This window comes from Thalassospira sp. MCCC 1A02491 (assembly GCF_001613785.1).
GTDB lineage: Bacteria > Pseudomonadota > Alphaproteobacteria > Rhodospirillales > Thalassospiraceae > Thalassospira > Thalassospira povalilytica.
The window spans coordinates 54,877-112,547 of sequence record NZ_LPVX01000009.1 but is presented as its reverse complement, the minus strand read 5'-3'; the positions used below and the strand labels follow the sequence as shown (position 1 = coordinate 112,547).

Annotated in this window: 46 protein-coding genes (2 of these 46 only partly in view); 15 read left to right on the top strand and 31 right to left on the bottom strand. The window is 55.4% G+C overall.

The features are described 5' to 3' along the window. Nucleotides 1–891: the 5' portion of an NAD-dependent dihydropyrimidine dehydrogenase subunit PreA gene (gene preA, locus AUQ42_RS04820; RefSeq protein ID WP_068517967.1), read on the bottom strand. Its footprint begins 387 nt before the window's first position; the window shows 891 of its 1,278 coding nt (coding positions 1–891); it begins with the start codon at nucleotides 889–891; the stop codon falls past the left edge of the window. Nucleotides 892–916: 25 nt separating this feature from the next. Then, complete coding sequence (locus tag AUQ42_RS04815) at nucleotides 917–2,281, bottom strand: NAD(P)-dependent oxidoreductase (protein WP_068517966.1); 1,365 nt, start codon at nucleotides 2,279–2,281, stop codon at nucleotides 917–919. A 530-nt stretch (nucleotides 2,282–2,811) separates the two neighbouring features. On the opposite strand from AUQ42_RS04815, the gene AUQ42_RS04810 reads away from it, so the two are divergent. Next, nucleotides 2,812–3,231: an acyl-CoA thioesterase gene (locus tag AUQ42_RS04810; RefSeq protein WP_068517965.1), complete on the top strand. Its 420-nt coding sequence runs from the start codon at nucleotides 2,812–2,814 to the stop codon at nucleotides 3,229–3,231. Nucleotides 3,232–3,302: 71 nt separating this feature from the next. On the opposite strand, the gene AUQ42_RS04805 is transcribed toward AUQ42_RS04810, so the two are convergent. From AUQ42_RS04805 to AUQ42_RS04795, 3 genes are all read right to left on the bottom strand, one after another. Next, the gene (locus tag AUQ42_RS04805) at nucleotides 3,303–4,856 is read right to left on the bottom strand and encodes a DHA2 family efflux MFS transporter permease subunit (RefSeq protein WP_068517964.1); all 1,554 of its coding nucleotides are present in this window, start codon (nucleotides 4,854–4,856) and stop codon (nucleotides 3,303–3,305) included. Further along, a complete protein-coding gene (locus tag AUQ42_RS04800) occupies nucleotides 4,853–5,977 on the bottom strand; it encodes an HlyD family secretion protein (RefSeq protein WP_197460785.1) in 1,125 nt (374 codons plus the stop codon). The genes AUQ42_RS04805 and AUQ42_RS04800 overlap by 4 nt, the downstream gene beginning before the upstream one ends. 69 nt (nucleotides 5,978–6,046) lie before the next feature. Then, nucleotides 6,047–6,568: a MarR family winged helix-turn-helix transcriptional regulator gene (locus AUQ42_RS04795; RefSeq protein WP_068517962.1), complete on the bottom strand. Its 522-nt coding sequence runs from the start codon at nucleotides 6,566–6,568 to the stop codon at nucleotides 6,047–6,049. Between the two features lie 245 nt (nucleotides 6,569–6,813). Here AUQ42_RS04795 and AUQ42_RS04790 point away from each other — a divergent pair, with 245 nt between their 5' ends. Next, nucleotides 6,814–8,460 carry a U32 family peptidase C-terminal domain-containing protein gene (locus AUQ42_RS04790; protein ID WP_068517961.1) on the top strand — a complete coding sequence of 549 codons (1,647 nt, stop codon included), beginning with the start codon at nucleotides 6,814–6,816 and terminating at the stop codon, nucleotides 8,458–8,460. 61 nt (nucleotides 8,461–8,521) lie between these two features. Here the strand turns inward: AUQ42_RS04790 and AUQ42_RS04785 are convergent, their stop codons facing one another. The 3 genes from AUQ42_RS04785 to AUQ42_RS04775 all read right to left on the bottom strand — a co-directional run bounded on the left by AUQ42_RS04785 (nucleotide 8,522) and on the right by AUQ42_RS04775 (nucleotide 10,849). Then, complete coding sequence (locus AUQ42_RS04785) at nucleotides 8,522–9,115, bottom strand: DedA family protein (RefSeq protein ID WP_068517960.1); 594 nt, start codon at nucleotides 9,113–9,115, stop codon at nucleotides 8,522–8,524. A gap of 85 nt (nucleotides 9,116–9,200) precedes the next feature. Beyond that, the gene (locus tag AUQ42_RS04780; RefSeq protein WP_068517959.1) at nucleotides 9,201–9,614 is read right to left on the bottom strand and encodes a DUF3830 family protein; all 414 of its coding nucleotides are present in this window, start codon (nucleotides 9,612–9,614) and stop codon (nucleotides 9,201–9,203) included. An 8-nt stretch (nucleotides 9,615–9,622) separates the two neighbouring features. Beyond that, complete coding sequence (locus AUQ42_RS04775; RefSeq protein WP_068517958.1) at nucleotides 9,623–10,849, bottom strand: SLC13 family permease; 1,227 nt, start codon at nucleotides 10,847–10,849, stop codon at nucleotides 9,623–9,625. 597 nt (nucleotides 10,850–11,446) lie between these two features. Here AUQ42_RS04775 and AUQ42_RS04770 point away from each other — a divergent pair. From AUQ42_RS04770 to AUQ42_RS04760, 3 genes are all read left to right on the top strand, one after another. Next, nucleotides 11,447–12,580 carry a type III PLP-dependent enzyme gene (locus AUQ42_RS04770; RefSeq protein ID WP_068517957.1) on the top strand — a complete coding sequence of 378 codons (1,134 nt, stop codon included), beginning with the start codon at nucleotides 11,447–11,449 and terminating at the stop codon, nucleotides 12,578–12,580. Between the two features lie 23 nt (nucleotides 12,581–12,603). Further along, entirely contained in the window at nucleotides 12,604–13,110 is a 507-nt protein-coding gene (locus tag AUQ42_RS04765; RefSeq protein WP_082817733.1) for a GNAT family N-acetyltransferase, read from the top strand. 258 nt (nucleotides 13,111–13,368) lie between these two features. Continuing rightward, nucleotides 13,369–16,386: a response regulator gene (locus tag AUQ42_RS04760; RefSeq protein ID WP_197460784.1), complete on the top strand. Its 3,018-nt coding sequence runs from the start codon at nucleotides 13,369–13,371 to the stop codon at nucleotides 16,384–16,386. Nucleotides 16,387–16,472: 86 nt separating this feature from the next. On the opposite strand, the gene AUQ42_RS04755 is transcribed toward AUQ42_RS04760, so the two are convergent. The 7 genes from AUQ42_RS04755 to AUQ42_RS04725 all read right to left on the bottom strand — a co-directional run bounded on the left by AUQ42_RS04755 (nucleotide 16,473) and on the right by AUQ42_RS04725 (nucleotide 26,183). Continuing rightward, nucleotides 16,473–19,055 (bottom strand): response regulator, encoded by a 2,583-nt coding sequence (locus AUQ42_RS04755; protein ID WP_068517954.1) that lies wholly within the window; start codon nucleotides 19,053–19,055, stop codon nucleotides 16,473–16,475. 217 nt (nucleotides 19,056–19,272) lie between these two features. Next, nucleotides 19,273–20,841: a YbaY family lipoprotein gene (locus AUQ42_RS04750; protein ID WP_068517953.1), complete on the bottom strand. Its 1,569-nt coding sequence runs from the start codon at nucleotides 20,839–20,841 to the stop codon at nucleotides 19,273–19,275. 121 nt (nucleotides 20,842–20,962) lie between these two features. Further along, the gene (locus AUQ42_RS04745) at nucleotides 20,963–22,060 is read right to left on the bottom strand and encodes an ABC transporter ATP-binding protein (protein ID WP_068517952.1); all 1,098 of its coding nucleotides are present in this window, start codon (nucleotides 22,058–22,060) and stop codon (nucleotides 20,963–20,965) included. 1 nt (nucleotide 22,061) lies between these two features. After that, nucleotides 22,062–23,111, bottom strand: coding sequence for a carbohydrate kinase family protein (locus AUQ42_RS04740; protein ID WP_197460783.1), 1,050 nt, complete (start codon nucleotides 23,109–23,111; stop codon nucleotides 22,062–22,064). Between the two features lie 5 nt (nucleotides 23,112–23,116). Next, nucleotides 23,117–23,965 carry a carbohydrate ABC transporter permease gene (locus AUQ42_RS04735; protein WP_068517950.1) on the bottom strand — a complete coding sequence of 283 codons (849 nt, stop codon included), beginning with the start codon at nucleotides 23,963–23,965 and terminating at the stop codon, nucleotides 23,117–23,119. A gap of 2 nt (nucleotides 23,966–23,967) precedes the next feature. Beyond that, the gene (locus tag AUQ42_RS04730; protein WP_068517949.1) at nucleotides 23,968–24,852 is read right to left on the bottom strand and encodes a carbohydrate ABC transporter permease; all 885 of its coding nucleotides are present in this window, start codon (nucleotides 24,850–24,852) and stop codon (nucleotides 23,968–23,970) included. Between the two features lie 92 nt (nucleotides 24,853–24,944). Beyond that, the gene (locus tag AUQ42_RS04725) at nucleotides 24,945–26,183 is read right to left on the bottom strand and encodes an extracellular solute-binding protein (RefSeq protein WP_068517948.1); all 1,239 of its coding nucleotides are present in this window, start codon (nucleotides 26,181–26,183) and stop codon (nucleotides 24,945–24,947) included. A 119-nt stretch (nucleotides 26,184–26,302) separates the two neighbouring features. Between AUQ42_RS04725 and AUQ42_RS04720 the strand changes: the two genes are divergently transcribed. Then, entirely contained in the window at nucleotides 26,303–27,526 is a 1,224-nt protein-coding gene (locus AUQ42_RS04720) for an ROK family transcriptional regulator (RefSeq protein WP_068517947.1), read from the top strand. 24 nt (nucleotides 27,527–27,550) lie between these two features. Here the strand turns inward: AUQ42_RS04720 and AUQ42_RS04715 are convergent, their stop codons facing one another. After that, nucleotides 27,551–28,462: an SMP-30/gluconolactonase/LRE family protein gene (locus AUQ42_RS04715; RefSeq protein WP_231856682.1), complete on the bottom strand. Its 912-nt coding sequence runs from the start codon at nucleotides 28,460–28,462 to the stop codon at nucleotides 27,551–27,553. A gap of 299 nt (nucleotides 28,463–28,761) precedes the next feature. Between AUQ42_RS04715 and AUQ42_RS04710 the strand changes: the two genes are divergently transcribed. Genes AUQ42_RS04710 through fhuB form a run of 4 tightly spaced genes read left to right on the top strand, consistent with a single transcriptional unit; the run spans nucleotide 28,762 to nucleotide 33,460 of the window. Beyond that, a complete protein-coding gene (locus AUQ42_RS04710; protein WP_068517946.1) occupies nucleotides 28,762–29,538 on the top strand; it encodes an ABC transporter ATP-binding protein in 777 nt (258 codons plus the stop codon). A 53-nt stretch (nucleotides 29,539–29,591) separates the two neighbouring features. Then, nucleotides 29,592–30,539: an iron-siderophore ABC transporter substrate-binding protein gene (locus AUQ42_RS04705; protein ID WP_068517945.1), complete on the top strand. Its 948-nt coding sequence runs from the start codon at nucleotides 29,592–29,594 to the stop codon at nucleotides 30,537–30,539. Nucleotides 30,540–30,542: 3 nt separating this feature from the next. After that, on the top strand, nucleotides 30,543–31,478 hold the full coding sequence (locus AUQ42_RS04700) for an ABC transporter substrate-binding protein (RefSeq protein WP_068517944.1): 936 nt from the start codon (nucleotides 30,543–30,545) through the stop codon (nucleotides 31,476–31,478). Then, a complete protein-coding gene (gene fhuB, locus AUQ42_RS04695) occupies nucleotides 31,475–33,460 on the top strand; it encodes a Fe(3+)-hydroxamate ABC transporter permease FhuB (RefSeq protein WP_068517943.1) in 1,986 nt (661 codons plus the stop codon). Before AUQ42_RS04700 ends, fhuB begins: the two co-directional genes overlap by 4 nt. Nucleotides 33,461–33,495: 35 nt before the next feature. Here fhuB and AUQ42_RS04690 read toward each other — a convergent pair whose 3' ends face one another. From AUQ42_RS04690 to kdgD, 9 genes are all read right to left on the bottom strand, one after another. Continuing rightward, the gene (locus AUQ42_RS04690) at nucleotides 33,496–33,906 is read right to left on the bottom strand and encodes a hypothetical protein (protein ID WP_068517942.1); all 411 of its coding nucleotides are present in this window, start codon (nucleotides 33,904–33,906) and stop codon (nucleotides 33,496–33,498) included. Between the two features lie 79 nt (nucleotides 33,907–33,985). After that, a complete protein-coding gene (locus AUQ42_RS04685) occupies nucleotides 33,986–36,385 on the bottom strand; it encodes a TonB-dependent receptor (protein ID WP_068517941.1) in 2,400 nt (799 codons plus the stop codon). A gap of 108 nt (nucleotides 36,386–36,493) precedes the next feature. Further along, nucleotides 36,494–37,597 (bottom strand): FecR domain-containing protein, encoded by a 1,104-nt coding sequence (locus AUQ42_RS04680; RefSeq protein ID WP_068517940.1) that lies wholly within the window; start codon nucleotides 37,595–37,597, stop codon nucleotides 36,494–36,496. A 75-nt stretch (nucleotides 37,598–37,672) separates the two neighbouring features. Then, entirely contained in the window at nucleotides 37,673–38,197 is a 525-nt protein-coding gene (locus AUQ42_RS04675) for an RNA polymerase sigma factor (protein ID WP_068517939.1), read from the bottom strand. Nucleotides 38,198–38,345: 148 nt separating this feature from the next. After that, a complete protein-coding gene (locus AUQ42_RS04670; RefSeq protein ID WP_068517938.1) occupies nucleotides 38,346–39,140 on the bottom strand; it encodes an NAD(P)-dependent oxidoreductase in 795 nt (264 codons plus the stop codon). Between the two features lie 34 nt (nucleotides 39,141–39,174). Further along, the gene (locus tag AUQ42_RS04665) at nucleotides 39,175–40,464 is read right to left on the bottom strand and encodes a TRAP transporter large permease (protein ID WP_068517937.1); all 1,290 of its coding nucleotides are present in this window, start codon (nucleotides 40,462–40,464) and stop codon (nucleotides 39,175–39,177) included. Continuing rightward, nucleotides 40,465–41,010, bottom strand: a complete 546-nt coding sequence (locus tag AUQ42_RS04660) for a TRAP transporter small permease (RefSeq protein ID WP_068517936.1) — start codon at nucleotides 41,008–41,010, stop codon at nucleotides 40,465–40,467. 108 nt (nucleotides 41,011–41,118) lie between these two features. Beyond that, nucleotides 41,119–42,111: a TRAP transporter substrate-binding protein gene (locus AUQ42_RS04655; RefSeq protein WP_068517935.1), complete on the bottom strand. Its 993-nt coding sequence runs from the start codon at nucleotides 42,109–42,111 to the stop codon at nucleotides 41,119–41,121. Between the two features lie 245 nt (nucleotides 42,112–42,356). Continuing rightward, on the bottom strand, nucleotides 42,357–43,283 hold the full coding sequence (kdgD, locus tag AUQ42_RS04650; RefSeq protein WP_068517934.1) for a 5-dehydro-4-deoxyglucarate dehydratase: 927 nt from the start codon (nucleotides 43,281–43,283) through the stop codon (nucleotides 42,357–42,359). 281 nt (nucleotides 43,284–43,564) lie between these two features. Between kdgD and AUQ42_RS04645 the strand changes: the two genes are divergently transcribed. Continuing rightward, entirely contained in the window at nucleotides 43,565–44,329 is a 765-nt protein-coding gene (locus tag AUQ42_RS04645; protein ID WP_068517933.1) for a 2-keto-4-pentenoate hydratase, read from the top strand. Nucleotides 44,330–44,419: 90 nt separating this feature from the next. Here AUQ42_RS04645 and AUQ42_RS04640 read toward each other — a convergent pair whose 3' ends face one another. The 3 genes from AUQ42_RS04640 to AUQ42_RS04630 form a co-directional block, all read right to left on the bottom strand. Further along, on the bottom strand, nucleotides 44,420–45,319 hold the full coding sequence (locus tag AUQ42_RS04640; RefSeq protein WP_068517932.1) for an SMP-30/gluconolactonase/LRE family protein: 900 nt from the start codon (nucleotides 45,317–45,319) through the stop codon (nucleotides 44,420–44,422). Nucleotides 45,320–45,510: 191 nt separating this feature from the next. After that, a complete protein-coding gene (locus AUQ42_RS04635) occupies nucleotides 45,511–46,227 on the bottom strand; it encodes a FadR/GntR family transcriptional regulator (protein ID WP_068517931.1) in 717 nt (238 codons plus the stop codon). A 134-nt stretch (nucleotides 46,228–46,361) separates the two neighbouring features. Further along, nucleotides 46,362–47,348 carry an aldose 1-epimerase gene (locus AUQ42_RS04630; protein ID WP_068517930.1) on the bottom strand — a complete coding sequence of 329 codons (987 nt, stop codon included), beginning with the start codon at nucleotides 47,346–47,348 and terminating at the stop codon, nucleotides 46,362–46,364. 219 nt (nucleotides 47,349–47,567) lie between these two features. Here AUQ42_RS04630 and AUQ42_RS04625 point away from each other — a divergent pair, with 219 nt between their 5' ends. Beyond that, nucleotides 47,568–48,299 carry a FadR/GntR family transcriptional regulator gene (locus AUQ42_RS04625; RefSeq protein ID WP_068517929.1) on the top strand — a complete coding sequence of 244 codons (732 nt, stop codon included), beginning with the start codon at nucleotides 47,568–47,570 and terminating at the stop codon, nucleotides 48,297–48,299. Between the two features lie 388 nt (nucleotides 48,300–48,687). Here the strand turns inward: AUQ42_RS04625 and AUQ42_RS04620 are convergent, their stop codons facing one another. Then, nucleotides 48,688–49,509 carry an HAD family phosphatase gene (locus AUQ42_RS04620; protein WP_082817731.1) on the bottom strand — a complete coding sequence of 274 codons (822 nt, stop codon included), beginning with the start codon at nucleotides 49,507–49,509 and terminating at the stop codon, nucleotides 48,688–48,690. Nucleotides 49,510–49,702: 193 nt separating this feature from the next. On the opposite strand from AUQ42_RS04620, the gene AUQ42_RS04615 reads away from it, so the two are divergent. Further along, nucleotides 49,703–51,307: an FGGY-family carbohydrate kinase gene (locus AUQ42_RS04615; RefSeq protein ID WP_068517928.1), complete on the top strand. Its 1,605-nt coding sequence runs from the start codon at nucleotides 49,703–49,705 to the stop codon at nucleotides 51,305–51,307. Between the two features lie 228 nt (nucleotides 51,308–51,535). Here the strand turns inward: AUQ42_RS04615 and AUQ42_RS04610 are convergent, their stop codons facing one another. Together AUQ42_RS04610 and AUQ42_RS04605 are read right to left on the bottom strand one after the other, a co-directional pair. Then, nucleotides 51,536–54,682, bottom strand: a complete 3,147-nt coding sequence (locus AUQ42_RS04610) for an efflux RND transporter permease subunit (RefSeq protein WP_068517927.1) — start codon at nucleotides 54,680–54,682, stop codon at nucleotides 51,536–51,538. 11 nt (nucleotides 54,683–54,693) lie between these two features. Beyond that, nucleotides 54,694–55,860 (bottom strand): efflux RND transporter periplasmic adaptor subunit, encoded by a 1,167-nt coding sequence (locus AUQ42_RS04605; protein WP_068517926.1) that lies wholly within the window; start codon nucleotides 55,858–55,860, stop codon nucleotides 54,694–54,696. A 136-nt stretch (nucleotides 55,861–55,996) separates the two neighbouring features. Here AUQ42_RS04605 and AUQ42_RS04600 point away from each other — a divergent pair, with 136 nt between their 5' ends. Next, nucleotides 55,997–56,665 carry a TetR/AcrR family transcriptional regulator gene (locus AUQ42_RS04600; protein WP_068517925.1) on the top strand — a complete coding sequence of 223 codons (669 nt, stop codon included), beginning with the start codon at nucleotides 55,997–55,999 and terminating at the stop codon, nucleotides 56,663–56,665. 358 nt (nucleotides 56,666–57,023) lie between these two features. Next, nucleotides 57,024–57,671, top strand: partial view of a hypothetical protein gene (locus tag AUQ42_RS04590; protein WP_068517923.1) — the 5' portion only. Its footprint extends 516 nt past the window's final position; only the first 648 of its 1,164 coding nucleotides appear in the window; its start codon is at nucleotides 57,024–57,026; its stop codon lies off the right edge, out of view.

Here is a 57,671-nt window from a genome sequence, read left to right as displayed (position 1 = left end):
CAGATCATCAACCACACGGAAACCATAGATCATCGCAGCGGTACAAACCTGAACCGCGTTGGAGCCCAGCGCCATGAATTCGACCGCATCTTTCCAGGTGGTGATGCCGCCAATGCCGGAAATGTGAAGGTTCTTCGTTTCCGGCGTGCGGGCAATTTCAGCCACCATGTTCAGTGCAATCGGCTTGACCGCCGATCCGCAATACCCGCCATGGGTTCCCTTGCCATCGACCATCGGTTCGGGGACCATCTGATCGATATCGACCGAAATGATCGAGTTAACGGTGTTAATCAGCGATACCGCATCCGCCCCGCCTTTATAGGCGGCCTCGGCCGACCACAGGATATTGGTGATGTTCGGTGTCAGCTTGGTAAAGACCGGGATATCGACCGCATCCTTGACCCAGCGTGTGACCTGTTCGACCATTTCCGGCACCTGCCCGATCGCCGAACCCATACCGCGTTCGCACATGCCATGCGGGCAACCAAGGTTAAGTTCGATGCCATGCACGCCGCTTTCAGCGATCTGCTGGGCAAGGTCCTTCCAGGCCCGTTCTTCGATCGGGGCCATCATCGATCCGATAATGACGTGATCGGGATATTCCGCACGGCATTCACGGATTTCCTGAAGGTTCACCGACAACGGACGATCGGAAATCAGTTCGATATTGTTGATGCCAAGCAAACGACGGTTCTGGTCATGATGGGCACCATAGCGCGACGATACGTTGACCACGGGCGGATCAATGCCCAGCGTCTTCCAGACAACCCCGCCCCAGCCTGCTTCAAAGGCGCGAACGACGTTGTATTTTTTATCGGTCGGCGGTGCAGATGCCAGCCAGAACGGGTTTAGCGAATCAATCCCGGCGATTTTGCAACTTAGATCAGCCATTTTTCTCTCTCCCTTTGACTGGCGGTTATGCGCTGGCGGATTTCAGGAATGCATCAATGGCAATGGCGGCCTGTTTGCCGTCCTCGACCGACTGAACCGTCAGGTCTTCGCCGCTTTTGATGCAGTCCCCACCGGCGAACACGCCCGGGGCTGTTGTCTGATAGTTTTCATCGACCACGATTTTGCCGCCGGCGATCTCCATTCCGGCAAGGTCATCGGTTTTGATTTTTTGTCCGATGGCTTTCAAAATCTGATCGGCGCGCACTTCAAAGGTCTCGCCAGTGCCAACCAGCTTGCCACTGGCATCAAGTTCGGTTTTTTCGAACTCCATGCCAATCAGCTTGCCATTGGCCTTGATCGCGACCGGCTTTGCCCAATAGCGGACAACCACACCATTGGTTTTCGCCAGATCCTGTTCGAATTCGGTCGCCGACATATGTTCGGCACCACGGCGATACACCAGGGTTACTTCATCTGCCCCAAGGCGCTTGGCCTGAACCGCGGCATCGATTGCGGTGTTACCACCGCCAATGACAATCACCTTGTCACCAACCGGCATGTCGGTTTTGGGTTCGGTCTGACGGAGCTTTTCGATAAAGCTGATCGCGTCATCAATGCCCGGGAATTCTTCGCCCTTAAGGCCGAGATTGTTGGTCGATCCAAGACCGACCCCGACAAATACGGCGTCATAGGAATCTTTAAGCGCCTCGATGCTGATATCGCGGCCAAGCGCCTTGTTGTATTCGATGCGAATACCACCGATACCAAGCAGGAATTCAACTTCGCGCTGGGCGAAATCGTTGGTCATTTTATAGGCGGCCAAACCATATTCGTTCAGACCGCCCGGTTTTGCCTTGGCCTCAAACACCGTGACATTGTGGCCCAGCATCGCCGCGCGATGCGCACATGAAAGCCCCGCCGGACCGGCCCCGATCACGGCAATCGATTTGCCGGTTTCCGGCGCACGCTTGAACGGATGGGGTAGATCGCGCGCCATCAAATGATCAACGGCAAAACGTTGCAAACTTCCGATTTCAACAGCCGTGTCTTCGGCGACGTTACGTACGCAGGCCTCTTCGCACAGCACTTCGGTCGGACAGGCACGGGCACAGGTGCCGCCCATGATATTGGCTGACAAAATGGTCTTTGCCGCACCATCCGGGTTGCCGGTGCTGATTTTGCGGATAAAGGTCGGGATATCAATCGATGTCGGGCATGCGGTGACACAAGGGGCGTCATAGCAATAAAGACAGCGGTTGCTTTCTGCCATTGCCTGAAGGGTGGAATATGGCGGATGCAGATCGGAAAAACCGTCATCTGCGTCATTGTGGCCGATGCCGCCATGATGGGCACCGGATTTGGAAACTTGCTTGGCCTGCAAGGTGGTCATTGGTTTTGTCTCCCTGCCAAAAAGGCGTCCTCTCCTGATGTCGTCGAGAGACAAAACAAGAATGCAAAAACAGTCTGACCGTTATCGGCACGGTAATCCCGTATCGGGATTGAAGATGGAATTATGGCGTGCGCGGACGGGGCGGGCCCGACCAACTCTGGGTCTTTCTGTTCTGAACATTCTTGGCGTATCCGTTCAGCAAATGCTGAACTGTTTCCCAGTATCTAATCTGTCGTGCGGTTATGATTTCGGGGTTATCCCCGGTTGATTACACGTACAGATGCCTCTCTCTGACGGTTACAGCATGTCCAATCCTGATCATTTGGTCAAGATTAAAAATCCGAATTGTTATTCCTGTGTCAAAACGGCTGATTTCTCCACGAAAACCGCCACCTGCAACCAGCTGGCGCTTGGATTTCTTACTGCTCTGAAACATCCGCCATCACATTGATTTGGCGATATTTTACGCTGGCTTTAACCCGATGAACTAAAGTAACGTTATGTCATAAGCCCATTTCGGATCGCGCGTGATGACATCAAACGAAACTGCCACGGACACCCTTCCTGATCGTCAACCATCGGTTCGGGCCGTTGCCATGCCATCGGACACCAATCCGAGCGGCGATATCTTTGGCGGCTGGCTGATGTCGCAGATGGATCTGGCGGCCGGGACCGCGGCGGCACGCCGCGCCAAGGGCAGAACCGCCACGGTCTTTGTCGATACCATGTCGTTCCTGCGCCCGGTCCATGTCGGGGATGAAGTTTCATTCTTTACCGAAATCATCCATGAAGGCCGCACATCGCTTCGCATCAATGTCGAAGCCTGGCGCCAGACCCGGTTTGAAGAAACATCGGAAAAAGTCACCGAAGGCGTCTTTACCTTTGTCGCACTCGATGACGAGGGCCGCCCGCGCCCGATTGATCCGGAGCCGGAAGCCGCGACAGCCTGAGCCAGTCCGAACAAAACAAAACGCCCGCAAACCAGTGCTTGCGGGCGTTTTGTTTTGGAATATCGGGAACGCTATTCCATGACTTCCATATGTTCGTCATCGGATGGCTTGGCCCGTTTTGGCCCCTGCATCAGCAACAGCAACGGCACCACCCCGATCACGATCCACATCATCGCCTGAAAATCATTGAGATAGGCAATCGTGCTGGCCTGTGCGGTGACAACCTTATTAAGCATCACCGCCCCGGTCTGTGTGTGCCAGTCCCAAAGATCGGGCAACCACGGGCTTTGCAGGGCCATGCGGAACGGTGTCAGCTTTTCGGCCAGACTTGCATGCACCACCTGGGTATTCTGGGTCAGCATGGTGGTCATGACCGAAATGCCGATGCTTGATCCGATATTGCGCATCAGGCTGAACATCGCCGTGCCTTCGGTCCGGTAATGCGGGTTCAGGGTCGCAAAGGTAATCGTACTGAGCGGCACGAAAATGAAACCAAGCCCGATCCCCTGAATGATACCGGTCCGGATAATCACGAACTCGCTGACATCGGTGGTAAATCCGATCATTTCGTAAAGTGACAAGGCCGTCATAAACAGACCAAACAGGATCAGAAGCCGGGTATCAATCCGCCCGACCAGTCGCCCGACCATCATCATGGCAATCATGGTGCCCACCCCGCGCGGGGCCAGCAACATGCCCGCGGTTACCACCGGATATCCCATGAGGTTTTGCAAAAATGGCGGCAACAATGCCAAAGTCGCCAGCAACACCACGCCAACCACAAAGATGAAAAACAGCCCGACGACAAAGTTCCGGTCAGCAAACAGCCCCGGTTCCAGAAACGGGTTTCTTGCGGTGAACATATGGACGATGAACATATAAAGGCACACCGCAGCAAGTGCTGTTTCAATGATGATTTCCCACGATGAAAACCAGTTCTGGCTTTCACCGCGATCCAGCATCATCTGAAGCGCACCGATCGACAGGCTCAGCAATGCAAAGCCGAACCAGTCAAAGGACAAACCGGGTCTTTTATCCGTTTCGGGCACAAAGGCCATGATGCCAAACAGCGCCATCAAACCGATGGGAAGATTGATGTAAAACACCCAGCGCCAGTTATAAAATTCGGTCAGATAACCGCCCAGTGTCGGACCCAAAATCGGCCCCAACATCACCCCCATCCCCCACATCGCCATGGCCGAGCCATGCTTTTCCTTGGGGTAGGTATCCAGCAATACCGCCTGTGACAGCGGCACAAGCCCCGCCCCAAACGCGCCCTGCAACAGACGGAACGCCACCATTTCTTCAAGCGACACCGCCGCCCCGCACAGCATGGAGGCAATGGTAAAGCCGGTAACAGAGACCAGAAACAGCTTCTTTCGGCCAAAGCGCGCGGCCAGAAAACCGGTCGGCGGCGTCATGATCGCAGCCGCCACAATATAGGATGTCAGCACCCAGGAAATCTGATCCTGGGTCGCGGCCATGCTGCCCTGCATATGGGGCAAAGCAACGTTGGCAATGGTGGTGTCGAGTGCCTGCATGATGGTTGCAAGCATGATCGAAACGGTGGTCAGACCGCGTTCAAGCGGCGTTGTCTCGCTGGCCGCCGTGGCGGCAGCACTCATTGTGCGGCCCCGGGCATCGCATGACCGGTTCCGATTCCGGTTTCAGTTCCTGCTTCTGCCTGGTTGATGCCAATCCATGACATCATGGTGGCGGCAAATGCCGGGACTTCACGCTGGTGGTGGGTGTCAATTTCGACTTCGGTGCTCATGCCGGCGCGCAGCGGCGGCAAATCATCATCACGATTGATTGCGATGCGCACCGGAACGCGCTGCACCACCTTGACCCAGTTGCCGGTCGCATTCTGCGCCGGGATCACGGAAAATTCCGCGCCGGTCGCCGGTGCCACCGAATGCACAACCCCGTGCCAGACATGATCGGGATAGGCATCCACCTTGATGTCGGCTTCCTGTCCGGGTTCAAGATGGGTCAGTTCGACTTCCTTGAAATTGGCATCAATCCATTGAACCTCGCTTGAAACCAGACTTGCCATCGCCGAACCGGCTTTGACATAGGCGCCTTCTTCGGGCTTGTTGCTCAGCACACCATTAAACGGCGCAATGATTTCGGTGTGTTTCAGATCAAGCTCGGCCCGGGCCAGATCAAATTTTGCCTGCTGATATTGCGGCAGATTTTCAATCGGGGTATCGGCATCCCCGCCCAGCTTTGACAGGGTGGTTTTCATCGCCCGCTGATTAAGGACAATGCGCTGCTTGGCGGCCAGAAGGTTGTTCTGGGCTTCGTCAAGGGCTGCTTGTGATGCCACATTGCTTTTGCGCAGCGCCTGCTGCCGATCAAATTTCTTCTGGGCGTAATCCAGATTGATCTTGGCCAGTTCAAGACTGCCTGCCAGCTCGTCATAGCTGTGACGCAGGGCGTCGACTTCCTGTTTGATCGCATTCAGATTGGCATGGGCGCGTTCAACCGCGATCTGATAGGGGCGCGGATCAATGCGAAACAGCACGTCGCCCTTGTGGACCTGCTGGTTTTCATCGACCAGAATTTCACTTACCGGTCCGTCAATTTCCGGTGCGATGGCCACCATGTCGGCATGGACATAGGCATTCTCGGTGCTGACAAACCGCCCGCCGGTATAATACCAGTAAGCCCCGCCCACCACCACGGCAAGCGGCCCGGCCAGCAAAAGCACCGGACGCAACCAGCGTTTTCTTGGCTTTGACACAGGATTTTCGTTCGCCGCCGACGGGGCAGCATTCTGATTTTGATCTGACATGATTTTCGGGGCCTTGATTTATGCGGTCTTTGAGCTGTCTGGCTTTGAGCTGGCTGGCTTTGGGTCGGTTGGCGCGTCGGTGTCGGTATGCTTGCTGCCCTGTTCGACAGCGGTCAGGTTGTCATGCATCCGGCCCAGAACAGAAATCAGCATCTGCTGCATATCCGGGGTGATCCCGGTCATGGCATCTTCGCGCGCCGCAGCCGCAACCACATAAATGCGATCAAGCAGCGGTTTGGCCACATCGGTCACATAAAGCTGAAAGGCGCGCCGGTCATCGGGATCGGGCCGGCGTTCGACCAACCCTTCCTCGACAAGTTTGTCAATCAGGCGTGCGGCTGTAATCGGCTGGATTTCAAGCATTTCCGCCAAGGCAACCTGACGCATGCCTTCGCCACGCGCAACATAGACAAGTGCCTGCATCTGGGCCTGGGTCAGGCCGAACTCGTCCGCGTGGCGCATAAAATTGCGCCGCATCAGACGGGTCACGTCCTTCATCAAAAAGCCGATATTCTGTTTGGGATCGGTGAATTTTGGCATCCGCCAACTCTGTCAAAGTCGCATGGTTGATATATAATAAGCAATATATACTATATCACCTTGATGACTTCAAGTCAGTTGCCATCATCCCCGCCCTGCGGCAATGACATGGCTGCTGATCATCACGGGTCTCTATGCAAGCAGGGGCAAATATGCGATTTTAATCGGCACAGGCAGCAGGCTGTGATAGAAGCCGCGCCAGAGAGATTTCCCGCAGACGACCAAATAGAAAAGACCCGCAAGTGATGAGTGATCAATCGCGCCGTTCCGAATTGCTGATGCCCGCAGGCTCGCTCGAAAAGCTGAAAGTTGCCGTGCTGTATGGCGCGGACGCCGTCTATATGGGCACACCCGATCTGTCATTGCGGGTCAAAAGCCAGATGTCGCTTGAAGACGTGGTCGAGGGCATTGAATTTGCCCATAGTCACGGTGTTCGCGTTTATCTGACGCTGAACCTGTTTTCGCATAACAAGGATATCGACAAACTTCCGGAATATGTCGACACCGTGCGCAAATGCATGCCCGATGGCCTGATCGTGGCCGATCCGGGTGTGTTCATGTTTGTGCGCGAACATGCACCGGAACTTGATTTGCATGTATCGACCCAGGCCAATGTCTGTTCCTGGCAGTCAGTCAAATTCTGGCAAAGCATCGGCGCCAAGCTTGTCGTGCTGGGTCGCGAGGTTTCCTATGCCGAACTGACCGAAATCCGTGAAAAATGCCCCGATATCAAGATCGAGGCATTTGTGCACGGGTCGATGTGCATGACCTATTCGGGTCGTTGCCTTCTGTCGAACTTCATGGCCGAACGTGGTGCCAACCAGGGGGCGTGTGCAAACTCGTGTCGCTGGAAATACAAAGTCCACATGAAGCTTAAGGACGGCACGGTCAAGGAACTCAAACTGACCGAAGAAAACCTTGAGATGTTTGATTTCTTCCTTGAAGAAGACATGCGTCCGGGCGAACTGATGGAAATTCAGGAAGACGAACGCGGCTCCTATATCCTCAATTCGCGTGATCTTTGCATCATGCCGAAGCTTGAGGACTATTTGAAAATCGGTGTCGACAGCCTCAAGGTCGAAGGCCGCGGCAAAAGCCCCTATTACGCCGGTCTGGTTGCCCGTGCGTACCGCATGGCAATTGATGACTGGTATGAAGACCCGGAAAACTGGTCAGCCGAAGAATATATGAAGGAACTGGCAACCATTCCCAACCGGGGTTACACGCTTGCGTTCCATGATGGCCGCCTGACCAACTATGCGCACGGCTATGACAGCAACACCAACGTGTCCGACTGGGAATTTGCCGGAATGATCGAGGAAGTCGAAGACGACGCCTTTATCATGTCGGTCAAAAACCGCATGCTGCCCGGTGACGTGATTGAAATCGTCCCGCCGCGTTCGCGCCAGACCATTTTCATCCGCATGTATGAATTCATCGATGCCAAAACCGGCAAGGTCGGCGAAGCGGTCCATGCCAATACCCATCCGCGCATCCGTCTTCCGTTCAGCCTGTTTGAACAGGAAGACCCGGAATTCCTGCGTCGTGAAGTGCTTCCGATGACCATCGTGCGCAAGGAAAAGGCCCTGTCTGAGGATGAATGGCAGCGCCTGAAACTTGATCAGGAAGGCCACAAGATCGAGATGGGCAAAGGCAATGAAGACCGCTATGACGCCAAACGCGAAGCGCTTCAGACCGCCCTTGATGACCGCCAGAAGGAACGTTCGTTCCGCACCCCGCGTGTCGGCACCAAGGGGTGCTGTGGGCGTGGCTGTAACGGTTGCCTGATCTTCTGGCACGACCCGACCTATGCCAAGGCGCGTGAAATCCTTGCCAAACGCAAACAGGGCGAGATGCTGGAAAAAGACGGCAAGACGATTGCCGCTGAATAAGCAACCCTGATGCCCGAACATGAAAAAACGGCAGTCCCATGGGGCTGCCGTTTTTGTTTGATTATTTGATTGCCTTTTCGGCCTGCTGTTCAAGCTTGTCGATGCGTTTAAGCCCGAACCAGCCAAGCCCGAGGAACACAATCAGCAAGACCGGGCTTAACAGTGTCAGATTGCGTTCAAGCAGTTCCGACATCCCTTCGCCCAGCACATACCCCAGCGCAAAATAGATCCCGATCCAGATCAGGATCGATGCGATGCTAAGCGGCAGGAACCGCATGAATGACATCGAACTCATGCCGACCGGAAATACGCTGATCGATCGGATGGTGTTGGGATAGCGGCACAAAAGGATATAGGCGACGCCATAATGTTCGAACAGGCGCAATGTCTTGCCCATCCATTTCGAAAGGGCGTCGGGCATTTTGCGGACAATCGCATCGCCATATTTGCGCCCCAGCCAGAACCGCAAAAGATCACCGGCCACAGACCCGGAAATCATCGCGATCATCGATGGCCCCAAAAGCAGGCTTTCAGACACCACAAACACACCGACGAAAACCGGCAGGATGCTGGCCTTGCTCACGCAATAGGTAAAGATCAGGCTATAGACCAGCTGCTGGTGATCCTGAATCCACAGATTGATTGTCTCGAACACGGCAAACCCGCCTGAATGATGAAGATTGGAAGCCTTCTAGGTCAATCGACCTCAAGAGGCGAGTGTGCCGGTTCACAGTATATCTTCAGGCCAGTTCAAACCGGATCGGTTGCGCCCCTTCCCAGAGCGTCATCTTGCCGAGCTTTTCAAGGTCATCAAGATTGCTGGTCACGGTGATGAAATGGTTGCCCGCAAGCTGGCCGACCTTTGAGGCGAAATGAACGCCACCATAGGCCAGCAGGATTTCGGTTTCGCTGATCCCGCCGGGATACAGGATGATCTGGCCCGGTGCCGGGAAGCTGGTGTGGTTTTCATAGCCAACGCCAAACTGGTAATCGCCAAGCGGCATCCAGACGCCCTCGCCGCTCCAGCGCACATGGACGGCTTTGCTTTCGAACGGCATGCGTTCAAGAAACGCCTTGCAGGTTTCAGGGGCCTTGGCGGTTTCAAGCACACCGTCAAAGGTAAACGGGCCGGCGGTGATTTTAATCTTGGTCATGTTTTGTCCTACGCAATCAATAGTATCCAGCCCAGCGCCATCCCCAGACTGATCAGGGTGACGGGCACGCCGATGCGGGCGTAATCGGCAAAGGAAATCACCGTTCCGGCCTTGGCGGCCTGTTCAACGGCAATGATATTGGCAACCGAGCCGACAATCAGAAAATTACCCGACAATGTGCTGAAAACCGCCAGGGCATGCAACATGCTTTGCGACCAGTCCGGTCCAAGGGAAAGCAACATCATCACCAGCGGCACATTGCCGATGGTATTGGATCCCGCCAGCGACACGCCAAGCAGGACGGTAGGTTGATCAATGCGAAGACCAATCAGCAGATCGCGAAAGAATGCGGCAATGACGTCATCGCCCGACATCGCCCCGGTGACAATGAACAGGCCGCAAAACAGCGCCAGCAAATGCCAGTCAACACGCCCCAACACCTGATCGGTGCCAAGCTTGCGACTGAGCAACAGCATCGCAACAATCAGCAAACACCAAAGTGCGCGTTCTTCGACAAAGACAAAGATCAGGATCACCGCAATCGTTGCCACCACCGCCTTGGTCAGCATGGCACGATCCAGGGTAATTGTTTGATCCGCATCGATACGGGGCCCGGGATTGGCAAAGCGCAACAGGTCGCGCGTGGCCGGCCCGTAAACCAGCACCAGATAAACCACCACAAGCCCGATCAGCGCCGGCACCCCGCAGGCCAGCAGAAAGGCTATGAAATCAAGCTGGCCGAATTCGGCAATCATCAGGTTTTGCGGATTGCCGATCAGGGTCGCTGCCGATCCGGCATTGGCCGCACAGGCAACCGCAATCACAAACGGTTTGGGATCAAGACCGCGCGCCACCACCCCGGCAATCAGGATCGGTGTGACCGCCCAGACCACCACATCATTGGTCATCACGGCTGACAGGCCACCACAAACCATGATCACACCGGCAAGCAACCCGCGCGGCGTCAGATCAAGATGAATGATGCGATCCCCGATCCAGTCAAAAAAGCCGCTGGCGGCATATTGCGATGACAACACCATCAGGGTCAGCAAAACCGACAGGGTGGCGAAATCCACCGCGGCAAGGGCCTGATCACCATCAATCGCCCCGGCCAGCAACAGGATCAGCGCCCCGATCACGGCAATGCCGGTACGGTTGATCGCAAGCCCCGGCCAGCGCCCCAGCGCCATGCCGAAATAGACTCCCCCGAATACAGCAATAATCAACCAGTCCACATCAGGCCGTCCTGTTCAAATTGATGCGCGACGCGTGCGCAATTCAAAGCGATATGTATCGTCAAACCGGTCCCGGGACACGATCAATCGGGTGACAGGATATGCACAAATTGCAATGCCCCATACCAAAATGCGTTAACTCATGCCCCGGTCTGGTAAAAACACGGCCTTTTGAGCCATTTTTTGCGTTGCGGCATATGTTCTTCGACGATCCTGCGATTGTTTCAGGACAAAAGGGATGAAAATTTCACTTGCGCCGGGAAAGCAACAGGCGTAAATCCCGCCTTGCCCAAAGTCGCACGTGCCTGTGGTGGTCCTGCTTACTGGAACCCGTAGGACTTACTTAAAGCAACGACGGTGTAGGGCTTTTTTGGTCTCAGGTGGCGTCCAAATCCACCGACACTAAAGAGGCACACCATCATTGCCCACGTGCGGAACGGGAAATCCCATTCCATAGCGAGGCAGACTTAACTTCGCAGTTCCGGTTGGCCCCGGAGCTTATCAGCACGCAGGTAGTCCGCGTCACGCGCCTCCACCGCGCTCATACGCATCAGGTACATGCACGCTGCCATATTCGTGGAATGGGAGAACGCCCCAATGGCAACTCAGCGTATTATTGATTTTCTCGCACAGAACCGACCGGAAGGTCCTTGCCTTGTTGTTGATCTTGATGTTGTTCAGCGCAACTACGAGACCTTTACCCGTGCGCTTCCTGACTCCCGCATTTTCTATGCGGTCAAAGCAAACCCGGCCCCGGAAGTTCTGAGCCTGCTTGCCGATCTTGGCAGCAACTTCGACACCGCATCCGTGCCCGAAATCGAAATGGCGATGGCCGCTGGTGCCACCCCGGACCGCATTTCGTTTGGCAACACCATCAAAAAAGAACGCGACATTGCGCGCGCTTATGAAATGGGTGTTCGCCTGTTCGCCGTTGATTGCGTCGAAGAAGTCGAAAAAATTGCCCGTGTTGCACCGGCATCGCGTGTTTTCTGCCGCATCCTGACCGATGGCGTTGGCGCAGAATGGCCGCTGTCGCGCAAATTCGGTTGCGCGCCTTCCATGGCGCTCGAAGTTCTTGAACATGCCCATCACATGGGTCTGGATGCCTATGGCGTGTCGTTCCATGTCGGGTCGCAGCAGTGCAACCTTGATGCCTGGAACACTGCCCTTGCAGAAGCATCTTCGATCTTCCGTACCCTGGCTGACAAAGGCATCGTTCTGCGCATGGTCAATATGGGTGGGGGTTTCCCGACCCGTTACCTGCGTGACGTACCGGCGACCGAAGCATATGGCTCGGCGATCATTGATGCGCTTCACACCCACTTTGGCAATCACATGCCCGAAACCATTATCGAACCGGGCCGTGGCATGGTTGGTGATGCCGGCGTGATCAAAGCCGAGGTTGTGCTGATTTCGCGCAAACACGAAGATGATCCGGTGCGCTGGGTTTACCTTGATATCGGTAAATTCGGTGGCCTTGCCGAAACCATGGACGAAGCAATCCGTTACCCGATCACGACCATTCATGACGGTGGCGATGTTGCTCCTTGCGTTCTGGCCGGTCCGACCTGTGACTCTGCCGACGTGCTTTACGAGAAAAAACCTTATGACCTTCCGGTCGCACTGACCATCGGTGACGAGGTTCTGATCGAAGCAACCGGCGCCTATACCACCACTTATGCATCTGTGGCGTTTAACGGCTTCTCGCCGCTGACCGCCTATATCATCTGACCCCATTCGGGAAAGACAGATCAGTGATCACGATTGATCGCGAAGGCCGCTTTGACCACGTCGAACGTGAAAAGCTGCTTGATCGCGTCATGGGTCCGGCGCGGTTTCAGAAATCGTCTGAAATCCTGCGCCGTGATCGGCTTCCGGCGGACGGTCTTGCGTTTGTCGCCCACGACGGCAAACAACTGATCGGCACTGTCCGGTTGTGGAATGTCAATGCGGGTAACGGCGGTAGCGCGCTGTTGCTGGGTCCGCTTGCGGTCGAAAAGATCTATAGCGGATCGGGCGTTGGTGCCGGTCTGGTTTATGCAGCCCTTAACGCTGCGCAATCGGCCGGTCACCGTTCGGTTCTTCTGGTCGGAGACCCGGACTATTACGCGCGCTTTGGCTTCCAGGCAGCCCCCGCCAACGGGCTTTTGATGCCCGGCCATTTTGATCGACACCGGTTCCAGGCGATCAATCTTGGCAATGAAGACGTCCTGAGCGGCACGCACGGCATGCTTTATGCCACAGGCCAGCGTACCCACTAAGGCAAGCCAGAATAAAACTTCAAAATCCCGCGGCAAATGCTGCGGGATTTTTTTGTGCCTGTTCACTTGCAAGCTACTGAAAAACAAAACAGTCTTGTCTTAAATCTACTGACAATTCATAGTGGACGTTCTGGTTGCACAGAGAAGATTTTTGCAATTGCATTGCAAGTTGAGACCCCACACACGACCTGTAATGCGTTGATCCTAAGCCGAACTGATGCTTTCGCTTTTGAAACACGAATGACCCGGGATGACTTTATGCTTGAAGGTTTGAAACAGGCACTCCTCCGTCGCAGCAGCATGCCCGTCACCCTTGCTGCAGCGGCAATCACCCTTCTGGTTCTCGGATTCAACTATTATGTGCATTTCCCGCTAAGTGAAAATGCCGAGCAGCGCGAACTGCGATCATTGACAAATCTCCTTGATGGCTATGCCAGTCAGGTCGAAGAACAAATGATCGGGGTGGAAACCACCCTGACCGCGCTTGGCAGTATCATTTATGACGAACGGTACTCGGCACGCGAAAAGCATCTTCTGCTCAAGCAGGCCGCCGACGCACTCGATATTGTCCGCGTGTTCGGTGTTACCGACATAAATGGCCGCATCATCCATTCATCGCGCAGTTTCCCGGCACCCGATGTCGATTTGTCCGGGCGTGATTATGTGCAGTATTTCCTGAAGGGCGGAGATGCGCCGCGGTTCCTGTCAGGACCGGTCAAGAACCTTGTTGATGGCCGTTGGCAACTTTCATTCGCCCGGGCTATCCGCAACCCATACGGCCAATTGGTCGGTGTGATTTCGACGGTGATCGATCCGGGTACGATGATTGAACGTATCGCCAAATCAACAATCCCGGTCGATTATGTCACCCTGCTGGACCGCAATTTCAATCTGGTTGCACGCAAGCCGGCAAAGGACGAGATGATCTCGAAATCGATGGCCGATGCCGAGATTTATACCGATGTTGCCAACTCGTCCGAGCGGATCGTTGCCAATGTCTATTCCAATGTCTTTACCGGTCAGGCCCGGTTTGGTGTTGCCGAGCGGGTCTTTCACGACACATTGGTGATTTCGACATCGCGTCCCTATGACTATGCGATGCAATACTGGAACGTATTTTCGACCGGTATCACCATTGCATCGGTGATTTTGCTGGTGTTCATGATCGGCATTCTTTGGACGATCAACCTGCGTGCGCTGGCCACACAGCGCTATAACAAGAAGCTGAAAACCATTAACAGCGAACTTGAAATCGCGCGCAATGACGCCGAAAAACTGGCACGGATCAAGGATGACTTCCTGGCCAATATGAGCCACGAAATCCGAACCCCGATGAATGCGATTTTCGGTCTGACGCAACTTTTGAAACGCACCCCGCTTGAACAGCAACAAAGTGAATATGTTCGCCAGATCGGGCTTTCGGGCAAATTCCTGTTGGGCGTGATTGACGAAATCCTGACATTCTCGAAGATCGAGGCCAATGAACTTGTTCTGGATCAGGAACCCTTTGTCCTGCCCGATGTGATCGACAATGTCGGGTCGATCATGTCGATGTCGGTCAATGACAAGGCCATCGAAGCGGTGATTGATGTCGCCCCCGATGTGCCGCGCTCGATCATCGGGGATTCCCAGCGCCTGCAACAAATTCTGGTCAATCTGATCAGCAATGCGATCAAATTCACCGATGCCGGAACCGTGCGCCTTGATGTTCACAAGGAACATGCACCCGAACCGATCCTGTGTTTCCAGGTCACGGATACCGGTATCGGCATTCCCGAAAATCAGCAAGCCACGATATTCAACCCGTTCACCCAGGCCGATGCGTCAACAACACGCAAATATGGCGGAACCGGGTTAGGACTTGCGATTTCCAACCGGCTGGCAACTGCAATGGGGGGTGAAATTACCCTGCGCAGCAGCCCGGGACGCGGATCGACCTTCACGTTGAAAATACCGCTGCGGGTAGGTCCCAATGACATTGCACCGCCACTTTATTTCGAAAAAGTCGACAATCTGCGAGTTCTGATCGTCGATGATCAGGAACCAACCCGCGAAGCGCTTCAGACCATTGCCCATTCGCTTTATGTCAAGGCCGACACCGCACCGGACGGACAAACAGCGATTGACATGCTGCTTAATGCCAAGGTGCCCTATGACATCCTGATGATTGACTGGCAGATGCCCGGGCTGAATGGCCTTGAGACCATTGAACGCATTCCGGCCGACAAGCTGGAAAAAATGCCGGCAATCATCATGGTCACGGCCTATGAACGCGATCTTTTGTCACAAACCAAAAATGCCGAAAAATACGAATTGCTGACCAAGCCGGTAACCGGATCATCATTCATGGATGCGATTACATCCGTCAGTGATGCCAGTGCGGCAATCCGTCCGGGCTGTGCCCCTGCCAACAAAATCACGGAAAACTCGCTGGCCGGGCTTAATATTCTGGTGGCCGAAGACAATGCCGTGAACCAGCAGGTGGCAAAGGATTTGCTGACCTCGTTGGGTGCCAAGGTCCATATCGCCGATAATGGCATCAAGGCCGTTGCGGCGGTCGAAAAACATTCATTTGATATCGTCCTGATGGATGTGCAGATGCCCGAAATGACCGGGCTTGAGGCAACGGAACGCCTGCGCTCATCCTATCCCGATCTTGATTTGCCGATCATCGCACTCACGGCTGGCGTTCTGGAAAATGAACAGCATAAATGCCGCGAAGCGGGCATGAATGACTTTGTCGGCAAGCCTTTTGATTTCGAGCTGATTGTGTCCAAAATCCTGAAACATGTGCGGGTCGGCTCAAAATCAAACAAAAGCAACCCGGCCCCGAAACCGGCTGACGAAACGGTGCAGTCAGCCGACAGCAGTCCCGCCGATGCGCCTGTCATTCCGGCTCAACAGGCGACGGGAACGGCATGGGATGACTTCCCGCTGCATGAGGAAAAGCTTGCAATCGAACTGACAGCAGGAAGTGTCGATCTGTATCATCGCCTGTGCAAACTTTATGACCCGCAAGCACGCGACTGCCAGACGCAAATCCATCAGGCGATCAAGGATAACGAAACCAAAACCCTGAGCGAGCAGCTTCATATCATGAAGGGGTCATCGTCGCAGGTCGCCGCAACCCGGATTTCGAAAATGTCGGCAGAAATGGAACGACTGACCCATAACGGGGAGATCGAAAAGGTTGCGGCCATGCTGGGCGAATTTGACCGTGTTCTGGACGAGACGCTGGCGATCCTTGCTACCAAGGGCGACGAAACATCCAACTAGGATAATCGCCGCCCCGGGGAATACAGGGAATACAGGGAATGAAGTGGAATGAATTGACCGAAGGGGACGATCAGACGGCCTGATATTCAGGCCTCTTTGCCCCCTTCATTGTCCCCTTCATCGCCCGCTTCTTCTTCCAACTGTTCAAGGAACTGTTCGGTTGCCGCGATCCGGGTATTGAGCAAATCAATCAGGCCGCGCCCGACATCCTGCAAGGCATTGTCGATATTGGCTGGCCCGACAGTTTCGCCCCTCTGGATTTTTTGCAACATCTCGGCATGCTGTTTGAATTTAAGGGAATCTTCCACCGCCCCGACCACAGACAGCAATCCACCCAGCGCAGTCGTTTCACGCACGATGTCTTCCCAGACCTTGCGTCCATGATCGATTTCAAGCTTGTGGGTCAACCGTTTTGCATCACGGACGAATGTCTTGAGCGAATTGACGTAGGTTGACGATTGTCCGTCAAAGCGCTGTTCGATCACATCAGCATTGAAACCAAGATCCCGACCAACCTTCCATGCCTCTACCGAATGTCTGGCGTTTTTATCTGTGTTCCTGAATTGCCGGGCTCGGCCAACATATTTGGACATGGCCATGACAATTTCGCGCATTACGAACGGCTTGATCACCACTTCGTTGGCACCCGATTGAAGGCTTCTGTGATGAAGTTCGGATGTGCTGTTGGCTGTCATCATCAGAACCGGGATATCCTGATAGCCCAGTTCGCGGATACGTTTGACCGCGTCGAACCCGTTCAGGTCAGGCATTTGCACATCCATCAGAACGATATCGATCTCGTCGCGGTAATTCTGCACTTTGCTGATCGCTTCATAACCGCCCGACGCGGTATAGACCTGTGCCCCGTTGCGGATCATGAATTCCTTGGCGACTTCACGGTGCATCTGGTTGTCATCAACGATCAGTACCGTATTGCCCGACAGCGGTTCGGCGCTGGTTCCAGGATTTTCACCTTCCGTCACTGGCTCCTGGACATGGGCTGTTGCATCGGCAACCGCGTCAAGCAACATGCTGAGTGTCACCGGTTTGGTCAGGAAGCCATTCAACACCCGCCCGCGGTCCTGGATATTTTTGGACAGGAATGTCCGGTTATGGGCGGATATCATAACAATGATCGGCACCTTGCCACCATTCTGAAGCTTTCTGATTTCCTCGCTGGTTTGCCAGCCATCCATACCAGGCATGCGCCAATCAATCAGAATGACGTCATATGACTCCCGCATGCCTTGTTTGAACCGGATCATATGCATTGCTGCTTCGCCTGACGCCGCAACATCAACCGTCCAGCCAAGTGCAGATGTCAGCTGCTCAAACACGGTTCGGGATGTCTCATTATCATCAACAATAAGTGCCTGAAGGTTTTTAAGATGTGCCGGGACAACAAAGCCGGATCTGAAACTGTCAATCCCTTCGACACTTGCCTGGAAATGAAGACCCGTCATTTCCAGATTTTGATGATCAAGGAACAATTCACCACCAATCGCCGGGGCGATACGCCGGGCAATTTCGAGATCCAGGTGAATTCCGCCGGACGCCCCACCACCAATCTTGTCTTTGGTCAATACTTCGACACTGAGTTCGGGGAGTTTGTCCTCACTGTCGGTCATTCGAACACGGATCAACACCGTTTTGCCGACTTCACCGCCAATGACATGCAAAACAAGATGACAAACCAGCTTTGCAACCAGCTTTTTGTGGTATTTGATCGCCTTTTCAACACTGAGATCGGTATCAAACAGGATTTCGTTATCTTCGATATCCTTGCGCTGTCCCAGCGCGAAAGAAATATCGTTTAACAGCTCATCGATACCGAATGTCTCGTAACTGCCTTCCTTGACCTGAAAATCCAGTTCAAAAAATGAAATCACGGAATCTGCGCGGTCTGCTGCTTCGCGGTATATTTTCTGCAACCCCGAAAAATAGCGTTGGGCATCGGGACCGACGGCGCTCATTTCTGCAAGATCAAGAATGCCTGACGCGTTTTGAAAGCGCGACCGCATGTCGTGACTAAGTTCACGCAACAACATCCGGTCATCATCATTCAGCTTCAAGCTGCCCTGAACACCGATCGAAACAGGTTCGCGGATGCTGCCCAGGTCTTCTTCCGGCCGGATGATGACCAGCGCATCACTCCCCTCGCCCGTGCTGCTGCGAAGCGGAACCAGAATTACTGTCCCCGATATCGTGTGCCTGCCAATTTTCAGGGACTGGCGTTCCGAAACCAGCCAGTTTGGCCATTCATCGTCGTCCTGATCGCTCGCCCCGCCTTCTTTTCCGTTTGAAGGAAGATCAAGTTTCAGCCCTGATATCGTTTCGCTTGAAAGCCCGATGATCTCACGCAGATGACCGTTACAGCCGATGATTTTATGATTGCTGTCAATCGCCAATGCCGGGACCGGAAGCATGTAAATACATTCGACCAGCTCACGCTGCAAAACCGAACGTGTGTCTTTGTGTTCCCGTTCCGCACTTTGGGTCGTATTCCGGAAAATACAGTAAAATGCCAGTATCGTCAGAAGAACGACACAACCGCCCAGAACTTCATTCACAACGGGAAGTCCAACCACATATGAGCCCAGACCAGTCAGCGCGACAATCACAACACACACGCTGATCATAGCTTTGTCCGGCTTCATATCTTCCGACATCAACTAACTCCCCCAGGCACACAACCCTGGAAACATTATTTCGCGATAAATTGTTCCTTTGGGTGTATATAGATACAGTACCAACCTATTGTAAGTCACTCATAAGAATAGTTTTACTTTGCGATGAAGGCCATTGATGGCCAAACAAAAAAAGACGCCCGAACATGTCGTAGCGTCTTTTTGAAATGTCGGGATCGACCAGCTGGATCACAATTTCCTATGAACAGGAATCCTTTGACAACCAGCCCAGAAAGACCGCGCCATCTTCAAGCCGTTGATGGCTGAAACATTTTCCATCGGGATAGGCGCTGCTGGCCGGGGTAAAGCGGACTTCGTCCTCGCCCGGTAGGATATTGGTGGTGGTTTCCACCAGTTCGGTATGAACCGTGCCCATGCCATCGGCCGGAACCAGACAGTCATAACGCCCGCCATTGCCATTCACCGTCCGCACCCCGACCATGCCGTGGTTCATCGGCCAAGCCTTGAGAACCGACACCAGATCGCCCGGATTTTCCGCAAGGCAGGCCGTAATCGCCGGTTGCAGATCGGCGAAATATTCGGTCCAGATACCTTTGCCTGATGACTTCAATTCATCGAGCTTGACCACCGGGAAGTTGCCCGGCGGCAATGCCAGACCGACCGGTGCGGCAGATACGGCACAATGGGTTTCGCCAGACGGGGTTTGCCAGATCGCATCTTCACCCTTGCCACGCAGTTCATACAGATCATTGGCATAGCCATATCCCGACCCGGTCGGAATACGGGCCAAAGATAACGGTTCGCGACCGGGGAATTCGACGGTGGCGCGATCAATACGCTGTTCGAAGGTCACCGAAAAACGGCTTTGATCGTCACAGACAAAGACTTTTGACCCGCCAAGCTTCGCGGTATCGCTGTTCATCTGGGCCAGCATCGCGTCGATGCGGCTTAATGCCACCTTGCTTTGGGCAAGGGCGCCGCTGACTTCATGTTCGTCGGGATTGCTTTGCACGCCATTGACGGTCTTGGTCCCCGATGAAAAGCGGCCTTGCGCGAAATCAAGCTGCAAGCTGTATTCCAGCGGCGTGTCGCTTTGCGCCCCGTCATAATTGACGCGCGTCGCATGTTCCGAAAACCGCAACAACTGGCCATTGCGGTAATAAAGCTTCACATCCGAGGTGCCGTAATCACCAAGGTCGCGATGCTCGTCCACCATCATCGGTTCGCCTTCGGGCGAGACATATGCCTTATAGGTCACGGTATGATCGGATGCGACATACTGACCGGGAATAACCCGCAAGGATGGCAGGCGGGCTTCGATTGCGGCAATGTCGCGCGCGGTATCGGCACCGTCAAATTTGCGTGCCCCGTCAGACTGGGTATGTGCCACCGGACGCACCGTAATTTCCACGTCATTTGGCGCATCACCGGTCAGCACCCGATAGACCTGATCATTGCGAAACAGCGTATCACCGTCGGAATTGACGATTTCGGCTTCAAGCGCATAGGTCATGCGCGGATCGATTTTCGATCCGTCATAGGGCAGGACAAAAACCATCGGCGGGTTTGACACCGGCTGACGCAGGGATGCGATTTCAACCGACGGCGCATCGGCACGCGATACATCCCGCAGCCTGACAACCAGAAACGCATTATCAGGCGACAGCGCAATCCGTTCGCGATAGGTCACCGAACCGGTGACCCTGGTCGTGCTGGTTTGAAATGCCGCACAGGCCGATAACAACGTGACCATGCCAATGGCAAGTAACGTCCTTACCCACATTTTCGCGGACGATATTGAGTTCATTGAGACCCCGGTTTGCTCGTTTTTTGGATTGTGCATTTATATGCGCACAATGTTGCCGCCAAAAATACCTAAAACCAAGGCCAAAAAGGGGCAAGGCACGTTATTTGCTGCTGTTTTGCGTTCAGGCTGCCCTGTCAGCAGGCGGATCAAGACGAATGCCGTCACCATCAAAAAGATGCCAGTTGTCCTGATCGGCAATCGTCAGGGCCAATTGATCCCCGATCGAAACCCGGACAATGCCCGCCAGACGCACATTGACGTCCATCTGTGACGGATCGCCAATCCCGCAATGAAGCTGAACAAACGTATCCGATCCAAGATGTTCGACCGCCAAGACCGTGCCCTTTAATGCGGCATTGCCTTCGTCGCACAGTACCAGATGTTCGGGACGCGCCCCCACCGTCAGGGACCGGTTGGCGGCAACATGATCGCCCATCGCCACCGCAAGCCCCGATGGCATCACAACACGCCCGTTCTCGTCACTGCGCGCATCCCAGAAATTCATCTTGGGTGATCCGATAAATCCGGCAACAAACCGGTTGGCCGGTTGCAGATAAAGATCAAGCGGCGTTCCCACCTGTTCGACAATCCCGTCACGCAACACGACAATCCGGTCCGCCATGGTCATGGCTTCGACCTGATCATGGGTAACGTAAATCATGGTCGCCCCAAGTTCGCGGTGCAGACGGGCAAGCTCCATCCGCATATCGACGCGAAGTGCCGCATCAAGATTTGAAAGCGGTTCATCAAGCAAAATGATTTTGGGATCCCGCGCAAGGGCCCGGCCAATCGCAACACGCTGGCGCTGTCCGCCCGAAAGCTGTTTGGGGGTGCGATCAAACAGATGAAGCAATTGCAAAACATCACCGATTTCGCGGGTCTTGGCATCCATATCGGATTTCGACCACCCCGCCATCTTAAGCGGGAAGCCGATATTTTCCGCGACTGTCATATGCGGATAAAGCGCATAGGACTGAAACACCATGGCAATATCGCGATCAGACGCCGGAAGCGGATCAACACGTTTATCCCCCAGATGGATTTCACCAGCGGTGATTTCTTCAAGCCCGGAAATCATGCGCAGCAATGTCGATTTGCCACAGCCCGACGGGCCGACAAAAACCACAAGCTCCCCGTCCCTGATCGACAGATCCACGCCCTTGATGATGTCGGCTGTGCCAAACGACTTTGTGACATTGAACAAAGATACAGACGACATTTCAGCTATTCTCCACATGGTCGAATGTCATGATTTCTTCGCCGGTCGGCACTGGCGCGGACAGGACCGCTGCGACATCAGGGCAAAGATCGGAAATTTCGGGATATTTGCGCGGGTTGCTGGCAATGGCCTTGCCGGCGACCTCGATCCCGGCGCGCAATGCATCGGGCAAAGCGGCCTGCATCTGCAACGCCATCAAAAAGCCCGCGTTAAAGCAATCCCCCGCCCCCACGGTGTCGACAACATCGACCGGTCCGGGTACGGGCACATGCAGGATCTTACCACCGGCAAAAGCCGTCGCACCGGCCGCCCCGCGTTTGACCACAATGATCGCATCGGATGGCAGTTTATCGGCAATACGGGCCAGATATGTTTCGATATCGCGGGCAAATTCGGTTTGTGAAATGCCCAGAATGCCCGCTGCCTCGGCATCATTGATCAGAAGGATATCCACATAGCCCAACCAGCTTTCAAGATGGGTCTGGACATCATCGCTCCATCCGCCGGTCGGCCATGCGGTATCAAGGGCAACAATCGCGCCGCTGTCATGAAGTTCCTTCATCAGGCTGGCGCAATCAGGCAGCAGACCGGGCATCAGAAACGTTCCGACAAACAGTGCAATCGCACCATCAACCCGGGTTTCCGACAGCATCGCGCGTACCATTGTCGCGTCAAAGATCGAACTGTGCCCTTCGTTTGACAGGAACGTGCGTTCCTTATCGGGATGGGTCAGGCCAAACGTCACCGAGGTCACGGTATCGCTGCGATGCCAGTAATCGGCAAGAGGCCCGAACTGTTCGCACAACCAGTCGCCCATGGCGTCCTTGCCGACATTGACGACGATATGCTGATGGGCATCAAGCGCCATCAAAGCCGCCCCAAAATTGCCGCATCCCCCGCCGATCCGCATTTCATAATCGGGATAGACGGTCTCGGTTCCCGGTTGCGGCCAATGGGCGATGGGGCCCATCAACTGATCCACATTGATCGTGCCAATCGATATGATCGGACGTGCCGGATCAGGACGAATGCCCGGATATGATTTTGTCATGGCATTCATCCCTTTACACTGCCGCTTGCAAGTCCGGACACCAGGGTTTTCTGCATGAAGAAGGCCAGAATCACCGGGGGTACGGCCGCCAGAATTCCGGCTGCTGAAATCAGGCCGTAATCCGCCACACGCCCGGCCGCCAGATCGGCAATCGCCACCGTGATGGTTTTGGCCCGAATGTCATTGGTGAACAAAAGCCCGTAGAAAAATTCATCCCATGCCAGCAACACCGCCATCATCACTGCCGCGCCAAGGGCCGGACGGGCAATCGGCAGGATCACATACCAGATGGCCTGCAACCGGTTGGCACCATCAATGATCGGGGCTTCGTCAAGATCGCCCGGAATGGTGTCAAAGTTGCTTTTGAGAAGCCAGGTCGTGAAGGGCAGCAGGATCGAGCAATAAACAATGATCAGGGCAAAGTGGGTATTGAGAAGCCCAAGCGCACTCATCACCGTATAGAGCGGCAACACGATTGCCACAGGCGGCAACATAAAGATCGCAATCACCGCATAAAGCAGGTTCTTGCGCCGTGGTCCGGGCAAACGCGAAAAGCTGTAGGCCGCCGGAATGGCAGCAATGATCGAAAGACCGGTCGCGGCAAAGGCAATGATGATGCTGTTGCGAATACCATAGAGGAAACTGGCCGACGGGCTGTTTTCGGCAAACACCAACAGATTGCGATAATTTTCAAAAGTCGGCGCATCCGGCCACCATTGCAGCGGCAAGGTGGTCAGATGGGTGGATGAGCTGATGCTCATGATAAACAGCCACAAAACCGGCACTGCAATCACGGTGGCAAGAACAAGTGCCCCCAGATAGATGCAGATTTTTTTTGTCAGGGATGCCTTCATAATCACACTTCTCCCTGCTTGCGGATCAGATACATGTATCCGGCAATCAGACAGGCACTGATCAAAACAACAATCAGCGCATAGGATGCCCCGGAACCGACGCGCATATAGGCAAACGCTTCCTGATAGACATAGAAACTGACGGTCTTGGTACTGCTGGCCGGGCCACCACGGGTCATGACATAGATGATGTCAAAGACCTTGAAGGCCTCGATCGTGCGCAAAACCAGCGCGACACTGAGCGGCCCCAGAATGGCCGGAAGGGTAATGCGCCAGAACCGGTTCCAAACCCCTGCCCCGTCAAGGGTGGCGGCCTCGTACAAATCCTTGGGCACGGTCTGAAGGGCGGCCAGCGCAATCAGGGCCACCAGCGGGAAGTTTTTCCAGACATCGGCCAGAATGACCATATCAAGGGCGGTTGCCGGGTCCCCCAGCCAGGAGCGATAGGCATCAAGCATCCCGATCTGGACCAGAAGCGCATTCAGCGCCCCGAAATCCGGGTTATAGATCAGCCGCCACATCATGGCGTTGACCACCGTCGGCAGCGCAAGCGGCAAAATCAGCATGGCGCGCAACAGGGTCCGCCCGGCAAAGGCTTCGTTCAGCAACAGCGCAACCAGAACACCGATCACCATTTCCGCCCCGACGGAAATGACGGCGAAATAGGTGGTGTGCCAGATGGCTTCAAGAAACTTGGAAGAAGACAGCGCGCGCACATAGTTGTCGAAGCCGACAAAGATGCTGGTGACATCGGGCGCAATCAGTTTCGCACCGGTCAGGCTGTAATAGATCGTCTTGATCAGCGGGTAGCCACTGACCCCGACGATGATCACGATCATCGGGGTCAGTAAAAGCCACGCCGTCACCGTTTTACGATAGGAAATCATAGCGGTGCATTCGGCTCCGGAGTTTGAACTCGGACAAGCATGGAGGAGGATCACACAAGTCCGGGTTCTGGATCAAAAAGACGCTTTCGCGCTTATTGCATGTCCGAGATGGTCTCGGCTGCGTCATTCAGGGCATCAGCCGGTTTGACCGAACCAAGCATCGCGTTCTGAAGGGCTTCTTGCAGAACAGATGAGGCTTCCTGATAGGATGCCATGGTCGGGCGCGGCGCCATGACAGCAAGACTGGTTTTGGCCGCTTCGACAAACGGTTCCTGGCCTTTGATCACGTCCGGGTTGGAATAGGATGCTTCCCATACCGGCAGGCTGAGCTTGGCAAATTTGTCCTGCACATTCTGCGAGGTCAGGAACTGGATATATTTCCAGGCTTCTTCCTTGTGACCGCTTTTGGTCGGGATCCCAAGACCCATCGAACCGTTGACAGCCGATGCCTTCGAAACACCATCAGTCCCCGGTGCCGGTGCAATGCCGACCTTGCCGGCAACCTGGCTTTCGGCCGGGTCATTGGCAAGATTATACATATAGCCCCAGTTCAGCGCGAATGCCGCCTGACCGCTGGAGAATACGCGACGAACGTCTTCTTCAAGATATTCACGGGAATTCGGGTTGGTCAGGCCGTCATCAAGGGTACCAACCATATATTCAAGCGCCTTGAGACCACCACCGGTATTGAAGGCCGGCTTGCCATCGGCATCAAGGAATTCACCGCCCATGCCCGAAAGGATGGTGGTGTAATCACAAATGGCGGCTTCGGACTGCGACCAGGACCAGACCAGCGGATAGTCGACAATGCCCTTTTCCTTGATGGCTGCGGCCTGTGCGCGCAGTTCTTCCCATGTTGCGGGCGGATTGTCAAAACCGGCAGCTTTGAGCATGTCCTTGTTATAGAACAGGAACTTGGTATCGGCGATCCATGGCATGCCATACAGCGCACCATCATATTCCACCGTGGTCCAGGCACCGTCGAGAATGCCTGACCGGGTTTTGTCATCGATGCGTGACGTGACATCTTCGAGCAGCTGATATTGCGCAAATTCCGCCGGCCAGATCACGTCATACAGCACAACGTCATAGCCATTGGCACTTTGCGACAGCACGATCTTGTCATGCAGGGCTTCGTACGGAACCAATTCGGCATTGACCTTGATGCCGGGATTGGCGGCTTCGAACTCGGCCGTCATGTTGCGAATGTCATCTTCGCTATAGGCAGCCTGCGCCATGAACAGCGCATTGAGGGTCACATCAGCATGCGCGGCACCCGATGCGGCCAGCACGCCGATCGCAGCACCCGTCATGATATTCTTGATATTCATGATTTATATCTCCCTGATACATAGGATACGACTTGGATAGACGACAAGCCTGATTGAGGACAGGCTTTATTATTAATTCAATTTGATGTAATTAATAAGTCAAAAGAAAATGGGCGGCAATGGCAAAGATGAAAAAACAACCAAAGAGCGTCACGGGAACCAACCTTTTACACGCCAAGAATCACAACAGACGTGCGGTGTTGGACGCGGTCAGACGCCATGACGGATTGTCACGGGCAGATATTACGCGCATCACCAATCTGTCGGCCCAGACGATCTCGAACCTGGTCGGGGAACTCGAAGAAACGGGACTTCTTCTGGCTGGTGAACCGATTCGTCAAAAACGTGGACAGCCTGCCCGCCCCTATCGCCTGAACCCGGATGGCGGTTATGCCATCGGATTTCAGCTGACCGGAACACAGTTTGACGCCGTACTGGTCAATCTTCTGGGCGAGGAACGTGCACGCATCAGCCAGCAATTCAACCATCCCAATCCCGAACGCGCGGTCGAATTGCTGATTGAGGCAACCCGCAAAATCATTGCCGATTGCGGACTTGATCCGGCACGCAATATCGGGATTGGCATTGCGATGCCGGGCCCCGTCGGCATTGCCGGTCCGACCGGCATTGCCCCGGGATGGGAAAATTTCGATATTGTTGCCGCCATGTCGGAAAAGATCGATTGCCCGGTATTTGCCGAAAATGACGCCGATGCCGCCGCGATTTCCGAAAAGCTGTATGGCAATGCCCGAACGCTGGAAAATTTCGTCTATGTCTTTATCGGCTATGGCTTGGGTGCCGGTCTTTTCATGGACAACCAGATCATTCACGGCACCAACGGGGCGGCTGGTGAAATCGGTCATTTGCCGGTCGAACCCCATGGGCGCGATTGCCCGTGCGGACGCAAGGGATGCCTTGAACGTTATGTGTCGCTTTTGGCGCTGTATGATGAATTTGATGCGGCCGATCGCGACGCACTTTTGAATGATACGACACTTAATCGTCTGGCCCAGCTGTCACCCGATGATGAACCGGTCAAACGCTGGATCAAACAGGCCGCCCCGCATCTGGCAACGGCGGTACAAATCCTTGGCAGCATGCTTGATCCACAGGCCGTCATGCTGGGCGGTTTGTTGCCCGCGTCAATCCTCGATGCGTTACTTATTGAGCTTGGCCGTCTTGAAACTGCGGGCAGTCGCACCCCGCTTGGCAATGCACTTCCGGTGCAGGCAGGCGTCGGCAACCTGCTGTCCGCGGCAATGGGTGCTGCGGCCTTGCCGATCTATCATGAACTGGTCCCGGACTTTCAGAACATGCTGAAAATCCGGGATGCCAAAGGATGAGTTAGCAGGAAAACGTCGCGGCCCCTATCCGGCAAAGCGCGTGCAGGGTTGACCGGCGACATCTGTGTGGATCGATAACAGCGCGCCTTCCAGTTCGTTGCCATTGCCACCCAGCCCAACCGCGGCCGAAGTAATATAAAGTGTCTTAAGGTCCGGGCCGCCAAACACGCAACTGGTCGGCTGGGTCACCGGAAGATCAATGATCTGGTCGACACTGCCATCCGGGGCAAAGCGGATCAGGCAACTGCCGCCCCAGCGCGCATTCCAGATATAGCCATCGGCATCCATCGCCGATCCGTCCATATTGCCGCGATCCTGCGGGCCAAAGAACACGCGCGGATTGCTGGGAACCCCGGTCGCCATGTCATAGTCATAGACATTCAGCGTATCCTTGATGGTGTCGCCAAAGAACATCTTCTTGCCGTCAGCGGACCAAAGCAGCGTATTGGAAATCCCGATATCAGACAGGAAACGGGTTGTCTCGCCGTCCGGCCCCACCCGGTTGAGTGTCCCGGTCGAAACCGTCACAGGAAGGTCTTCGCCATTCGGGCCGATATTGTTTTGCATGGTGCCATGCCAGAACCGCCCCGCCGGATCCACCCGGCTTTCATTGGAACGGTTGCCCGCATGGTCGCGATCTGGTGCGACAAAGGGGGTTGTTTCCCCGCTTTCGGCATCAAGAAACGCCAAACCATCAGCAAGGGCAACCAGAAGCCCGTCATTTTCGCGCGGGACAATTGCCGCAACCGGCTGATCGAATGTCCAGCTGCGCGATGCGCCATCACTTGGACGCAGGGCAAAGGCGGTCTTTCCGACAATATCCACCCAGTACAGCACGCCATCCTTGGCATCCCAATGCGGGCCTTCGCCCAGCGTGCAGCGCAGGTTTGGCAAGACGGTTTTCACGTTGGCCATGGTTTCTCCCTGATATTTCATGCGGTTTTCCGCTTTGTTCCGGTAAAGGCGGGCTGTTTGCAAAGCCCTTCCCCCATACCGGAAATACCTGATCCATATTGCTACCCGGAATGGCAACTTCTGAAAAGTCATTTTGTATGATGATTTAATTTACCGCGAAAATTTCGAACAAATGCAATCGCAACTCGGTTGCATTTTCTGCAAGTAATTGATAGGCATTCTCACATTGGGACGATTGTTTTCAATCGTCCCGGGTCGATATCCCGGCCAGCAGGTTCAAGGACTTCGGCCCGATTACAGTTTTTACGAGTTTTCAGCACATGTTCGATCTGAAAGACGTCATCTTCAAGAGTGACGGCAAAAATCCCAAAACGCTGCTTGATGACATTACGGTCAATTTTCCGACCGGTGCGTTCAGCGCCATTGTGGGCCATAACGGATCGGGCAAAAGTACGCTTTTGAAGCTTCTGGCGCGCAAGAACAAAAAGCATGCTGGCACCATCACCCTTGATGATGCGGTTCTTGAAGATCACGGCACGCGCGATTTTGCCCGCAAGGTTGCCTATTTGCCGCAAAATCCGGTGGTGCCGCCGCATCTGAGTGTACGCGAACTGGTGGCATTTGGTCGTTATCCCTGGCGCGGGGCATTTGGCCGTTACCGCGACGAAGACCATGCCAAGATTGATCAGGCGATGGAACTGACTCATGTTACCGGCTTTGCCGACCGTCTGGTCGCAAGCCTGTCGGGCGGCGAACGCCAGCGTGTGTGGCTTGCCATGCTGCTTGCCCAGGATGCGCCGGTGCTGTTGCTGGACGAACCGACATCGGCCCTTGATGTCGGCCATCAGCGCGACATTCTGCGACTGGTCGCCAATCTGAAAGACCAGAACAATCTGACCGTGATTGCCGTTTTGCATGATATCGACATGGTCGGGCGTTTTGCCGATCATATCGTCGCATTGCGCGGCGGGCGGACCTGCTGGCAGGGCAACGCTCGCGATTTCATGCAGGGCGAAACACTTCGCGACATTTTCCAAACCGACATTGATGTCATCCATCTGCCGGACCATGACCGTTTCGTCAGTTATGTCGCCTAGTGCGCTGTGACGACAGGGTTACGGATCAGCCAACAGGGATCAGGAACATTCATATGCGCACCCGTCTGATTTGCAAGTTTGCAGCAAGCTGTCTTGTAACGATTGCCGCCATGTCATCGGTGGGCGCCACCGCCCAGACCATGACCCATGAAATGGGCGACGTCACCTTTGACACCACGCCGACCCGTTTTGCCGGATCAAACTGGGCGCTGACCGAAAGTTTCCTGGCACTGGGCATTGATCCGGTTGCCGTTCCCGAAGCGGACGGCTATCGCGTGTGGGTAGTTGAACCGGAACTTCCGGCCGAATTTGCCGATCTTGGCACCCGGCGCGAACCCAATTTCGAAGCCCTGCGCGAAGCCAAACCAGACGCCATTGTCATCAGTGCCGATGTGGCGATGGCCTATGACAAGCTTTCGGCCATTGCGCCGACACTGGTCTATTCGATCTATAATACCGGAAGCAGCGAACCCGCCATTGACCGGGCCGAAACGCTGTTGCGCAATATTGGCAAGCTGGCGGGCAAATCCGAGAAGGCCGAAGAAGTCATCACCTCGGTCAATGCCCGGATTGATGCCGCGGCCAAACGCATCCGCGACAAGGTCGGCAATGACGCCAAATTCGCCGTTGTCCGCATCCTTGACGAAGCCCATTTCCGCATTCACGGCAACACATCACTGTTCGGGTCGGTTCTGGCACGGATGGGAATTGCCAATGCCTGGGATGGCGAAGTCAATGGTTGGGCATTCCATAACGGCGATGTTTCCGATCTGGCCAAACTTGGCGACGTTCATTTTGCCTATGTCGAACCGATTGCCCCGACGGTCCAAAGCCGCCTGTTTGACACCGCGATCTGGAAGGCAATGCCGTTTGCACGCAATGGTCATGTTTATACCGTGCCATCAAGCTGGACCTTTGGCGGGGTTCTGTCGGCCGCACGCTTTGCCGAACTGCTGGCCGATGCCGTAACCGGCACCCCGACCACCGCAAGCGGATCATAAACCATGGCTTTGTTGCGTACTGTTCTGAGCGGGATTTTAATTACCGCAACATTTTGCGTCGTAAGTGCGACATCGGCCCATGCCGATCCGATCCGCATTGAACATGAACGCGGAACGCTTGAACTGCCGGGGCCGGCAAAGCGCGTTGCCACCATCAACTGGGCCTTTACCGAAACCGTGATTGCACTTGGCCTTGATCCGGTGGCAGTTGCAGATCCGGTTGATTATGTCGAATGGGTCGAAGAACCGGCACTGCCCGATGAATTTGTCGATCTTGGGCAACGATCATCGCCCAATCTTGAAGCCCTGCGCGCGGCAAAGCCCGATCTGATCATTACCATTCCCGATATCGGGATCAATTATGAGAAACTGTCCGAAATTGCGCCGGTTTTGCAATTGCGGATGTTTGAAGAAAACCGTCCGGCATTCCAGGCCGCACGCGAAGTATTTGGCAAAATCGCCAAGGCCACCGGCCGCGAAGCCGAAGGTGCGGCCTATCTGGCCGATGTCGATGCGAAACTGGCCGAATATGGGGCGCGCACCCGTGCGGCCCTTGGCCCTGATCAGCAGCTTAATATCATCTATTTCTTTGATGAAAGCACGATCGGCATGTTTGGCGACACCAGCCTGCCCGGTTCGGTGATGGCCGCAATGAATGTGCCGATGGCCTTTCACGGTGAAGTCAACAAATGGGGCTTTGCCCGTGGCGGTCTTGAACTGATTGCCCCTTATGCCAAGCAAAGTGTCGTCTATACCAACCCGGTGCCCGATGCCATTCTGGACAAGATGTTCGCATCCCCAATGTGGAAATTCATGGATTTCACGCGCAACAACCGCGTCTATGAGCTTCCGGTTGTCTGGATGTATGGCGGGGTTCCGTCATCACTTCGCTTTGCGAAACTTCTGACCGAAAGCATCGAGAACGACCCGCATCAATGACCAACACCCGTTCGAACATTCCGGCTGCTTTGCTGGTCGCGCTTGGTCTGTCCTGTATTGGTATCCTGATCGCTGATTTCTGGCCGTTCCTGCAAAAGGGACTGGCAACACAGGTCATGTTCAGCCCCGATGAAACCGACTTTGACCAGATCCTGTTTCATTATAGCACCCTGCCCCGCCTTGTGATGGCGTTTCTGTGCGGGGCGGGACTTGCACTGGCCGGGGCGGCGATCCAGACTGTTCTGCGCAATCCGCTGGCATCGCCAACGACACTTGGCGTCGGGGCCGGTGTTGAATTTGCCCTGACCATTTTCCTGCTTGTCGCACCGGCATCGATGGCCATCTTTCAGGAGGCCTTCGCCCTGGCAGGAGGGATGATTGCGCTTGGCGCGGTCTATCTGATTGCATCAAAACGCGGCAATGCGACGCTGTGGCTTATTCTGGCGGGCATGATTGTCAATCTGCTGTTACAGTCCGCATCCCAGATCGTATTGCTGTTTAACGAACAATATCTGCAATCGGTCTTCATGTGGGGGGCGGGTGATCTGGCCCAGAATGGCTGGGAAGCCACGCAATTTATCCTGCCGCGCGTGATCATTGGCATGATTGCGGTGCTGGCCCTGTCGCGCCCGCTTGATCTGCTGGCACTGGGCGATGACACCGCCAATTCGCTGGGGGCCAAGGTCACGGTGTTGCGGTTGCTGATCCTTGGTTTTGCGGTTTTCATCACCGCATCGGTGATTTCAGCTGCCGGTTTGATCGGTTTTGTCGGTCTTGCCGTGCCCGCCGCCCTGCGGATCGCAGGACTGACCCGGTCACGTGATCTTATGATCTATTCGGTGCTGACCGGCGGGTTTGTGCTGATGATCATTGATTTCATCGTGCGACAGTTTAACGGTCTTGGCGGGGATGTGTTGCCGACCGGGGCCGCGACCGCGCTGTTCGGGGCACCGTTCATCATCCTGATCCTGCGCAAGGCCCGGATCATGCCCGGCACCCAAAGCGAAGACCAGCACAGCGATCAGGAAATCGTTTCCAAGCTGAGCCTGTCGATCATTCTGGGCATCACGCTTGTTCTGGGTATCGGTTTCTCGCTGTTCATTTCGCTCGATGGCAACGGCTTTGCGGTGCTTGGTCTTGATGGTGAAAGTTACGACATTCTGCTGGGCCGTTCGGAACGTACCTTTGCCGCGATGATTTGCGGGGCCGCACTTGCGGTTTCGGGCACGCTTATTCAGCGGGTCGGGCGCAATCCGCTGGCAAGCCCGGAAATCACCGGCGTCAGTTCGGCCACCGCCCTTGCCATGATCATCGCACTTGCGATTTTCGGCTTCGCACAGCGTGCCGAACTGATGGTGATCGGGGCGGCAGGCGGCATTGTATCGTTGCTGGTGCTGCTTGTTCTGTGTCGCAAATTTACCCATGCGCCGCATTACATGTTGCTGAACGGTTTGGCGCTGACCGCCATTCTGGGGGCGATCGTGCGCATTGTGCTGACCCGAAGCGGCACCCAGACCACCATGCTGATGTCATGGCTGGCCGGGACGACCTATTTCACCAATATGAACGAGGTCATGATCGTTGCCGGGGTAACGGCGGTGTTGCTGATTGTTGCCATTGCCCTTCGCCGTCCGCTTGAACTGGCGTCCCTTGGCACCGATCAGTCGGTTTCGCTGGGGCTTGGCATTTCGGGGTTCCAGTTTGCCATGATGCTGCTGGCGGCAATCCTTGCGGCCAGTGCCACCCTGCTTGTCGGACCGCTGAGTTTTGTCGGGCTGATGGCCCCGCATCTGGCCCGCGTTGCCGGGTATCGGCTGGCGGGCGGGCATTTGCTGGGTGCGGTCCTGATCGGGGTCAATGTGATGATGGTGGCCGAATGGCTGGCCCGTAACCTGATTTATCCGGCACAGCTTCCGACCGGACTGATCGCGGCCCTGATCGGAACCAGCTATTTCATGATTCTGGCTGTGCGCAAACGATAATCACCGCGACATCACACGCATCGGAACGGGTAATATCAACCGGGTTCGGGAGGCCAGTTTTGCGCCAGTGCAAATGCCTGATCAAGGCTTGTCACATGTTTGACCGGGAATGGCAGCATGCGGGCAAAGTTGCTGTTTTCGACGTCATGGGCATCATCAACATGCAGATGCCCGTCGCCATGGTCATGGCCTTCATCGACGCGAATAAGGCCCTTGGCGAACATGCCAAGCCGGTCGCGATTTTCCTTGAACCAGGCAGCGGCCTGTTTGCGGGTTTCGTGATCCTGTTCGGTCATGCCCGCAACCCGCAGGATCAGGATCGCCGGGTCCTGACGCCGGGCAAGGTCGTGCAAGGCTGCCAGATAGGATTGCCCGTCCGCATCACTTTGCCGATCAACCATTTCAAACAGCACGATGTCGGCTGCGGGCTGGCTTGAACGAAACATCGCCGGTCTCCTTGTGCAAAGGGCCCGGCGGGTATCCCGCCAGGCCGTAAAGGTCAAATTTTGCCGTAACCGGTCGCGATCAGAATTCGCGCCGGAAACCGATGGTCACTGTGCGTCCGTGCCCGGCAACCGAATAGCCGCGAAGGGCCGATGCCGCCGGGTTTTCATAGCTGGCATCAAAGATGTTCTCGACCCCGAAGCGCGCCGTGCCGCCAAGCACCGGATAGTTGCCCATCAGATTGAAAACCAGACTGGATTTGACTTTCTTGTTGTCGATCTTGGTGCGTGGCGCAGTATAGGTGCCGTCAAAACGCATATTGAGATCGCCCCAGACATAGCTGTCGACATAGCCGGTAAAGCGGAACGGGGACGGGATGCGGTTATTGGGCAACCAGCTGTCAAGATCGCCATTCTTGTTACTGTCGTAACGACCTTCGACATAGGATGCCAAGGCCCCGACATAGGTATCTTCGGTCACATCATATTCGCCGGTCAGTTCGGCACCGATGATGCGTTCCTTTTGCTGGCTAAGCGCATTGGTGGAGGCATCGAACGTATCGCCGCGTTCATTGGTGCTCATGTAAACGGCACCAGTCGTGCGGAAATCGGGCCCGTTATAGCGTGCCGCCAGTTCATAGGTCTTGACCTTGGATGCTTCGACATCAAGGGCGCTGAAATTCATCGGAACGCCGTTGAAACCGGCACGGCGGGTATAGGCACCCACATCGGGTACAGAGAAACCTTCGCTATAACTAAGTGACGTATCGATCCGGTCGGTCCAGTGCACCACCGCCGATGCGTTATAGGTCACCGCACTATAGGTTGTGTTGCCACCGGTATATTGCGCAGCGGCAAGGATCGCCTGACCGACACCGGCGTTATAGCGCATATAGTTCGGACGCAGGAAATCCTTGACCGTCAGATCATATTTTTCATAACGCACCCCGCCCGACAGATCGACAAACTGCGTAACCGGTGCGCTGAGTTGTGCAAAGACAGCCTTGCCATCCTGTTCCATCGGTGCGCCGATATCGCGGCCACTGATCGTGCGGTATTTGATGTCATCATGGGTCAGATCCCCACCCCAGGTCAGGGTCAGGCCGTCATAAACCGGATCAAGGCTGGTATCGGTCGAAAGCTTCACACCATATTTGACCGTATCAATTACCGACTGGCCCAGCGGGTCTTCGACAGCGCCACTATTGGCCAATGCGACCAGTGCCGGGTTGTAGCTGGCATGGTAATCGGCGCGTGCGGCCTGTTTGTAGCTGTCATTGTAAAACAGTTTAAGATCGCCCGTCCCGATCTTGCCGAAATCATATTCATATCCGCCGGTGAAATACTGGCTTTCATCTTCCAGCGGCTGGGCAAGATAGGGATTGTCATAATCCACTGAGACCGGATCGGTGGTCAGGTCGGGATAATATTCGATGTCCTGACGAAACCGGACGACTTCGGACGACAGAAACAGTCGATGACCCTCGGCAACGGTCAGCCCCGCCTTGCCAAACAGGTTGAGGTCTTCGGCATTGTCAAATCCGCCCTGCCCCAGCATCGCATCCGACGGCACCTGATTGCCATAACCGTCAAAGGCATCACCCGATTTCGATGCCGTGACACTTGCGGCAAGATCGACTGCACCGACACCCCCACTGCCCGACAATGTCAGCGACGGCGAGAAACTGTCATCAATATCGTCGGTATAGCTGGTGACATGCCCGTCAACGACAAAGCTGTTATTTCCGACTTCGCCGGTTTTGGTGATGATATTGATGGTCGCCCCGGTCGCGCCATCCCCGTTCAGCGCGTTCGACCCCGGAATGACTTCGATGCTTTCGACCTGGGCGATATCGATCATTGACAGGATACGGCTGGTATTTCGAAGCGGCGTGTTGCGCGATACCCCGTCAACCAGCACCTGGACATCACGCCCGCGGAAGGTTTCCGTGCTGGAAATCAGGCTTTGATCATCAAACATGAAACCCGGCACCGTGTTGCGGATGACATTTGTGATGTCGCTGCTTTTGGCCATCTGGGTTTCGATCTGATCCCGACCGATCACCACAACCGATGGCGACATGGATTTGATCGACCGGCGCGAACGGGTGGCACTGACCACCACTTCGGGCAGGACCGTGGCACCGCCATTTTCAAGCGCGCCCGAACTTGCCGGTGCGATACGCACACTGTCATCGGTGATGAATTCAAATTGATACCCGGTTCCGGTCAGCAGCAATTGCAAGGCATCACGCGCGTCAAGCGTTGCGGATACATCGCCGCTGCTCATACCCGAAAGATCACCCTGAACAATCAGTTGCAGACCAAACTGATCGGCCAGCTGATCAAGCGCGCCGCGCAGATCGCCCGCCGCAATCGTGATCTGTTGCGCTGTTGTTGTGCCTTCCTGTGCCGATGCCATCGGCACGGTTGCCATCATCAAGGTCGCGACAAGTGCCGTGGTTCCCCAAAGACGCGACATTCCAGAATTCTCAGCTTTCAAAGCTTACCCCCATCGTTCGAAGATAATAATGCAAATCACTATTACCCTCATGACGAACCGGGTTCCGATTTGAGGAGCACATTTTTTCTATTTTCTTGAAATTATTCTGAAACCGACGGGAAACGCCCGTTCTTCAAGACCGTAAGCTGCCAGCAAGGCATCATGTGCGCTGTGCGGTTTGCTGATATCAAAGCTGCCCGATACGGTGATATCGCCCAGACGCGGATCGCGAACAAATGTCAGATCCCCCATCAGCGGCGCAATCCGCGCCAGCAATTCATCAATCGGCATATCATCAACAATCCAGCGCCCGCCCCGCCATGGCGCAACACGTTCGGGGGCGACTTCGGCAAAATGAAGGTCCCCGTCAGCGTCCTGCCATGCCGCCCGCCCGGCCACCAGGCGTGCCAAGCGCATCTTGCGATCTTCCAGATCGACCGTGCCTTCGGATACTTCGACCCGCGCATGCCCGCCCCATTTCGACGCGCTAAAGGCGGTGCCAACCGCAATGGCCGTGACCTGGTTAAGGTGAATGCGCAACGGACGTGATGCATCCTTTGCGACCTTGATGAAAATGCCGCCTTCCAGAACGGTAATATCGCGCAGGGCGTCACTGTAATTCAGGGCTACCCGGGTTCCGGGCTCCATCCAGATGCTCGATCCATCGGGCAGGTCATGCATCTGACCAACCACCGATGCGTCTGCTGCTGCGATCAGATCGGGATCGGGCTGAAAGGCCGAATAGCCAAACAACACCGCCAGCACCAGACAGGTCAGCACTGCCAGAACCGGGCGGAATGGCCGTTTGGCCGATCGCATGCCCGGCAACCGTCCACTGCCGCCTTCCAGCGCGCCCAACCGTTCAAGATCACGGCGCACACCGGCCAGATCAACCGGTTTCGGCTCATCAGCGCGGGTGCTCGTGGTATCACGGGTGTCATGGCCAGCACGGGTGTCACGCGTGGCGCTATCGGATAATGCCGCGCCGTCCTCGGCTGCGGCAATTTCCATGCTTTGCCAGATCTGGCAGGCCCGCACCAAGCGTTGCGGATTGCCCGGATCGGCATCCTGCCAGGCGCTGAAGGCGGCTTCCTCGGCCGGGGTCAAATCCGATTGATCAAGGCGGACCGCCCAGTAATCGGCAATGTCTTCATTGCTTTGGCAGTCTTCGGGATAGCGGAATTCTGTCATGGCAAAGTCGATACCCGGCTTCTGGCTGCGTGGTTTGTTATCTTGATGACGTTTAACGCAGTCATTTGAGGATGTTCAGTTTTCATGGCGCGCCAACACCTGTTTGCAATGTCTAAGCGCCTGACGCAAATGCTTTTCGACCATATTGCGGCTGACGCCAAGCTGTTCGGCGGCCTCGGTCGGGCTCAGATGGTCACGCTTGCACAGCAAAAATACTTCGCGGCACCGGGGTGGCAATTCGTCAATCGCGGCCTTGACGATATCAAGACGCTGACGATCGGCACTGATCTGTTCAGGGGTGACCGATTGTGCCCCGGCCCCTTCCATGTCGCTGATTTCGGCCGGATCGGTGAATTCAAGCGGATTGCGTTTATGACGCCGCAGCGCATCAATCGCCAGATTGGTCGCCATGCGCATCATATAGGCCGGCGGGTTGGCAATCTGGGCCGGATCGACATTGCGATGGCGCAGCTGCACATAAAGATCCTGCAATACGTCATGGCTTTCGTCGCGCGTCGGCAGGTATTTCTGAACCTGACGCAACAAACGATCATGATATTGCTGAAAGATGGAATCCCAAAAACGGTCATCGACCGCCATTTTGCCGCACCTGATTTCCGATAATGATAACCGTTATCATTTTCATCTTTGATTATCTTCGATCCGGCACGCCGTCAATGCCAAAAGCAAAAAGGCCCGCAATTGCGGACCTTTTGCCAAAAGGAAAATGATCGAAGATGACGCGAAATCAGTCTTCGAAATGGCCCTTGGCGGCAAACCCGCCGCCCTGATAGATCACCGCCGGATCGTGACGGTCTTCGGGGCCAAAGGCGGCTTCGATTTCAGCGCGGAACTGTTCGGAGCTGTCTTGCGGTTTCCAGCCAAGGAAATCGGCGTGATCGTTGCTCCACCATTTGGTTTTGTTGTCCGACACCCCGTACACCACCAGATGACCGGTCATCGGGGCATCAAAGATCGCCTTCATCAGCGACAGGAAGTCACGCGGGCTGAGCCAGGTCGACAGCATGCGGCGATCGCGCGGCTTTTCAAAGCACGACCCGATACGGACCGATACCGTTTCGACATCGAACTTGTCGTAGTAATAGCTTGCCACCGCCTCGCCATAGCATTTGGTCACGCCATAGAGGCTATCGGGGCGCAGTTCGGACTTGTCATCAAGTTTGGTGGTGCGCTTGTGAAAACCGATTGCATGGTTGGAGCTGGCAAACATGATGCGCCCCACCCCGTTCTGACGCGCCCCTTCATACAGGTTATAGGTACCCGCAAGATTGGCCTGAAGCAGATCATCAAAGGCCGCCTCGATCGAAATCCCGCCCAGATGAATGATGCCATCGACATCCTTGGTCAGTTCGATCACGGCCGCACGATCAGACAGGTCGCATTGCACGACTTCCTCGTTCGGGCCGGCCGGGTCCATCGGGGAAATATCGGACAGGCGAATGACATCGGCATAGCCCTTTAGCCCTTCGCGGCAGATTTTCCCAAGGTTGCCACCAGCACCGGTAATCAGCAAACGTTTCATCTTTATCCTCTTTGATATGCGTGTCTGTCCGCGATCAATTGGCGCCAAATACAAGATTGGGCAGCGTCATCGAAATCGCAGGAATATAGGTTGTCAGCAAAAGCGCGCTCAAGATCGCCAGATAGAATGGCCAGATCGACTGAACCGCCTTTTCGATTTTCACCCCGCCAATCGCGCACCCGACAAACAGGCACGACCCGACCGGCGGCGTACACAGGCCAAGGCCCAAATTCATCATCAGCACCATGCCGAACTGGATCGGATCCATGCCGAACTGAACCGCCAGCGGCAGGAAGATCGGTGTACAGATCAGGATCAATGCCGCCATGTCCATGATCATGCCGGCAATCAGCAACATGACATTGATCAGCAACAACACCATGATCGGATTGTCAGTAATCCCGGTAATCGCATCGGCCAGCGCATCGGGCACCTGATAGAAAGCCAGCATATAGCCATATGCCGATGCACAGCCGACCAGCAACATGACAAGCGCCGTGGTTTTGGCCGATTGCTTGACCGCGGCAACAAACCCTGCCCAGCTGAGTTCGCGATAGACAAGCCCGGTAATGATCAGGGCATAGGCCACACCAATCGCACCGGATTCCGTAACCGTGAACACGCCACTAAGAACCCCGCCGACAATGATCACAGCGGTAAAGAAGCCCGGAATGGCCCGCACCGCAGTCTGCCAGACCACCCGCCAGCCCGGAAACGGCTCAGCCGGATAGCCATGCTTGATCGCGACAAGCCAGGTCGCAAGACCAAGCAGCAGGCACATGATAATGCCCGGCACGACACCGGCCATGAACAGTTTGGAAATCGAAATCCCCCCGCCCGCGGCCACTGCATACAGGATCATGTTGTGGCTTGGCGGGATCATGATGCCGGCAATCGATGAGGTCACGGTGACGTTGACCGCATAATCGGCGCGGTAACCTTCCTTTTTCATCACCGGGATCAGGATTGAGCCAAGCGCGGATGTATCGGCAACGGCCGACCCGGAAATGCCGCCAAACAGCATCGATGAAAACACGTTCACAATGCCAAGACCGCCACGCCGGCTTCCGACAAGGGCGGTTGCAAACTGCACCAGCCGTGACGCGATCCCGCCATGAAGCATCAGCTCGCCGGCAAAGATAAAGAACGGAATGGCCAGAAGCGAAAAGGCTGAAATACCCGACCCGATGCGCTGGAAGGCGATCAGGGTTGGCAGACCTTCGAAAAAGAAGGCCCCAAGGGCTGCGATGCCAAGTGCGATGGCAACGGGCATGCCAATCAGGATACCGATGGCAAATACGCCAAGAAGAATGGTCATGCCCATTTATTCAACGTCCTTGTTCAGCAAATCGTCGTGGTAAAAACGCGCATTGGAAATGGTTTTCCAGCGGGTAATGATCTTGAGGATGTGAAGAACGCTGAAAAATAAGATCCCCGCCCCGCACACCGCCATCGGCACCGAACGCCAGCCATCGGAAATATGGATGATCGGCATTTTCTTGGCCCAGTTGAACGCCACCAGATCCATACCGCCCATCAGCATCCAGTATCCGAACCACGCCATGGCGGCATAACTGATGGCAGCGACGATCGCGGCAATTTTCGGAGGCAACGCATCGCGAAAGAACGATACCGAAAGATGGCTGTTGTCGCGCATCCCGGCTGCCGCCACAGGAAAGGTAATCAGAACGATCAGGATCAGAGAGATCTGTTCAACCCAGGTCGGCGTTTCATTAAGAACATACCGTCCGAAAACCAGCCAGGCGAAACTGGGAATAAGCGCCACAAGCGCCAAACCGCCGATCAGGTTGAGAACCCCGGCTATCCCGCCGCCCAGACGGTCGATCAAATTGATAAAGCTGGAAAACATCTATGCGCCGCCAGAAATTGATTAATCCGTATCCAAGCCGGATATGAAAGTAGCACAGACAGAAAGAAGGGCGACGATATCATCGCCGCCCTTTCAATCATTCATATTTTATTTCTGCGCATCCTGGATGGCTTTGACCAGATCGGCCAGATCCGGGTTGGACTTCAGGAAGTTGTCATAGACCGGCTGCATTGCATCCTGGAAAGCCTGCTTGTCGGCGATCTCGTTGACTTCGATGCCCGCAGCAATGACTTTTTCCTTGGATTTTTCAGCACGTGCGGCCCATGCGGCACGCTGTACTTCAACCGATGCATCAGCGGCTTCGTGGACGATTTTCTTTTCGTCATCCGACAGGCTGTCATAAAGCGCCTTGTTGATGCACAGGCATTCCGGAAGGATCAGGTGCTGGGTCACGGAATAGTATTTCGCCGCTTCGAAATGGCCCGAGCTGTCATAGGACGGATAGTTGTTTTCCGCACCGTCAATCACGCCGGTTTTCAGCGACTGGTAAACTTCGCCATAGGCCATCGGGGTGGCGTTGCCGCCAAGGGCTGCGACCATCTGAACATAGAGATCGTTGCTCATGACGCGGAACTTCAGACCCTTGAGATCGGCCGGGGTATTGATCGGGTGCTTGGTGTTATAGAAGGAACGCGCACCGGAATCATACCAGCCAAGCGGCTGAAGACCGGCCTTGATCAGGCCATCGGCGATCTGCTGACCGGCCGGGCCGTCCATGACCTTGTGCATGGCATCGACGTTTTTGAAGATGAAGGGCAGCGAAACAACGTTCGCCTCGGGAGCAACTTCACCAAGCGGGCCGAGGTTGAACACAGCCCAGTCCAGACCACCAAGACGGACCTGCTGGATCGCATCAGGCTGATCGCCAAGAACACCACCATGATACACCTTGGCTTCAAGTTCGCCGCCGGATTTTTCATTGATGATTTTGGCAAATTCTTCCATGCCGGTCGAAACCGGATATTCCGGCGGATGGATGTTCCAGCCGCGCCATTCCTTTGCCTGTGCACCCGATGCCAGCGCCACCGACACAGCAGCCGCTGCAATCGTCAGTGTCGTGGTTTTGAGAAAGTTATTCATTTGGAGTCCTCCCGAGACATTTTGTCACTTGCGTTAAAGCCTTGTTTTCCCTGATGGGAACTTCTTATTGTCGTATAATCTTACAATTCCCAACTTGTAAGGACAACTGTAAGATTAGTTAACAACTAGTCTAATAGACCTTCCGGTCCAGTGCGCGCCCGATTTTTATTTTGGCGTCGCGAATAAGGATCCCGGCAGAACCACCTGCCGGGATATCTGGCAGGCCGTGAAAGGCACCACCATGCCTAGGCCATACGCAACGCACCATCGCCATAGGCATTGCGGATGACCTCTGCCAACATGTCGTGTTCCTTGTCGGTCAAATCGGTCAGCGGGCTGCGCACCGGACCGGTATCGCGACCGATCACACGCATTCCCGCCTTGACGATGGAAACGGCGTATCCTTTGCCGCGATTGCGGATATCGAGATACGGATAGAAGAATTCCTTGAGCACCCGGTTCATGGTTTCATCATCGTCACGGGTCAGCGCGTCATAGAAATCAAGTGCCTGTTGCGGCAGGAAATTGAAAATGGCCGATGAATAGGTGGTCACGCCAGCCGCCTTGTAGGCCTTGGCAAAGACTTCTGCGGTCGGCATGCCGCCAATATAGGACAGGCGATCACCGATCAGCGTGCAGACCTTGGTCACCATTTCGATATTGCCATGACCGTCCTTGAACCCGACCAGGTTCGGACAAACATCGCACAGCTTGGCCAGGGTTTCGGCGGTGATGATCGAATTGTCACGGTTATAGACAATCACACCGATCTCGACCGCATCACAGACAGCCTTGACCCGGGCAAACAGACCTTCCTGTTCGGCCCCGACCAGATATTGCGGCAACAAAAGCAGACCGTCCGCACCGGCGGCCTCGCATTCGCGGGCCAGTTCAACCGCCATGGCGGTGCCGTAACCGCACCCGGCAATGATCGGGGTGTCGCCGGCGACTTCCTTGGCCGCACGCACAGTCTGAACGACTTCGGCCGGGGTCAGGGAAAAGAATTCCCCGGTACCGCCTGCTGCAAACAATGCCGTTGCGGGATATTGCGACAGCCAGCCGACATGCGCACGATACGCATCAAGGTCAAGCTTGCCCTCGGCATCAAAAGGCGTCACCGGGAATGACAGCAACCCGGCACCAATGGCCTTTTTCATCTCAAGATAATGCATCAAGCGTCCTTCAAGTCTTAAATAGGTCACAACAACTATGATGACTCTATAAATTCATCATATTATTTTGTCAAACATATTACATAGCGCAACTCGAAGCCCATAAAAACTGCGCAACACAAGGGTTTTAGAGTTATATTAGAACCACTGAACTTTGGTATGACGACTTCAATTTTCGGTAATTCTGCGCGAATCGCACCAATTGATATGATGACTTTGCCCCCAAAGCCGATTAGGGTCGGGTTATCAGATCCTTACACTCACAACCAAGAAGACCGGGAATGACCGATATTTCTGCTGCCAGCCGCATTCTGGCCGATGCCTTTGTCAATCACCGCCTGATTGATCCGCTGCCTGCTGACGTCGCGCCGACCGCGTTTGACGAGGCCTATGAAATCCAGGACGCCACCCTTGCACTAAGCGGGGCGAAGCAGGCGGGATGGAAGCTTGCGGTTGCCACCCGCGCGGCACAGGAAAAAATCGGCGCTGACGGGCCGCTGGTCGGGCCACTTCTGGATGGCCGCATTCTTTCGGACGGGGCGCAACTGACCACCAATGATCTGCATTTCCCCAATATCGAGGCCGAAATTGCCGTGGTCATGGACAGCACCCCGGCCCCGGATGCCACATCAAGCGACATCCTCGATCACATCCGATCAATACATCTTGCGATCGAAATTGCCGACCGGCGCTATCATGAAAAGCAGGATCCGATCCAGACGCTGGCGGATCTGAATTCCACCGGCTATTTCGTGCTGGGACAGGAAATCGAAGGCTGGCGTGATCTTGGCTTTATCGGTGGCAAGGTCACCACCAAAAGCAACGGCGAAATCCTTGCCAGCAATGATGATCCCGATGCCTGGCCGGAAATCTTTGGCGGGCTGGAATATCTGGTCGGCTTTCTGGCCAAGCGGGGCAAAAGCCTTAAGGCCGGCGATGTGATCACCACCGGGGCCTGTGCGCTTCCGACCATCAGCCCGCATGGCAAGATCGAAGCGATCTTTGACGGGCTGGGCACGGTGACCGCCGAGATCAAAAAGGTCTGATCGCAAGATCGCGACCCGGTACAGAAAAAGCCATGCGGGGCAACCTGCATGGCTTTTATTTTATCGGTCCATGGCGTCAAAGACCGGGCATTAGCCCTTTTCGCGAAAGCGCGTAACCGCAACGCCGGGAACCTCGACGCGCAGTGACACCAACTTGCCCGCATGGGGGAATTCGGCGCGTTTTTCCGCACTGTAGCCTTCCTGATGGCTGGTGACATAAAGGGTTTTCATATCCGGCCCGCCAAAACATGGCATGGTCGGATTGGGCATCGGCATCGGAATTGACAGCAACAAGGTGCCATCGGGTGCAAAGCGGTTCAGATTGCCCGCCGACACCCCGGCCGACCAGTAACAACCATCCATATCGACCGCGGCCCCGTCCGGGCGGCCCAGCGTATCATCAAGATCAAGAAACCGCGTGCAGTTGGAAATGGCACCACTGGCAACATCGAAATCCCATCGATTGACCCAGGGCCCGCGTGAATCAGAATGATACATCTGCGCCCCGTCCGGCGACCAGGCGATGCCGTTGGAAATCTTGAAGCCGGTTGCCTTTTGATCAATCACGCCATCGGGCGTAATCCGATACAGCGATGCAATCGGCTGCTTGTCGGGATTGTCATCCATCGTACCGACCCAGAACGCCCCGTCCGGGCCGATCTTGCCGTCATTGGTGCGGCTTTTGATGCCATCTTCGATCCGGCACAAAGCAACACGTTCATCGGTTTCGGGATCAAGGAACAGGATATCCTTGCGCAGGGCGACAATAATGCGCCCCGCATCGGTCAGGCCGAAACAGCCCAGTTCGCTGTCAAATTCCCAGACACGGCGCTGCCCCGATGCGACATCAAGGGCATGCAGCTTGCAATTCAGGATATCGGTCCAGTAAAGCCGATTATTCCGGGCATCCCAATTGGGACATTCCGCCAAGGTAAAAGTTTCATCCAGCAGGATTTCCGGCTGATACAGCACCTGATCATTGCCCGACATTGTAACCCCTTAAAATTCATATGATCAATTTCAATGAATACTGGTGTGCCCATCCGGGGCTGTGCTTGTCAACATTATTTGCCAGCCGGGTTGGTACCCCGATCACCTGTCATGCGTTGATGCAGCAATGCAGACGACCGGTATGCGCCGGAAACCGGCCATCAGGCAGATCGCAATCGGGCAGGAAAATTTTACATGTCGCGGGCGTGGTCAGTGACACGCTGGCGGGCTTGATGCAGGTGATAACGCATCATCAATTCGGCACTGTCGCCATCCCGGCCCAGAATCGCATCATAGATCTGACGATGTTCGGCAAGCACACGTTTGGCGCGGTCCGCCGACCCGGAACGGGTGATATTCAACGCCACATTCATTGATTTCTGCATTACCCCATGCAGCGAATTCAGAATGGTCAGAAAGATTTCATTGCCGCTGGCGCGCGCGATTGCCATGTGGAAATCAAGATCGGCCTTATCGGCAATGTCACCGGCAGCCACCCCGTCTTCAAGCGTTTTAAGGGCATTTTCGATTTCACGGTGATGGCGCACACTCGCACGTTCGGCCGCCATGCGTGCTGTTGCCCCCTCGATCGCGATGCGGGCTTCAAAACACCGCAAAAGCCCGGCCACATCATTGACCCCGCCAAACTCGATCAGCCCCTGGGGCGGGCGTTTTTTCACAAAGGAACCAACGCCCTGGCGCGCATAAACCAGCCCGTCGGACTGCAATTTGCGCAAGGCCTCGCGCACGACCGGTCGCGATACGCCAAAGGATGCGCAAATCTCGTTTTCGGACGGCAGTTTCGTCCCCTCGCCCAGATTGCCTGAGACGATCTGTTCAAGAATTTGACCATAAAGCTGATCAGCAAGTTTTTCGCGCTTCTGGACCTTAAGCAGCAATTCGGTCATCCCGTCCCCCGGACGCTGTGAGTACTTGTCATCTTGTAAAACTTACTTGTAAGTTTTATCGACTATTCCCGCACGGGTAAAGCCCCCGAACCGATCACGGATCGGGGGATGATCGCGGCTTGAAAATGGCTGGATCAATCAACCAGTGAATAGTCGCGGCTTTGCGGTGTGATGATTTCGTCATCATCGACCAGACCACTGTCAGGCTGCGCCAGCAGGGTCGGGATCAGCGTCATGGTGCCAGACAGGGTCTGATTTTTATCGAGCACCAGCAAATCACCGAATTCCTTGAATTCCGGACGGTTATGGACGTTTGGCACATGGCTTACCGGTTCGACACAAAATGTCTTGCCGTCTTCGGGGATATAGAATTGCAGGTTCGAGAACCGGTCACTTGCCAGCATCTTGAGACTGTAACCCGCATCTTCCCAGACCATGTCGGCTTCGCGGTGCCAACCGGTATAATGCACATCAAGCCCGCGGTTATGACGGATCATCTTACCGTCGGAAAAGTCCCGACCAAGGTCAATCACCGTGCGCGTGGTCGGCAACATGTCCTCGTCCGTGCCAAAGCAGTCGGTGGCAATAAACGAGACCGAAACATCATCCCCCCCCGGGAACCACGGATGCAATCCGATACCATAGGGCATCGGGGTTCGACCCAGATGGCGCACACCGATTTCAATGGTGACATCATCGGGCGTTACCTTGAATTCCTGCCAGGCGACATAGACAAAGCCGCTTTCGGGGTCGTCATGCTTGTGATTGAAACGCAGGCTGTCGACGGTCGGACGTTCAATTGTCCATTCCGCAGCCCGGCCAAAACCATGGATCGCATGCGGGCTGGGCGGGCGGTTGGCCGGCACCTTGACGATGCGGCCGTCAAATTCGAACTCGGCAAAGGCCAGCCGGTTGGCAAACGGCACCATCGGAAAACAGCCCAGACTTGACGGGTTTCCCGATTTCAGCGCCTGTTCGGTGACCGGACGCAACAGATTGATGGTGCCTTTGCCATCGGGACGGATCCAGTCGATCCGCGATATCGCCCCACCCTGAGGAACAATGCCAATCTGAAATGGGCCGCTGTTCCAGCGGTATTCCGGTTCGCCCTTTTTGGACATAAGCAGGTGCCTCAATTCCAACCAAAATCATATGATGACTTTAGGATCAGGTTTCATTAATTTGAATTCGATGACTACTCAAAATAATGAAACCTGATCCGCACACCATCCTCATACGACGATTTGAAGATGGTGTCGCCCAAAGCGCCAATTAAACTTTAACACTGAGCATCTTTTTTATATCCGGTTGTTTTATACCGGATTTATCGGACACGCAAAATGAACAAGACCAGTGCGTCAAATACGCCCCGCAAAGTTTCTCTGACCGAAAAGGTGATTGCAAGCCTGCGTTCCGAAATTGAAAGCGGACAGCGCGAACCGGGCAGCAAATTGCCAACCGAACCGGTATTGACCGAACGGTTCGGTGTCAGCCGCACCGTCATTCGCGAAGCCATCGCCGCCCTTAAGGCCGACGGGCTTCTTGAACCGCGTCAGGGGGCCGGTGTGTTTGTTCTGGCCCCGGAAACCCGAAGCAATGACAAATCGATTTTCGAAGTCGATTACGCCCAGGTATCGGACGTTCTGGAAATTCTTGAATTGCGTATGGCCGTCGAAATCGAGGCCGCCGGTCTTGCCTGTATGCGCAGTTCCGTCGCCCAGCAGGCCAAGATTTTCGAAGCGATGGAAAAAATGGAACGTGCCCTGGAAAAAGGGGAACCCACCGCCCCGGCCGATTTCGAATTCCACAGCGCGATTGCCGCGGCCACCAATAACCGCCGCTATGCCGAATTTCTGGAACATCTGGGCGACAAGACCATTCCGCGGGCGCAGCTTCGCCGCCGCCCGCCAGAAGCCGAAGACCAGAAATCCTATATGCAAATGATTTTGGGCGAACATCGGCGCATCTATGATGCAATCGCCGCCCGCGATGACGACACCGCCCGCAAGGCCATGCGCGATCACCTTAGCCTGAGCCAGACCCGCTATCAGAAACTGCTGACCCAGCGATAAGCCGATCAACTGCGCGTCATCAAACGATTTGGCACCACCGGATAAGGCCGCCCGATCAACGACCAGACGATGGATTGGCGAATGAATGAAGCGCAGGCAATCTGATGCAAGGTGTCAGCGGCGCGATCCTTTGCAAACGGTCAGCAAATTCCGATCAAACCTTGCGCAGGCCCTGCCGAACCGGGGTGCAACTGAAGTGTCCCGGGCATCAGCGGTTCCGGGGCCGAAGAACGCATGACGGCATTTGGCAAACACCGCCACTATTTTGGCCCGGCCGTTGCCCGGTCGTCAGGAAATCATCGGAGCTGCGGGTAGCCTGAGCGGTCCCGTCCCGTCCGATCTGGTCGGGTCCGGTCAGGGCGCTCTGGTCTGGTCAGGCCCGATCCACTCAGTCGGTCAGGGCCGCGGCCAGAACCGTCATGTCGGTAATCACGATATCGGCCCCGGCATCGTAAAGCCGGTTGGTCGCGTCGGTTTCCTGACCGGCATAATGGCCGCCCCCGACAAAGCCGATACATTTCATTCCGGCAGCTACCGCCGCGGTGACACCGGCAACGGAATCTTCGATGACGATGGTTGATGACGGCGAAAAGCCCATATCGGCACAGGCATGCAAAAACAGATCCGGGGCCGGTTTGCCGTTTTTGACGAAATCGGCACTATAGATCCGTTCTGCGAACCATGGGCCAAGGCCGGTGACCACCATGGTTTTTTCCAGCCGTTCGACCGAACTGCTTGATGAAATGCAAAAGGCCAGATCACGGCTGCGCAGGGCCGAAAGCACCAGATCAATACCACTGATCTTGGCCAGTTCCGTGTCATAGCGCGCAAACAGTTTCTGATAAAAGAACGGTTTGAATTCGGCACTGATATCGGTGCCGGTCTGGCTGCGGATATGATCGATCGGGGCCGAACTTGACCGGCCGGTGAACCGGTCGGCAACCTCGCGAAACGATAAGGGGGCGCCGAAATGATCCAGAACATCAACAAGGGTCGCAAGCGAGATCGGTTCGCTATCGACCAGGACACCGTCACAGTCAAACAGCACAACCTTGCAGCCGTCAAACAGCTTGGCTATTGATGAAGGTGACGCTGGCCCCTGTTCCGGGCGGCGTTGGTCTTCGTTTCCGGCAAAGCGTCCATCTTTGTTGCTGGCTTCGTTTCCATCTATGTTTTCTTGTTCGTTTTCTTGTTCGTTTTCCTGGGCCATGTTGAACCTGGCTTGTTTCATTTGTCTGATGAAAGCAGCCTAGCCAATCACATGTTTCAGCGTCAACAAAAATGAACATTTGACCAACTATTGAACTTTTGATCAAATCGCGATCAATCAGACCATTCAAAACAACATCCGGCAGTCGCGGTCCCATCTGCAAAGCCGGGGAAATGCGGAGGAAAACCCGACCATGAGTCCCCAAGACACCTGTTTCATCGGCGTGGATGTTGGCACCGGCAGTGCGCGCGCTGGCGTGTTTGATGCCAATGGCAAGCTGCTTGGCAGTGCCGCCCATGCAATTGCGATGAACCGTCCTAAACCCGATTTTGTCGAACAGGACTCGGAAAATATCTGGCAGTCGGTTTGCCAGTCGGTGCGCGATGCGTTGAAAAAATCCGCTGTCGCCCCCGAAAAAATCGCCGCCATCGGTTTTGACGCCACCTGTTCGCTGGTCATCCGCGATCAGGACAACCGCCCGCTGGGTGTGACCCCGGGCGGGGCGGATAACTGGGATGTGATTGTCTGGATGGATCACCGTGCCGTGCGCGAGGCCGAAGAATGCACCGCAACCGGATCGCGCGTTCTGGAATTTATCGGCGGCACTATGTCCCCGGAAATGGAAATGCCAAAACTGATGTGGCTGAAACGCCATAACAAACCGGCCTGGGACAAGATGGGGGCGGCTTATGATCTGGCCGACTTCCTGTCATTCCGCGCAACCGGCAGCAATGCCCGGTCCTGCTGTACTGTCACCTGCAAATGGACGTATCTGGCCCATCAGGACGAACCGTGGGATCGTGATTTCCTGTCGGTGATCGGCATGGAAGACCTTAATGACAAGATCAATATGCATGATCCTGCCTTGGCGGTTGGCGAACGCATCGGCACCCTTGATGCACAAGGTGCGGCTGATCTTGGCCTGACCACCGATTGCGTGGTCGGGGCCGGATTGATTGATGCCCATGCCGGTGCGCTTGGCACCCTTGGCGAATATCTTGATGGCAATCTGGATCAGCATTTCGCGATGATTGCGGGCACATCGACCTGTCATATGGCCCTGTCAAAGGAACCGCGTTTCATCAAGGGCATCTGGGGTCCGTATTTCGGGGCGATTGCGCCGGGGCTTTGGCTCAATGAAGGCGGGCAATCGGCAACCGGTGCGTTGCTTGACCATGTTGTCGCCATGCATCCGTTTTCCAACGGCATGGGCCGCGATGCCCACAAGCTTGCCGGGGAAAAGCTTTTGCCGCTGATGGCAGACACCACCGACCTTGCACCACGCCTGCATGTTCTTCCCGATTTTCATGGTAACCGGTCCCCGCTTGCCGATCCCGAGGCCCTTGGGGTGATTTCCGGTCTGACACTTGATCAGAGCGAGGAAAGCTTCCTGAAACTTTACTGGGCAACTGCCTGTGCGATTGCCTATGGCACGCGCCATATCATCGATGCGCTGAATGATACCGGATACGACATCACCCACATTCATCTGAGTGGCGGCCATACCGCGTCCAAAGTGCTGGTCAAACTTTATGCCGATGTCACCGGCTGTCACGTTGTGATGTCCGATTGCGAGGAGCCGGTTCTGCTGGGTTCGGCAATGCTTGCGGCCGGGGCACTTGATGCCGATGGCGGTCTGGCCCGTGCCGCGCGCCAGATGGCGGGCAAGGAAACCCTGCATGCCCCCGACGAGAAGGCCAAAGCCGATCATGACCGCCGCTATGCCATTTTCCATCAGATGCATGCCCATCGCCAGGCCCTTGATGCCATTAGCAATCCGGGCGCCAAACACGGCTGAGAATTCTTTCCCCCTGCCCCGTTCGCGGGATGCCCTAACCAAAAGGCGCTTGACGCAACTTTTGGTTAGGGTCAAAACAAAAGGGCCGATGCAAAAGCATCGGCCCTTTCTTACGCACGCGCGACGGCGGGGTCGGGGGATCATGCAGAAGATATTCATTTTCTGCACCGCCACGAGCACGATGCCTTACAAGGCCGGTCCGGTTTGGACCGGCCTTGTTTGTTCAGGTTACTCGGCCGGATGTTCGTGGGCGGCCTTGACGTCACCGCGCTTTGAACGGTTCTTGGCAAAGGTGCCAACAATCAGAACAAAGAACAGCGGCACGAAGAAGATCGCAAGCACGGTCGCCGCAATCATCCCGCCCATCACACCAGTCCCCACCGCCACACGGGCAGCAGCACCGGCACCGGTCGAAATCGCCAGTGGCACAACGCCAAGGGTAAAGGCCATCGACGTCATGATGATCGGACGCAGACGCTGACGGGCAGCTTCCACCGTGGCTTCAAGAAGGCCCATGCCCTGGTCGTAAAGTTCGCGGGCGAACTCGACAATCAGGATGGCGTTCTTGGCCGAAAGACCGATCGTGGTCAGAATGGCCACCTGGAAGTAAACGTCATCGGGCAGATCACGCAGCAATGCAGCAAGCACCGCACCAAGGACACCAAGCGGAACCACCATCATGACCGAAATCGGGATCGCCCAGCTTTCATAAAGGGCTGCAAGACACAGGAAGACCACGATCATGGACAGCGCATACAATGCCGGTCCCTGTTCGCCTGCTTCGCGTTCCTCATAGGACAGTCCCTGCCATTCAAGGCCGATGCCACCCGGAAGTTTCGCAACCATTTCTTCCATGGCCGCCATTGCATCACCCGACGCAACGCCCGGTCCCGATGCACCCTGAATATTGACGGATGCCAGACCGTTGAAGCGTTCCAGACGCGGCGAACCGTAATCCCAGTTCGTGGTGGCAAATGCCGAAATCGGCACCATTTCACCAAGACCGTTACGGACATACCAGTGATCAAGGTCTTCAGGCATCATGCGGTATTTCGCATCCGACTGCATATAGACCTTTTTGACACGGCCGTTTTCGATGAAGTCATTGACATAGCTTGACCCCCAGGCCGCAGCCAGGGTGCGGTTCACATCCGCCAGGTCGACAGCAAGCGCGCTTGCCTTTTCCTGATCGATATTGATGTTGAACTGCGGCATGTCATTCAGACCGTTCGGACGCACACCGGCCACGCGCGGATCCTGTGCCGCCATCCCCAGAAGCTGGTTACGGGCTGCAATCAGGGCGTCGTGACCATTGCCGCCACGATCCACAAGCTGAAGGTCAAAGCCGTTTGCAGTGCCCAGCTCGATAATTGCCGGCGGGGCAAAGGCAAAGACCATAGCTTCGCGGATCTGGGCAAAGGCACCATAGGCACGACCGATCACCGCACCAACAGCCTGATCCGGGCGGGTACGTTCCGACCAGTCCTTCATGTTGACAAAGGCGATACCGGCGTTCTGCCCGCTCCCGGCAAAGGAGAAGCCGGCAACAGTGAACAGACCCTGGACGTTTTCCTTTTCATTCTCAAGGAAGTGGGTTTCCAGCTTCTTGAGAACCTCGACCGTGCGTTCCTGCGAGGCACCAGCCGGAAGCTGAACCATCGAGAACATGATGCCCTGGTCTTCGTCTGGCAGGAACGAGCCCGGCAGGCGGAAGAACAAGGCCGCAAGGCCGCCGACAAGGATCCCATACACAAACAGGTAACGCCATTTGCGATGAACAACGTGATCAACACTGCCCTGATAGAACCGGTTGGTCTTGTCAAAGCCGCGGTTGAACCAGCCGAACGGACCTTTTTTCGCAAGCGGGTCGGTATGGGTCGGCTTGAGCATGGTGGCACACAGTGCCGGGGTCAGGACGATTGCCACAACCACCGACAGCGCCATGGCCGACACAATCGTGATCGAGAACTGGCGATAAATCGCCCCGGTCGAACCGGCAAAGAAGGCCATCGGCACAAACACGGCCGAAAGAACCAGCGCAATACCGATCAGCGCCCCGGTAATCTGCCCCATGGATTTCCGCGTTGCTTCGCGCGGCGGAAGCCCGTCTTCATGCATCACACGTTCGACGTTTTCGACCACGACAATCGCGTCATCGACCAGAAGACCGATGGCAAGAACCATGGCAAACATGGTCAGTGTGTTGATCGAATAGCCGAATGCGGCAAGGATACCGAATGTCCCGAGCAGAACCACCGGCACCGCGATCGTCGGGATCAGGGTCGCCCGCCAGTTTTGCAGGAACAGCAACATCACCAGGAAGACAAGAACGATTGCCTCAAACAGGGTGTGAACCACTTCTTCGATCGAGACCTGCACGAACGGGGTCGTGTCGTACGGATAGACGATCTCAAGCCCTTGCGGGAAGAACGGCTTGAGTTCCGCCAGACGGGCCTTTACGGCCTCGGCGGTGTCAAGTGCGTTGGCCCCGGTCGCAAGATAGATACCGATACCCGTTGCAGCCTGTGCATTATAGCGGGCCACCACGTCATAGCTTTCGCCACCGATTTCGATGCGGGCCACATCGCCAAGACGGACCTGCGACCCATCGGTTTCGACCTTGAGCAGGATGTTGGCGAATTCATCAACCGTCTGCAATTTGCTTTGGGCGGTGATGGTCGCGTTGATCTGCTGGCCCGGAACCGACGGGGCACCACCGATCTGACCGGCGGTGACTTCGGTGTTCTGGGCTTCGACAGCCGAACTGATATCGGACACCGTCAGGTTATAGGACAGCATCTTGTTCGGATCGAGCCAGATGCGCATTGCATGCTGCGCACCGAACACGGTGACCGAACCGACACCATTCACACGCCCGAGCGGATCTTCAACCGTGGAGACGACAAAGTCGGACAGATCTTCGGCATTCATCGAACCATCAGCCGACACAAAGCCGACAACCATCAGGAACGATCCCGATGACTTGCTGACAGTCACGCCCTGCTGCTGCACTTCGGTCGGAAGCGACGACATCGCAGCTTGCAGTTTGTTCTGTACCTGAACCTGTGCGATGTCGGGATCGGCTTCGGGTTCAAAGGTCAGCTTGATCGATGCCTGACCGTTTGACGACGAATTCGATGACATATAGCGCAGGTAATCCAGCCCGTTCATCTGTTGTTCGATGACCTGGGTCACGGTGTTTTCCACCGTCTGCGCGGACGCGCCCGGATAGGAAGCCGAAATCTCGACCGATGGCGGTGCAATTGACGGGTACTGTTCCACCGGCAACTGCCACAGGGAAAGTCCCCCCGCCAGCATAATCACCAGGGCAACAACCCAGGCGAATACGGGGCGGTCAATAAAGAATTTTGCCATTGAATAAACCCTTATTCGGCGGCTTTGGCGGTTTCGACAGGCTGGGCTGCAACAGGTGCGCCCGGCCCGATACGCTGAAGACCATCCACGATCAGCTGATCGCCATCTTCAACGCCAGCCGAAACCAGCCAGTTCTGTCCCTGGGACTGTTCGATGGTGATGTCTTTTGACGCCACTTTGCCATCGACCACGACATAGACATAAGCCGATCCATCCGGACGACGCATCACGGCCTTTTGCGGCACAAGGAATGCGTTTTCAAGATGGCCCTGACGGACCTGACCGCGCACGAACATGCCCGGCAAAAGCGTTCCGTCCGGGTTCGGGAAGACCACGCGCAACCGGATGGTGCCGGTGGTTTCATTGACCGTCACATCCGAGAATTGCAGCGTGCCCTTGTGCGGATATTCGGCACCGGTCGAGTCAATGATCAGGGAAACTTCGACCTGACCGTTTTCAACACCCTTGATGCGGCCATTCTGGATGGCCTGCTTGATCTTCATCAGACGTCCCCCGGCCTGGGTGACATCAACATAGATCGGATCAAGCTGGGTGATCGTGGTCAGTTTCGCAGTCTGGTTGGCGGTTACCAGCGCGCCTTCGGTGAAATCGGATGATCCGATCTGACCGGAAATCGGTGCGGTAACAGTGGTGTAAGCCAGATCGATGCGGGCCTGTTCCAGTTCGGCACGGGCTGCTGCGACTGCGGCCTTGCCCTGTGCTTCGGCGGCGACTGCATCATCATAGGTCTGCTGGCTGACGGCCTGCGACTTGATCAGCGGATCGTAACGCTTGCGGGTTTTGGTGGCCTGATCAAAGGTGGCGATCTGACGGGCAAGTTCGGCCTGTGCGGCATCGACCTTGGCCAGATAGACATCCTGATCAATCATATAAAGCTGCTGACCGGCTTCAACAAAGGTGCCTTCGGTGAAGTTGCGTTCCTTGATGATCCCGTCGACCTGCGGACGGATATCCGCCTGACGGAAAGCAATCGTACGCCCGGGCATTTCTTCGACAAGACCGACGGTCTGGGCTTCAAGGGTAACGGTACCAACCTGGGTTGCAGGTTGCTGCTGCGGTGCAGCGGCCTGTTTTTCAGCGCCTTCATTCTGCTCGCTGCAGGCAGCGACCATCAAGGCAAGTGCTGCCACACCGGCAAATTTCAAACAAGATCGCATGGACAAATTGCTTTTCCTTCTAAGTCCCGAGCAATGAAAACGGGAACGCTTTGTCATTGCTTTTCGAAATACTGTACGGTACAGTACACATTGTGCACTGCACGATCAAGAGCCAAAAACAACAGAATCAAGAATCATGAGTGAAACGCCAGAAAAGCTTGAAAAACAATCCACTCGCGGGTCTGCAAGACGGCGCGCCATGATGGATGCGGCCTGGAAACTTTTGCTGGAGCGGGGGTTCGCTGGCGTCACACTTAATGATGTCATTTCGCAATCGGGTGGCTCCCGTACAACCCTTTACGAAGCATTCGGCGGAAAGGACGGCCTTCTTGAAGCTGTCATGAAAGAACGCTGTCAGGAATTCTCCGCGGAATTACACATCTCGCTGGAAACCGATCTCCCTCCTCGTCACGCACTGACGGACTTCGGCACCAAACTGGCGCACAAGATAGTAACCGAGGAAGTCGCCCGCTTCACTCAAATTCTGTATTCCGAAGGCCAGCACTTTCTACCCCTGATCGAAAAATTCTTTGAAGTCGGTCCGGACAGCACACGCAAACATCTTGCCGATTACCTTTCGCGCCAGCAAAAGCTTGGCCGCATCAGCATCAATGATCCCGACCATGCGGCTGAAATGTTCGAAGCCATGGTGATCGGCGACTGGCAATCACGCATCATGAAACATCATCCAAGACCCCCGATGACCGACCGCGAGATTGAAGACCGCGTGTCGCGTGCTGTGCAGATTTTCCTGTGTGGCATCACCACCGACGAACATCGCCAAACGGTCGGATGTGACAGTTGATCACGACGGCTTTGCGATGAAAGTCAGCTACTTGTAACCTGCCGCTCCTGACAGCATCCTGTCAGCAACCCGGGTGACCGGATGGTAAACGCGCCAAACCGCGCCCTAACTTCACCAAAATTGACCTTCAGGATGCCTGACAAGACCGGATCCGGTTGCTTTGGCAGGGCGTGACATATGTGATGTCGCGCGCCATCGGATGCGTGTTTGGCGAACCGGCGTTGCGGTGCCGCAATCGGGGCATGCCCCGTGATTGATTGCAACCGTTCCAAACAGTTCACCAAAGATGCGCAAAACCGATGTAAACTGAATGCAACAGGGTCGCGTTTGTCACCATTCCAGAAGCAGGGGTTTTCTGATGCCCGGACGTCGTGTTTTTGTCGGTTTTGGCTTGTGCGCCACCTTGATGCTTGCGCTTGCCCCGCGTGCGCAGGCCATTACGGTCGACAAGGCCCGCACCGCCGTTGAAGCAATCCTGATGCAATCGGGCATCACGGCAACCGAAAGCGATGCCCGCACGGTTGACGGCGATGGCGTGGTTCTGACCTATGATGGCGTCTATCTTGATCTTCGCGGCTATTCGACCGACCGCGCGCTGACCATGGACGGGGTCACGGTTACCGTGCGCGACACCGATCAAACCAATCAGATTGATCTTGATGTCAAATTGCCCGAACGCGCGCGGATGGAAGCCGAAGCCACCAGTGACCAGCGCGATCTGACCATGCGCAATGCGGGGGGCTATCTGCGCTGGGACACTGCGCGCAACATCCCGGTGACCTTTGACGGCTTTGCCGATTTCCTGATCGGTGACGAACCGGTGACGCGCAAACACTGGATGATGAATGGCCTGATGATCCAGTGGCTGCCGGAACTGGCCCGCATTGCCTGGCAGGGTGCCGAATGGACCGGTCCCAACCGCGAAAAAATGGGGGCGGTCAAATCGGCAAGCTTTACCCTTTATCCCGGCGAAAACGGTGAAACCCATCTTGATTACGCCCATGAC

Coding starts and splice junctions, on each gene's coding strand:
- AUQ42_RS04605 (WP_068517926.1), bottom strand. CDS start 55,860: ATGCGATCTTGTTTGAAATTTGCCGGTGTGGCAGCACTTGCCTTGATG.
- AUQ42_RS04715 (WP_231856682.1), bottom strand. CDS start 28,462: ATGAAATATCAGGGAGAAACCATGGCCAACGTGAAAACCGTCTTGCCA.
- AUQ42_RS04670 (WP_068517938.1), bottom strand. CDS start 39,140: ATGAAACGTTTGCTGATTACCGGTGCTGGTGGCAACCTTGGGAAAATC.
- AUQ42_RS04725 (WP_068517948.1), bottom strand. CDS start 26,183: ATGAATATCAAGAATATCATGACGGGTGCTGCGATCGGCGTGCTGGCC.
- AUQ42_RS04635 (WP_068517931.1), bottom strand. CDS start 46,227: ATGACCGAATTGCTGCTTAAGGTCCAGAAGCGCGAAAAACTTGCTGAT.
- AUQ42_RS04630 (WP_068517930.1), bottom strand. CDS start 47,348: ATGTCCAAAAAGGGCGAACCGGAATACCGCTGGAACAGCGGCCCATTT.
- AUQ42_RS04760 (WP_197460784.1), top strand. CDS start 13,369: ATGCTTGAAGGTTTGAAACAGGCACTCCTCCGTCGCAGCAGCATGCCC.
- AUQ42_RS04745 (WP_068517952.1), bottom strand. CDS start 22,060: ATGTCGTCTGTATCTTTGTTCAATGTCACAAAGTCGTTTGGCACAGCC.
- AUQ42_RS04655 (WP_068517935.1), bottom strand. CDS start 42,111: ATGAATAACTTTCTCAAAACCACGACACTGACGATTGCAGCGGCTGCT.
- kdgD (WP_068517934.1), bottom strand. CDS start 43,283: ATGCATTATCTTGAGATGAAAAAGGCCATTGGTGCCGGGTTGCTGTCA.
- AUQ42_RS04795 (WP_068517962.1), bottom strand. CDS start 6,568: ATGCCAAAATTCACCGATCCCAAACAGAATATCGGCTTTTTGATGAAG.
- AUQ42_RS04815 (WP_068517966.1), bottom strand. CDS start 2,281: ATGACCACCTTGCAGGCCAAGCAAGTTTCCAAATCCGGTGCCCATCAT.
- AUQ42_RS04680 (WP_068517940.1), bottom strand. CDS start 37,597: ATGACAGAATTCCGCTATCCCGAAGACTGCCAAAGCAATGAAGACATT.
- AUQ42_RS04740 (WP_197460783.1), bottom strand. CDS start 23,111: ATGACAAAATCATATCCGGGCATTCGTCCTGATCCGGCACGTCCGATC.
- AUQ42_RS04675 (WP_068517939.1), bottom strand. CDS start 38,197: ATGGCGGTCGATGACCGTTTTTGGGATTCCATCTTTCAGCAATATCAT.
- fhuB (WP_068517943.1), top strand. CDS start 31,475: ATGACCAACACCCGTTCGAACATTCCGGCTGCTTTGCTGGTCGCGCTT.
- AUQ42_RS04665 (WP_068517937.1), bottom strand. CDS start 40,464: ATGGGCATGACCATTCTTCTTGGCGTATTTGCCATCGGTATCCTGATT.
- AUQ42_RS04720 (WP_068517947.1), top strand. CDS start 26,303: ATGGCAAAGATGAAAAAACAACCAAAGAGCGTCACGGGAACCAACCTT.
- AUQ42_RS04705 (WP_068517945.1), top strand. CDS start 29,592: ATGCGCACCCGTCTGATTTGCAAGTTTGCAGCAAGCTGTCTTGTAACG.
- AUQ42_RS04645 (WP_068517933.1), top strand. CDS start 43,565: ATGACCGATATTTCTGCTGCCAGCCGCATTCTGGCCGATGCCTTTGTC.
- AUQ42_RS04755 (WP_068517954.1), bottom strand. CDS start 19,055: ATGTCGGAAGATATGAAGCCGGACAAAGCTATGATCAGCGTGTGTGTT.
- AUQ42_RS04640 (WP_068517932.1), bottom strand. CDS start 45,319: ATGTCGGGCAATGATCAGGTGCTGTATCAGCCGGAAATCCTGCTGGAT.
- AUQ42_RS04610 (WP_068517927.1), bottom strand. CDS start 54,682: ATGGCAAAATTCTTTATTGACCGCCCCGTATTCGCCTGGGTTGTTGCC.
- AUQ42_RS04625 (WP_068517929.1), top strand. CDS start 47,568: ATGAACAAGACCAGTGCGTCAAATACGCCCCGCAAAGTTTCTCTGACC.
- AUQ42_RS04730 (WP_068517949.1), bottom strand. CDS start 24,852: ATGATTTCCTATCGTAAAACGGTGACGGCGTGGCTTTTACTGACCCCG.
- AUQ42_RS04780 (WP_068517959.1), bottom strand. CDS start 9,614: ATGACCAAGATTAAAATCACCGCCGGCCCGTTTACCTTTGACGGTGTG.
- AUQ42_RS04685 (WP_068517941.1), bottom strand. CDS start 36,385: ATGTCGCGTCTTTGGGGAACCACGGCACTTGTCGCGACCTTGATGATG.
- AUQ42_RS04620 (WP_082817731.1), bottom strand. CDS start 49,509: ATGGCCCAGGAAAACGAACAAGAAAACGAACAAGAAAACATAGATGGA.
- AUQ42_RS04735 (WP_068517950.1), bottom strand. CDS start 23,965: ATGAAGGCATCCCTGACAAAAAAAATCTGCATCTATCTGGGGGCACTT.
- AUQ42_RS04810 (WP_068517965.1), top strand. CDS start 2,812: ATGACATCAAACGAAACTGCCACGGACACCCTTCCTGATCGTCAACCA.
- AUQ42_RS04750 (WP_068517953.1), bottom strand. CDS start 20,841: ATGAACTCAATATCGTCCGCGAAAATGTGGGTAAGGACGTTACTTGCC.
- AUQ42_RS04710 (WP_068517946.1), top strand. CDS start 28,762: ATGTTCGATCTGAAAGACGTCATCTTCAAGAGTGACGGCAAAAATCCC.
- AUQ42_RS04790 (WP_068517961.1), top strand. CDS start 6,814: ATGAGTGATCAATCGCGCCGTTCCGAATTGCTGATGCCCGCAGGCTCG.
- AUQ42_RS04600 (WP_068517925.1), top strand. CDS start 55,997: ATGAGTGAAACGCCAGAAAAGCTTGAAAAACAATCCACTCGCGGGTCT.
- AUQ42_RS04615 (WP_068517928.1), top strand. CDS start 49,703: ATGAGTCCCCAAGACACCTGTTTCATCGGCGTGGATGTTGGCACCGGC.
- AUQ42_RS04805 (WP_068517964.1), bottom strand. CDS start 4,856: ATGAGTGCTGCCGCCACGGCGGCCAGCGAGACAACGCCGCTTGAACGC.
- AUQ42_RS04770 (WP_068517957.1), top strand. CDS start 11,447: ATGGCAACTCAGCGTATTATTGATTTTCTCGCACAGAACCGACCGGAA.
- AUQ42_RS04690 (WP_068517942.1), bottom strand. CDS start 33,906: ATGTTTCGTTCAAGCCAGCCCGCAGCCGACATCGTGCTGTTTGAAATG.
- AUQ42_RS04700 (WP_068517944.1), top strand. CDS start 30,543: ATGGCTTTGTTGCGTACTGTTCTGAGCGGGATTTTAATTACCGCAACA.
- AUQ42_RS04660 (WP_068517936.1), bottom strand. CDS start 41,010: ATGTTTTCCAGCTTTATCAATTTGATCGACCGTCTGGGCGGCGGGATA.